The 55,862-nt window shown below is 74.2% G+C and carries 57 protein-coding genes and 1 riboswitch (1 of these 58 running past the window's edge); of the genes, 33 read left to right on the top strand and 24 right to left on the bottom strand.

The window, feature by feature from the left end; translation table 11 throughout:
* Positions 1 to 728, bottom strand: partial view of an MFS transporter gene (locus DCS98_RS07320; RefSeq protein WP_116450738.1) — the 5' portion only. It extends 544 nt beyond the left edge of the window; only the first 728 of its 1,272 coding nucleotides appear in the window; it begins with the start codon at positions 726 to 728; the stop codon falls past the left edge of the window.
* 99 nt (positions 729 to 827) lie between these two features.
* Here DCS98_RS07320 and DCS98_RS07315 point away from each other — a divergent pair, with 99 nt between their 5' ends.
* Genes DCS98_RS07315 through DCS98_RS07300 form a run of 4 tightly spaced genes read left to right on the top strand, consistent with a single transcriptional unit; the run spans position 828 to position 5,269 of the window.
* Positions 828 to 1,220: a VOC family protein gene (locus tag DCS98_RS07315; protein ID WP_116450737.1), complete on the top strand. Its 393-nt coding sequence runs from the start codon at positions 828 to 830 to the stop codon at positions 1,218 to 1,220.
* Positions 1,220 to 2,923 carry a glycoside hydrolase family 13 protein gene (locus tag DCS98_RS07310; protein ID WP_116450736.1) on the top strand — a complete coding sequence of 568 codons (1,704 nt, stop codon included), beginning with the start codon at positions 1,220 to 1,222 and terminating at the stop codon, positions 2,921 to 2,923. Before DCS98_RS07315 ends, DCS98_RS07310 begins: the two co-directional genes overlap by 1 nt.
* A gap of 53 nt (positions 2,924 to 2,976) precedes the next feature.
* The gene (locus DCS98_RS07305) at positions 2,977 to 4,221 is read left to right on the top strand and encodes an MFS transporter (RefSeq protein ID WP_206340145.1); all 1,245 of its coding nucleotides are present in this window, start codon (positions 2,977 to 2,979) and stop codon (positions 4,219 to 4,221) included.
* A complete protein-coding gene (locus tag DCS98_RS07300) occupies positions 4,214 to 5,269 on the top strand; it encodes a DNA polymerase III subunit beta family protein (protein ID WP_164704446.1) in 1,056 nt (351 codons plus the stop codon). The genes DCS98_RS07305 and DCS98_RS07300 overlap by 8 nt, the downstream gene beginning before the upstream one ends.
* A gap of 55 nt (positions 5,270 to 5,324) precedes the next feature.
* Here DCS98_RS07300 and DCS98_RS07295 read toward each other — a convergent pair whose 3' ends face one another.
* A complete protein-coding gene (locus DCS98_RS07295) occupies positions 5,325 to 6,584 on the bottom strand; it encodes an acyl-CoA dehydrogenase family protein (protein WP_116450734.1) in 1,260 nt (419 codons plus the stop codon).
* Between the two features lie 114 nt (positions 6,585 to 6,698).
* Between DCS98_RS07295 and DCS98_RS07290 the strand changes: the two genes are divergently transcribed.
* Complete coding sequence (locus DCS98_RS07290) at positions 6,699 to 7,367, top strand: NUDIX domain-containing protein (protein WP_241037329.1); 669 nt, start codon at positions 6,699 to 6,701, stop codon at positions 7,365 to 7,367.
* Here DCS98_RS07290 and DCS98_RS07285 read toward each other — a convergent pair.
* On the bottom strand, positions 7,356 to 9,320 hold the full coding sequence (locus DCS98_RS07285) for an acetoacetate--CoA ligase (RefSeq protein ID WP_241037326.1): 1,965 nt from the start codon (positions 9,318 to 9,320) through the stop codon (positions 7,356 to 7,358). The genes DCS98_RS07290 and DCS98_RS07285 overlap by 12 nt on opposite strands.
* A gap of 26 nt (positions 9,321 to 9,346) precedes the next feature.
* Between DCS98_RS07285 and DCS98_RS07280 the strand changes: the two genes are divergently transcribed.
* The 7 genes from DCS98_RS07280 (at position 9,347) to DCS98_RS07250 (ending at position 15,103) form a co-directional block, all read left to right on the top strand.
* Positions 9,347 to 9,742, top strand: coding sequence for a DUF2237 family protein (locus DCS98_RS07280; RefSeq protein WP_116450732.1), 396 nt, complete (start codon positions 9,347 to 9,349; stop codon positions 9,740 to 9,742).
* Positions 9,743 to 9,770: 28 nt separating this feature from the next.
* Positions 9,771 to 10,265 (top strand): glutathione peroxidase, encoded by a 495-nt coding sequence (locus DCS98_RS07275; RefSeq protein WP_116450731.1) that lies wholly within the window; start codon positions 9,771 to 9,773, stop codon positions 10,263 to 10,265.
* A gap of 23 nt (positions 10,266 to 10,288) precedes the next feature.
* Complete coding sequence (locus DCS98_RS07270) at positions 10,289 to 11,005, top strand: mycothiol-dependent nitroreductase Rv2466c family protein (RefSeq protein ID WP_116450730.1); 717 nt, start codon at positions 10,289 to 10,291, stop codon at positions 11,003 to 11,005.
* 71 nt (positions 11,006 to 11,076) lie between these two features.
* The gene (locus DCS98_RS07265) at positions 11,077 to 12,129 is read left to right on the top strand and encodes a FecCD family ABC transporter permease (protein ID WP_116450729.1); all 1,053 of its coding nucleotides are present in this window, start codon (positions 11,077 to 11,079) and stop codon (positions 12,127 to 12,129) included.
* Positions 12,126 to 13,196 carry a FecCD family ABC transporter permease gene (locus tag DCS98_RS07260; protein ID WP_116450728.1) on the top strand — a complete coding sequence of 357 codons (1,071 nt, stop codon included), beginning with the start codon at positions 12,126 to 12,128 and terminating at the stop codon, positions 13,194 to 13,196. The genes DCS98_RS07265 and DCS98_RS07260 overlap by 4 nt, the downstream gene beginning before the upstream one ends.
* Positions 13,193 to 14,014, top strand: a complete 822-nt coding sequence (locus DCS98_RS07255; RefSeq protein WP_116450727.1) for an ABC transporter ATP-binding protein — start codon at positions 13,193 to 13,195, stop codon at positions 14,012 to 14,014. The genes DCS98_RS07260 and DCS98_RS07255 overlap by 4 nt, the downstream gene beginning before the upstream one ends.
* A gap of 84 nt (positions 14,015 to 14,098) precedes the next feature.
* Positions 14,099 to 15,103: an ABC transporter substrate-binding protein gene (locus DCS98_RS07250; RefSeq protein ID WP_116450726.1), complete on the top strand. Its 1,005-nt coding sequence runs from the start codon at positions 14,099 to 14,101 to the stop codon at positions 15,101 to 15,103.
* A gap of 21 nt (positions 15,104 to 15,124) precedes the next feature.
* Here the strand turns inward: DCS98_RS07250 and DCS98_RS07245 are convergent, their stop codons facing one another.
* The gene (locus DCS98_RS07245) at positions 15,125 to 16,084 is read right to left on the bottom strand and encodes an EamA family transporter (protein ID WP_116450725.1); all 960 of its coding nucleotides are present in this window, start codon (positions 16,082 to 16,084) and stop codon (positions 15,125 to 15,127) included.
* Between the two features lie 88 nt (positions 16,085 to 16,172).
* Between DCS98_RS07245 and DCS98_RS07240 the strand changes: the two genes are divergently transcribed.
* The 4 genes from DCS98_RS07240 to DCS98_RS07225 all read left to right on the top strand — a co-directional run bounded on the left by DCS98_RS07240 (position 16,173) and on the right by DCS98_RS07225 (position 18,811).
* The gene (locus DCS98_RS07240; protein ID WP_116450724.1) at positions 16,173 to 16,559 is read left to right on the top strand and encodes a hypothetical protein; all 387 of its coding nucleotides are present in this window, start codon (positions 16,173 to 16,175) and stop codon (positions 16,557 to 16,559) included.
* A 21-nt stretch (positions 16,560 to 16,580) separates the two neighbouring features.
* On the top strand, positions 16,581 to 17,372 hold the full coding sequence (locus DCS98_RS07235; protein WP_116450723.1) for a thioesterase family protein: 792 nt from the start codon (positions 16,581 to 16,583) through the stop codon (positions 17,370 to 17,372).
* Positions 17,373 to 17,441: 69 nt separating this feature from the next.
* Positions 17,442 to 18,335, top strand: coding sequence for a mechanosensitive ion channel family protein (locus tag DCS98_RS07230; protein ID WP_116450722.1), 894 nt, complete (start codon positions 17,442 to 17,444; stop codon positions 18,333 to 18,335).
* Positions 18,332 to 18,811, top strand: a complete 480-nt coding sequence (locus DCS98_RS07225; protein ID WP_116450721.1) for an Rv3103c transmembrane domain-containing protein — start codon at positions 18,332 to 18,334, stop codon at positions 18,809 to 18,811. The genes DCS98_RS07230 and DCS98_RS07225 overlap by 4 nt, the downstream gene beginning before the upstream one ends.
* 7 nt (positions 18,812 to 18,818) lie before the next feature.
* Here DCS98_RS07225 and DCS98_RS07220 read toward each other — a convergent pair whose 3' ends face one another.
* Positions 18,819 to 19,862 carry a zinc-dependent alcohol dehydrogenase family protein gene (locus DCS98_RS07220; RefSeq protein WP_241037324.1) on the bottom strand — a complete coding sequence of 348 codons (1,044 nt, stop codon included), beginning with the start codon at positions 19,860 to 19,862 and terminating at the stop codon, positions 18,819 to 18,821.
* Between the two features lie 686 nt (positions 19,863 to 20,548).
* Between DCS98_RS07220 and DCS98_RS07215 the strand changes: the two genes are divergently transcribed.
* The 6 genes from DCS98_RS07215 to DCS98_RS07190 all read left to right on the top strand — a co-directional run bounded on the left by DCS98_RS07215 (position 20,549) and on the right by DCS98_RS07190 (position 27,211).
* Positions 20,549 to 21,250: a hypothetical protein gene (locus DCS98_RS07215; RefSeq protein ID WP_116450720.1), complete on the top strand. Its 702-nt coding sequence runs from the start codon at positions 20,549 to 20,551 to the stop codon at positions 21,248 to 21,250.
* Positions 21,251 to 21,285: 35 nt separating this feature from the next.
* Entirely contained in the window at positions 21,286 to 22,347 is a 1,062-nt protein-coding gene (locus DCS98_RS07210; RefSeq protein ID WP_116450719.1) for a threonine aldolase family protein, read from the top strand.
* A gap of 52 nt (positions 22,348 to 22,399) precedes the next feature.
* A riboswitch (SAM riboswitch) is annotated at positions 22,400 to 22,516 on the top strand.
* Between the two features lie 44 nt (positions 22,517 to 22,560).
* Positions 22,561 to 23,853, top strand: coding sequence for a bifunctional o-acetylhomoserine/o-acetylserine sulfhydrylase (locus DCS98_RS07205; protein ID WP_116450718.1), 1,293 nt, complete (start codon positions 22,561 to 22,563; stop codon positions 23,851 to 23,853).
* A gap of 1 nt (position 23,854) precedes the next feature.
* Positions 23,855 to 24,886 carry a homoserine O-acetyltransferase MetX gene (gene metX, locus DCS98_RS07200; protein WP_116450717.1) on the top strand — a complete coding sequence of 344 codons (1,032 nt, stop codon included), beginning with the start codon at positions 23,855 to 23,857 and terminating at the stop codon, positions 24,884 to 24,886.
* 195 nt (positions 24,887 to 25,081) lie between these two features.
* Entirely contained in the window at positions 25,082 to 25,849 is a 768-nt protein-coding gene (locus tag DCS98_RS07195; protein ID WP_116450716.1) for a hypothetical protein, read from the top strand.
* 156 nt (positions 25,850 to 26,005) lie between these two features.
* Positions 26,006 to 27,211 (top strand): cysteine desulfurase-like protein, encoded by a 1,206-nt coding sequence (locus DCS98_RS07190; RefSeq protein ID WP_116451101.1) that lies wholly within the window; start codon positions 26,006 to 26,008, stop codon positions 27,209 to 27,211.
* A gap of 70 nt (positions 27,212 to 27,281) precedes the next feature.
* Here the strand turns inward: DCS98_RS07190 and DCS98_RS07185 are convergent, their stop codons facing one another.
* Entirely contained in the window at positions 27,282 to 27,860 is a 579-nt protein-coding gene (locus DCS98_RS07185) for a gamma carbonic anhydrase family protein (protein ID WP_116450715.1), read from the bottom strand.
* Between the two features lie 63 nt (positions 27,861 to 27,923).
* Here DCS98_RS07185 and DCS98_RS07180 point away from each other — a divergent pair, with 63 nt between their 5' ends.
* Positions 27,924 to 28,958, top strand: coding sequence for a uroporphyrinogen decarboxylase family protein (locus DCS98_RS07180; protein WP_116450714.1), 1,035 nt, complete (start codon positions 27,924 to 27,926; stop codon positions 28,956 to 28,958).
* On the opposite strand, the gene gdhA is transcribed toward DCS98_RS07180, so the two are convergent.
* From gdhA to DCS98_RS07165, 3 genes are read right to left on the bottom strand one after another with little or no spacing between them, the layout of a single operon-like run.
* Positions 28,955 to 30,304 carry an NADP-specific glutamate dehydrogenase gene (gene gdhA / locus DCS98_RS07175; protein WP_116450713.1) on the bottom strand — a complete coding sequence of 450 codons (1,350 nt, stop codon included), beginning with the start codon at positions 30,302 to 30,304 and terminating at the stop codon, positions 28,955 to 28,957. The genes DCS98_RS07180 and gdhA overlap by 4 nt on opposite strands.
* Positions 30,305 to 30,354: 50 nt before the next feature.
* Positions 30,355 to 31,245, bottom strand: a complete 891-nt coding sequence (locus DCS98_RS07170; RefSeq protein WP_116450712.1) for an NAD(P)H-hydrate dehydratase — start codon at positions 31,243 to 31,245, stop codon at positions 30,355 to 30,357.
* Positions 31,226 to 31,972 (bottom strand): histidine phosphatase family protein, encoded by a 747-nt coding sequence (locus DCS98_RS07165; RefSeq protein WP_241037322.1) that lies wholly within the window; start codon positions 31,970 to 31,972, stop codon positions 31,226 to 31,228. The genes DCS98_RS07170 and DCS98_RS07165 overlap by 20 nt, the downstream gene beginning before the upstream one ends.
* A gap of 64 nt (positions 31,973 to 32,036) precedes the next feature.
* Between DCS98_RS07165 and DCS98_RS07160 the strand changes: the two genes are divergently transcribed.
* Positions 32,037 to 32,615 carry a YdeI/OmpD-associated family protein gene (locus DCS98_RS07160; RefSeq protein ID WP_206340143.1) on the top strand — a complete coding sequence of 193 codons (579 nt, stop codon included), beginning with the start codon at positions 32,037 to 32,039 and terminating at the stop codon, positions 32,613 to 32,615.
* Between the two features lie 16 nt (positions 32,616 to 32,631).
* On the opposite strand, the gene DCS98_RS07155 is transcribed toward DCS98_RS07160, so the two are convergent.
* The 6 genes from DCS98_RS07155 to DCS98_RS07130 form a co-directional block, all read right to left on the bottom strand.
* A complete protein-coding gene (locus DCS98_RS07155; RefSeq protein WP_116450711.1) occupies positions 32,632 to 34,095 on the bottom strand; it encodes an APC family permease in 1,464 nt (487 codons plus the stop codon).
* Between the two features lie 43 nt (positions 34,096 to 34,138).
* A complete protein-coding gene (locus DCS98_RS07150) occupies positions 34,139 to 35,155 on the bottom strand; it encodes a C40 family peptidase (RefSeq protein WP_116450710.1) in 1,017 nt (338 codons plus the stop codon).
* Between the two features lie 274 nt (positions 35,156 to 35,429).
* Positions 35,430 to 35,732 (bottom strand): hypothetical protein, encoded by a 303-nt coding sequence (locus DCS98_RS07145; protein WP_116450709.1) that lies wholly within the window; start codon positions 35,730 to 35,732, stop codon positions 35,430 to 35,432.
* Between the two features lie 304 nt (positions 35,733 to 36,036).
* On the bottom strand, positions 36,037 to 37,425 hold the full coding sequence (locus tag DCS98_RS07140; protein WP_116450708.1) for a metallopeptidase TldD-related protein: 1,389 nt from the start codon (positions 37,423 to 37,425) through the stop codon (positions 36,037 to 36,039).
* Positions 37,422 to 38,933, bottom strand: a complete 1,512-nt coding sequence (locus DCS98_RS07135; RefSeq protein WP_116450707.1) for a TldD/PmbA family protein — start codon at positions 38,931 to 38,933, stop codon at positions 37,422 to 37,424. The genes DCS98_RS07140 and DCS98_RS07135 overlap by 4 nt, the downstream gene beginning before the upstream one ends.
* A 20-nt stretch (positions 38,934 to 38,953) precedes the next feature.
* Positions 38,954 to 40,822, bottom strand: a complete 1,869-nt coding sequence (locus tag DCS98_RS07130) for a cation:proton antiporter domain-containing protein (RefSeq protein WP_116451098.1) — start codon at positions 40,820 to 40,822, stop codon at positions 38,954 to 38,956.
* 65 nt (positions 40,823 to 40,887) lie between these two features.
* On the opposite strand from DCS98_RS07130, the gene DCS98_RS07125 reads away from it, so the two are divergent.
* Positions 40,888 to 41,715: an MBL fold metallo-hydrolase gene (locus DCS98_RS07125; RefSeq protein WP_116450706.1), complete on the top strand. Its 828-nt coding sequence runs from the start codon at positions 40,888 to 40,890 to the stop codon at positions 41,713 to 41,715.
* A 4-nt stretch (positions 41,716 to 41,719) separates the two neighbouring features.
* On the opposite strand, the gene DCS98_RS07120 is transcribed toward DCS98_RS07125, so the two are convergent.
* From DCS98_RS07120 to DCS98_RS07105, 4 genes are all read right to left on the bottom strand, one after another.
* Positions 41,720 to 42,106 (bottom strand): VOC family protein, encoded by a 387-nt coding sequence (locus DCS98_RS07120; protein WP_116450705.1) that lies wholly within the window; start codon positions 42,104 to 42,106, stop codon positions 41,720 to 41,722.
* A 67-nt stretch (positions 42,107 to 42,173) separates the two neighbouring features.
* Positions 42,174 to 42,659 (bottom strand): SRPBCC family protein, encoded by a 486-nt coding sequence (locus tag DCS98_RS07115; RefSeq protein WP_116450704.1) that lies wholly within the window; start codon positions 42,657 to 42,659, stop codon positions 42,174 to 42,176.
* Entirely contained in the window at positions 42,656 to 43,024 is a 369-nt protein-coding gene (locus tag DCS98_RS07110) for an ArsR/SmtB family transcription factor (protein WP_116450703.1), read from the bottom strand. Before DCS98_RS07110 ends, DCS98_RS07115 begins: the two co-directional genes overlap by 4 nt.
* A gap of 86 nt (positions 43,025 to 43,110) precedes the next feature.
* Positions 43,111 to 44,175: a flavin-containing monooxygenase gene (locus DCS98_RS07105; RefSeq protein ID WP_164704445.1), complete on the bottom strand. Its 1,065-nt coding sequence runs from the start codon at positions 44,173 to 44,175 to the stop codon at positions 43,111 to 43,113.
* Between the two features lie 64 nt (positions 44,176 to 44,239).
* Between DCS98_RS07105 and DCS98_RS07100 the strand changes: the two genes are divergently transcribed.
* Positions 44,240 to 45,676 (top strand): dihydrolipoyl dehydrogenase family protein, encoded by a 1,437-nt coding sequence (locus tag DCS98_RS07100; protein WP_116450701.1) that lies wholly within the window; start codon positions 44,240 to 44,242, stop codon positions 45,674 to 45,676.
* Here DCS98_RS07100 and DCS98_RS23875 read toward each other — a convergent pair.
* Positions 45,658 to 45,783, bottom strand: coding sequence for a hypothetical protein (locus tag DCS98_RS23875; protein WP_277394603.1), 126 nt, complete (start codon positions 45,781 to 45,783; stop codon positions 45,658 to 45,660). The genes DCS98_RS07100 and DCS98_RS23875 overlap by 19 nt on opposite strands.
* Before the next feature lie 46 nt (positions 45,784 to 45,829).
* Between DCS98_RS23875 and DCS98_RS07090 the strand changes: the two genes are divergently transcribed.
* From DCS98_RS07090 to DCS98_RS07075, 4 genes are read left to right on the top strand one after another with little or no spacing between them, the layout of a single operon-like run.
* Complete coding sequence (locus DCS98_RS07090; RefSeq protein WP_206340142.1) at positions 45,830 to 47,077, top strand: ABC transporter substrate-binding protein; 1,248 nt, start codon at positions 45,830 to 45,832, stop codon at positions 47,075 to 47,077.
* 10 nt (positions 47,078 to 47,087) lie between these two features.
* Complete coding sequence (locus DCS98_RS07085; protein ID WP_241037319.1) at positions 47,088 to 47,930, top strand: ABC transporter permease subunit; 843 nt, start codon at positions 47,088 to 47,090, stop codon at positions 47,928 to 47,930.
* The gene (locus DCS98_RS07080) at positions 47,927 to 48,724 is read left to right on the top strand and encodes an ABC transporter permease (RefSeq protein WP_241037316.1); all 798 of its coding nucleotides are present in this window, start codon (positions 47,927 to 47,929) and stop codon (positions 48,722 to 48,724) included. The genes DCS98_RS07085 and DCS98_RS07080 overlap by 4 nt, the downstream gene beginning before the upstream one ends.
* Complete coding sequence (locus DCS98_RS07075; protein ID WP_116450700.1) at positions 48,721 to 49,821, top strand: ABC transporter ATP-binding protein; 1,101 nt, start codon at positions 48,721 to 48,723, stop codon at positions 49,819 to 49,821. Before DCS98_RS07080 ends, DCS98_RS07075 begins: the two co-directional genes overlap by 4 nt.
* A 1-nt stretch (position 49,822) precedes the next feature.
* Here the strand turns inward: DCS98_RS07075 and DCS98_RS07070 are convergent, their stop codons facing one another.
* Together DCS98_RS07070 and DCS98_RS07065 are read right to left on the bottom strand one after the other, a co-directional pair.
* Positions 49,823 to 51,232, bottom strand: a complete 1,410-nt coding sequence (locus tag DCS98_RS07070) for a radical SAM protein (protein WP_116450699.1) — start codon at positions 51,230 to 51,232, stop codon at positions 49,823 to 49,825.
* 100 nt (positions 51,233 to 51,332) lie between these two features.
* Positions 51,333 to 52,631 (bottom strand): amidohydrolase family protein, encoded by a 1,299-nt coding sequence (locus DCS98_RS07065; protein ID WP_116450698.1) that lies wholly within the window; start codon positions 52,629 to 52,631, stop codon positions 51,333 to 51,335.
* Positions 52,632 to 52,703: 72 nt separating this feature from the next.
* Here DCS98_RS07065 and DCS98_RS07060 point away from each other — a divergent pair, with 72 nt between their 5' ends.
* Genes DCS98_RS07060 through DCS98_RS07050 form a run of 3 tightly spaced genes read left to right on the top strand, consistent with a single transcriptional unit; the run spans position 52,704 to position 54,669 of the window.
* On the top strand, positions 52,704 to 53,378 hold the full coding sequence (locus DCS98_RS07060) for a DedA family protein (RefSeq protein ID WP_116451094.1): 675 nt from the start codon (positions 52,704 to 52,706) through the stop codon (positions 53,376 to 53,378).
* Positions 53,375 to 54,046: an HAD-IA family hydrolase gene (locus DCS98_RS07055; protein ID WP_116450697.1), complete on the top strand. Its 672-nt coding sequence runs from the start codon at positions 53,375 to 53,377 to the stop codon at positions 54,044 to 54,046. The genes DCS98_RS07060 and DCS98_RS07055 overlap by 4 nt, the downstream gene beginning before the upstream one ends.
* Positions 54,043 to 54,669 carry an alpha/beta hydrolase family protein gene (locus tag DCS98_RS07050; protein ID WP_116450696.1) on the top strand — a complete coding sequence of 209 codons (627 nt, stop codon included), beginning with the start codon at positions 54,043 to 54,045 and terminating at the stop codon, positions 54,667 to 54,669. Before DCS98_RS07055 ends, DCS98_RS07050 begins: the two co-directional genes overlap by 4 nt.
* Here DCS98_RS07050 and DCS98_RS07045 read toward each other — a convergent pair.
* The gene (locus tag DCS98_RS07045) at positions 54,656 to 55,102 is read right to left on the bottom strand and encodes an AAA family ATPase (RefSeq protein ID WP_116450695.1); all 447 of its coding nucleotides are present in this window, start codon (positions 55,100 to 55,102) and stop codon (positions 54,656 to 54,658) included. The genes DCS98_RS07050 and DCS98_RS07045 overlap by 14 nt on opposite strands.
* A 26-nt stretch (positions 55,103 to 55,128) precedes the next feature.
* The coding region (locus DCS98_RS07040; protein WP_164704444.1) for an HNH endonuclease signature motif containing protein at positions 55,129 to 55,862 on the bottom strand (734 nt) is incomplete at its 5' end.

Genomic DNA, 55,862 nt, shown 5'->3' with positions numbered 1-55,862 from the left:
GGGCCCATGAATGCCAGCACGGTCGCCGACGCGAACAGCAGGGTGGCCAGCAGCCACGGTGTCCCCACCATGTAGCGGAACCCCTCGCGCACGTCGGCCAGCAACCCCGTCGGCGTCCCGTCGGCCTCCCGCGGCGCGGTGACCGGCAGCGCGGCGACGGTCGCCGCCGCGGCGAACGCCGCCAGGGCCGCGGCGCCCAGGGCCGCCCCCGGGTGCAGCGACGCCACGAGCAGGCCGGCGAGAGCCGGGCCGGCGCCCTGCGAGAGGACCGGGCGGAGCACGCCCTCGAGCCCGTTCGCCGCCAGCAGTTCGTCGGTCGGGACCAGCAGCGGGACGAACGCCGAGTAGGCCGGGTAGTACAGGCCCATCGCGCAGCCGCCCACGAGCGACACGAGCGCCAGGTGCCAGAGGGCCAGCGACCCGGCGAGCGAGAGCACTGCCACCACGGCGGTGGGGGTGGCGAGGGTCAGGGCCACGCCCAGGAGCAGGTGCCGCTGCGGCAGCCGGTCGGCCAGGGCACCGCCGAGCAGCGTGCTCGTCAGCGTTCCGACGGCCGCGAGGGCGGTGACCAGCGACAGGGCGGCCGGGCCGCCGTCGAGGGCGACGACCTGCCAGACGACGCCGACCGTCCAGAGCCCCGAGCTGAGGAGGGACAGCGCCAGGGAGGTGGCCAGCCGCCGGTAGTGCGGGTGCCGCAGCGGTGACAGGGCGCGCGGCAGGGTGGGCACCCCGCCATCGTGGGTGACCGCTGCCGCCGGACGCACCGGATTTCGCGGTCGGCGCAGGCCCGGGTGCGTCCTGTCCCCACCCGCCACTAGCGTCGCGGCATGCTCGATCACCTGGCACTGCAGTGCACCGACGTCGGCGCCGCGGCGGAGTTCTACACCCGCGTGCTCGCGCCCTGCGGTGTCCGCGAGCTGATGCGGTACGAGGCGCCCGGGGGTGGTGGCTCCGTCGTCGGCCTCTGCGGGCCGGACAACTTCCCGCGGCTGTGGCTCGGCAGCGCCGTCGACACCGGGCACCGCCCCGTGCACCTGGCCGTCTCCGCGCCGTCGCGCGAGGCGGTCGACGCCGTCTTCGCGGCGGCACGGAGCGCCGGGACGGAGATCCTGCACGAGCCGCGCGTCTGGCCGGAGTACCACCCGGGCTACTACGCCGTCTTCTTCCGCGACCCCGACGGCAACAACGTCGAGGCCGTGCACCACACGTTCCCGGGCTGATGGAGCCCGCCCCCTGGTGGACCAGCGCGGTGGCCTACCAGGTCTACCCGCGCTCCTTCCAGGACTCCGACGGCGACGGCATCGGCGACCTCGGCGGCATCCTCCAGCGGCTGGACCACCTGAGCGACCTCGGCGTCGACGTCCTGTGGCTCTCGCCGGTCTACCCCTCGCCGCAGGCCGACAACGGCTACGACATCAGCGACTACCAGGGCATCGACCCGCTCTTCGGCACCCTCGAGCAGCTCGACGAGCTCATCGAGGCCCTGCACGTGCGCGGGATGAAGCTGCTGATGGACCTGGTGGTCAACCACACCAGCGACGAACACCCCTGGTTCGAGGAGAGCAGGGCGTCGCGCACGTCCGCGAAGCGCGACTGGTACTGGTGGCGGCCGCCGCGCGGCGGGTTCGCCGGCGGCGACCCGGGTGCCGAGCCGACCAACTGGCAGTCGTTCTTCTCCGGGCCGACGTGGGAGTACGACGAGGCCAGCGGCGAGTACTACCTGCACCTGTTCGACCGGAAGCAGCCCGACCTCAACTGGGAGAACCCGGAGGTCCGGCAGGCCGTCCACGCGATGATGCGCTGGTGGCTGGACCGCGGGGTCGACGGCTTCCGCATGGACGTCATCAACATGATCAGCAAGGACGTCGCGGACGACGGGCACCTGCACGACGGCCCGCCGATCCCGGGGACGTCGCTCGGCGACGGGTCGGCGTCCTACCTGTGCGGGCCGCGGATCCACGAGTTCCTCGCCGAGATGCACCGCGAGGTGTTCGCCGGGCGTGACGGAGCGTTCCTCACCGTCGGCGAGATGCCCGGCGTGACCGTCGAGGAGGCCCGGCTGTTCACCGCCCCGGACCGGGCCGAGGTGGACATGGTCTTCCAGTTCGAGCACGTGGGCCTCGACCACGGGTCGTCGAAGTGGGACCTGCGGCCGCTGCGCATGCGCGACCTCAAGGCCTCCTTCGGCCGCTGGCAGGCCGGCCTGGCCGACGTCGGCTGGAACTCCCTCTACTGGGACAACCACGACCAGCCGCGGGCGGTCTCCCGGTTCGGCGACGACTCACCCGAGCACCGCCGGGACTCCGCCACCTGCCTGGCCACGCTGCTGCACCTGCACCGCGGGACGCCCTACGTCTACCAGGGCCAGGAGCTCGGGATGGCGAACTTCCCGTTCACGAGCGTCGACGACTTCCGCGACGTCGAGTCGGTCAACCACTTCGGGACGGCGATGGTCGCGGGCGAGGACCCGGCGCGGGTGCTGGCGGCGATGCGCCGGATGAGCCGGGACAACGCCCGGACGCCGGTGCAGTGGGACGCGTCGCCGAACGCCGGCTTCACCACCGGGACGCCGTGGCTGCCGGTCAACCCCGACCACGTCCGGTGGAACGCCGAGGCCCAGCGCGACGACCCGGGTTCGGTGCTCGCCCACTACCGGCGGCTGATCGCCCTGCGCCACCAGGAGCCCGTCGTCGCGCTCGGCGACTTCGCGATGCTGCTGCCCGAGCACGACGACGTCTACGCGTTCACCCGCACGCTGGAGAGCGAGGTGCTGCTGGTCGTGTGCAACGTCAGCGCGAGAACCCACCGCCTGCTCGACCTGCTGCCGCAGGCGCGGGCAGGCCGGCTGCTGCTGGGCAACCTCCCCGACGAGGACCCCGACCTGCTGCGCCCCTGGGAGGCGCGCGTGCTCCGCATCGACTGACCCCGGGAAAGGTGTCGGCATCCCGGCCCGGCGACGCCTAGGGTCTCCTCCTCGTGGGCCGGATCGTCGACGCGGTGCTGCCGGCCCGGATGGGGACGTCGTTCCGCTGGCTGGTCGGCTCGGCGTGGGTCGGCAACCTCGGCGACGGCATCGCCCTGGCCGCGGGCCCGCTCCTGGTCGCCTCGCAGACCTCCGACCCGTTGCTGGTCGCGCTCGCCGGTCTGCTGCAACGCCTGCCGTGGCTGCTGTTCGGCCTGCACGCCGGCGTCCTGGCCGACCGCGTGGACCGGCGCCTGGTCGTGATCGCTGTCGACCTGGTGCGCGCGCTCGTCCTGGTGGTCCTCGTCGGGGCGCTGGTCACCGGCGCGGTGGACACCACCGTCGTCCTGGTCGCGATGTTCCTGCTGGGCACCGCCGAGGTGTTCGTCGACACCACGAGCGCGACGCTCCTGCCGATGGTGGTGCCGCGGGCCGATCTCGGGATCGGCAACGCCCGCATGATGACCGCGACCATCACCATGAACCAGCTCGTCGGGCCCTCGGTGGGGGCGGTGCTGTTCGCGCTGGGCATGGCCTGGCCGTTCGTCGTCCAGGTGGTCTGCCTGCTGCTGGGCGCCCTGCTGGTCTCCCGGATGGTGACCCCCCGGTTGCCCGCGCCGGAGGGGCCCCGCCACGTGGGCCGCGACATCGCCGAGGGCTTCCGGTGGACCTGGCACAACCCCGCGGTCCGCACGCTCACGCTGGCGATCGTCACCTTCAACGTCACGTACGGCGCCGCCTGGTCGGTGCTCGTCCTCTACGCCACCGACCGGCTGGGCCTCGGCCCGGTCGGCTTCGGCCTGCTCACCACGGTGGGCGCCCTGGGTGGGATCGCCGGGACGGCGGGGTACGACTGGCTGGAGCGCCACGCCAGCCTGGCGGGGATCATGCGGGTCGGCCTGGTCGTCGAGACCCTCACGCACCTGGGCCTCGCCGTCACCACCACGCCGTGGGTCGCGATGGTGATCATGTTCGCCTTCGGGGTGCACGCCTTCGTGTGGGGGACGACGTCGCGCACGGTCCGGATGCGGGCGGTGCCGCACCACCTCCAGGGCCGGGTCGGCAGCCTGTACTCGATCGGCGTCTTCGGCGGCATCGTCGCGGGCCAGGCGCTCGGCGGGGTCATCGCCCGGATCTGGGGCATCACCGGGCCGTTCTGGTTCGCCTTCGTCGGCTCGGCGCTCATCCTCGCGCTGATCTGGCGGGAGCTCGCGCACATCGCGCACGCCGACGAGGAGGCGCTCGCGGCGGGTGCTTGACTCTCGACCTGGTCGAGGCCGGACGGTCGGTCATGTGGAGGAACACGTGCGGGGGATCGGTCAGACGGCCCGGGAGTCGGGTCTCACGGTGAGCGCCCTGCGGTTCTACGACGGCGCCGGGCTGCTCGTGCCGGCCCACGTCGACCCGCGGAGCGGTTACCGCTGGTACAGCGACGACCAGGTGCTGACCGCCCGCCTCATCGCCCGGTTGCGCCGGGTCGGCCTGCCCCTGGCCGACATCGGGCGGGTCCTCGAGCACCGCCGGGACCCCTCGATGGTGGACGAGGTCCTCGCGGCGCACCTGACGCGCCTCGAGGACGGTCTGGCCGACGCCCGCCGCGAGCTCCTCCACGCCCGAGCCCTACTCGACCAGGAGAAGCACGTGACGACAGTCCGCACCACCGCCGCCGAGCTCGCCGCCGCCCTGCGCGCCGTCCGCTACGCCGTCGGCACCGATTCCGAGCTGCCCATGCTCACCGGCGTCCTGCTGGACGCCGACGACTCCGCGGCGCGGCTGGCCGCGACCGACCGCTACCGCCTGGCCGTGTCGACGCTGTCCGGGGCCGAGGTCAGCGGAACCGTCAGCGCCCTCCTCCCCGTGGCCCTCGTGGACGACGTCCTCGCGGGCATCGCCGAGGACGGCCCGGTCACCCTCCGGCTCGACGGGGACGACGTCGGCGTCGAGCTGCCCGGCCGGACCGTGACCGGGCGGCGGCTGGACCACGACTTCCCCGACTACCGGCGCGTCCTGCGGGACTCCGCCGCCCACCGGCTCGACGTCGACGTCGCCGCCCTGCGCGAGCAGCTGGCCACCTCGCCCACCCGCACGGTGCCGACCGGCCCGGACGGCGCCGAGGAGACCGCCACCGTGCTCACCCTCGGCCCGGTCGAGATGGGCGTGAACCGGGAGTTCCTGCTGGAGGCACTCGAGGTCGGCAGCGGTGGGCAGCTGGTGCTCGAGCTCGACGGCCCCATTGCCCCGCTGGCGCTGCGCGACCCCGCCCGCCCGGACGACGTCACCATGCTGATGCCCATCCGCCTGCCGTGACCGTGCACCGGTCCACCTCATCCGCGCCCGCTGAGGTGGACCGGCGCACCACCGCTCAGGACAGCGGCGAACGCGGGAGCAGGCGGTCGCTGATGATCCGCTTCTGGATCTCGCTGGTGCCCTCGAAGATCGTGGTGAGCCGGGCGTCGCGCCAGTGCCGCTCGACCTGCCGCTCGGTGGTGTAGCCGTTCCCGCCGTGCAGCTGCATGGCCTGGTTGGTCACGCGGATGGACATCTCGGTCGCCTCGAGCTTCACCATCGAGGCCTCCTTGTGCACCGGCAGCCCGAGGTCGAGCAGGTGGGCGACCTGGCGGTAGAAGGCGCGGGACTGCTCGATCTGCGCGGCCATCTCGGCCACGGCGAAGCGCAGCGCCTGGAAGTCGCCGATCGGGTGGCCGAACTGCTCGCGCTCCTGCAGGTAGAGGATCGAGTCCTCCAGCGCGGCGCGCGCCAGCCCGACGGCCCGGGCGGCGGTGTGCACGCGGGCGGTGTTGAGGAACTTCTGCGCCTCGGCGAACCCGGCCTGCTCGGCCGCCTCGCCGTCGGCGTCGCTGTCCTCGCGAGCGGCCTTCGCCTGGTCGATCACGTTCTCGCGCGGGATGCGGACGCCGTCGAAGGTCAGGTCCCAGGTGAGGAAGCCGTGGTACCCGATCTTGTCGATCGGATGCCCGGACAGCCCCTCGGGGAACTCCCCGCGCTCCTTCTCCAGCAGCAGGTTGAGCAGGCCGGCCGAGCGCGACTCGCCCTCCTCCGGCTCGCGCTCGCGCACGAGCACCTGGATGAAGTCGGCGGCCTTGGCGTTGCCGCACCAGCGCTTGCGGCCGGTCACCACCCACTCGTCGCCGTCGAGCACCGCCCGGGTCTGCACACCGGCCAGGTCCGAGCCGGCGTCCGGCTCGGACAGCGCGATGGCGCCGATCCAGTCGCCGCGGGCGCTGCGGGCCATCAGGTCGTGCCGGCGGTCGGCGTCGGGCACGGCCGTGCCCAGGCCCTGCGACCGGGCCAGGATGCTGGCCGTCGACATCCAGGCGCGGGCCAGCTCCTCGCTGACCATGCAGTACTCGAAGACGCCGAGGCCCAGCCCGCCCTGCTCGGCGGGGACGGTGATGCCGAAGTAGCCGAGCTCGGCCAGCCGGGACAGCAGCGACGCCGGGATCTCGCCCTTGTGCGGGTCGAGCTCGTTCGCGACCGGCAGCACCTCGTCCATCGCGAACCGGCGGGCCTGCTCCTGCAGCTTCTCCCGCCCGGGCGTGTGCCACGGCGGCAGCAGCGCCGGCGGCTCGGGCTGCAGCGTCTCGGTCTCGTTCGACGTCATCGTCGTCTCCTCGGCGGCGCGGGGATGATCACGTACACCTTGGCGGCTGGGCATGCCCGCCGCATGCCGCCGTCACCCGTGAGGTGAGCAGCCTCACCCGGCATGATCACCGGCGTGAGCACCCCCGGCATCGACGTCCCCGACTCCCGCGGCCGCACCGGCCTGGACCGGGTCGGCCGCGACCTGACCGGCAACCCGGACGTCGTCGTGGAGGACGTCGAACTGCTGGCCGCGGCGTGGCACGTGCTCCGGAGGACGACGATCCGGCGTCGGCGCAGCGACGGCGAGTGGGTGACCGAGCAGCGCGAGACCTACGACCGCGGCAACGGCGCGACCCTGCTCCCCTACGACCCGGAGCGCCGCACCGTGCTGCTCACCCGCCAGTTCCGCTACCCGGTCTACGTCAACGGCCACCCCGACGGGATGCTCGTCGAGGCCGCTGCCGGGCTGCTCGACGACGACGCACCCGAGGTCGCCATGCGCCGCGAGGCGGAGGAGGAGCTCGGGGTCACCCTCGGCGAGGTGCGGCACGTCTTCGACGTGTTCATGAGCCCCGGGTCGGTCACCGAGCGGCTGCACTTCTACGCGGCGCCCTACCGGCCCGGTGACCGCACGGGCGCCGGTGGCGGGCTCGAGGAGGAGGGCGAGGACATCGAGGTCCTGGAGCTCCCCTTCGACGAGGCGCTGGACATGGTCGACGACGGCCGCATCGCCGACGCGAAGACGATCATGCTGCTGCAGTGGGCCGCCCTGCGCGGCCCCTTCCGTGCGTCATCGCGATGACGCACGGTCCCGGGCCAGGCCGACGTAGTGCTCGACCAGCGAGGCGTCGTCGACCGCACCGGTGTTGACCGCGCGCGCCGGGTCAACGCCCTGGAACAGCTTCTTCAGCGGCACCTCGAGCCGCTTGCCGGTGCGGGTGTGCGGAACGCCCGGCACGGCGATGATCTCGTCGGGCACGTGCCGCGGCGACGCCTGCTCGCGGATCGCCGTCCTCAGCCGCCCCGCCAGCTCGTCGGTGAGCTCCTCCCCCGGTGCCAGCTGCACGAACAGCGGCATCCAGTAGCCGCCGTCGGGCTGCTCGACGCCGAGGACGACGCAGTCGAGCACCTCGGGCACCGACTCCACGGCCGCGTAGATGTCCGCCGTCCCCATGCGCACGCCGCCGCGGTTGAGCGTGGAGTCCGACCGGCCGGTGATGACGCAGGTGCCGCGCGACGTGATCTCCAGCCAGTCGCCGTGCCGCCAGACGCCGGGCCACGGCTCGAAGTAGGCCTCCCGGTACCGCGCGCCGCCCGGGTCGTTCCAGAAGTAGAGCGGCATCGAGGGCATCGGCTCGGTGACCACCAGCTCCCCGAGCTCGCCGACCACCGGGTGGCCGTCCTCGTCCCACGACGCCACCGCCACCGCGAGGTTCGGCCGCTGCAGCTCGCCGGCGACGACCGGCAGCAGCGGTGAGCTGCCGATGAAGCCGGTCGCCACGTCGGTGCCGCCCGAGGCGGAGGTCAGCTGGAGGTCGGTGCCGACGGCGTCGTAGACCCAGTGGTAGGACGCCGCGGGCAGCGGGGATCCCGTGCACCCGAGCACCCGGAGCGCGGAGAGGTCGTGGTCGTCGCCGGGCCGGACGCCGGCCTTCTGGCAGGCGGCCAGGTACCCGGGGCTCGTGCCCAGCACGGTGACGCCGACGCGGGCGGCGAGCGCGAACTGCGCGTCGACCGCCGGGTACGCGGGCGCGCCGTCGTGGACGACCGCCGTCGCCCCCGACAGCAGCGAGGACACCACGACGTTCCACATCATCCAGGCGGTCGACGTGTACCAGTAGAAGCGGTCGCCGGGGCCGAGATCCTGGTGCAGCAGCCCCGACTTCAGCTGCTCGAGGACGACGCCGCCGTGCGGGTGGACGATGCCCTTCGGCAGCCCCGTCGTCCCGGACGAGTAGAGGATCCAGAGCGGCGAGTCGAACGGCAGCGCCTCGAACACCGGCTCCTGCTCGTCCCGCACGGCCTCGGCCCACGGCAGCGCGCCGTCGGGCACCTCGCCGGGGAAGAGCCGGGGGACGGCGACCGTCGTCCGCACCGTCGGCAGGCCGGCCCGCAGCTCGGCGACGACGTCGCGCCGGTCGTGCTCCTTGCCGTTGAACCGGTAGCCGTCGACGGCGACGAGGACGACCGGCTCGATCTGGGCGAACCGGTCGAGGACGGCGCGGGTGCCGAAGTCGGGCGCGCACGAGGACCAGACGGCGCCCACCGCGGCGGCGCCGAGGAAGGCGACGATCGCCTCCGGCACGTTGGGCAGGTAGCCGACGACGCGGTCCCCCCGTTGGACGCCGAGGCGGCGCAGCGTGGCGGCGAAGGCGCCGACCTGCATCCGCAGGGCCGCCCACGGCACCTCGACCGGCTCGGCGTCCTCGGCGACCACGACCAGCGCGGGCCGCTCGTCGGTCGCGTGCCGCAGCGCCTGCTCGGCGTAGTTGACCGTCGTCCCGGGGAACCAGACGGCGCCGGGCATGCTGCGGTCGGTGAGGACGCGGTCGTCGGGCACGTCCAGGAGCCCGGCCCAGCGGGCGAGGTCGCCCCAGAACTGGTCGAGGTGGTCCACCGACCAGCGCCAGAGCGCGTCGTAGTCCGTGGGGTCCCCGAAGGAGAGGCCCCGGCGCTCCTCCACCCAGCGGGCGAAGGCGGCCATCCGGGTGTTCCGGATGCTCTCGGGGGTTGGCTCCCACAGCACGTCGGTCACCCCTCGACCATGCCATCCTGGGCGGCGTGGAGCCCGACGAGCGCAACGTGCTGGGCGGCCCGCTGGAGCCGTGCGGGACCGAGCCGCTCACCGGGTTCTACCGCGACGGCTGCTGCACCTCCGGTCCCGAGGACCTCGGCTCGCACACCGTCTGCGCCGTCGTCTCCGCCGACTTCCTGCGGATGCAGCGCGACCTCGGCAACGACCTGTCCACCCCGCGGCCGGAGTACGGCTTCCCCGGGCTGCAGCCGGGAGACCGCTGGTGCGTCGTCGCCGTGCGGTGGCTGCAGGCCTACCAGGCGGGCGCGGCGGCCGGCGTCGTCCTGGCCGCCACCAACGCCCGCGCCCTGGAGATCGTGCCGCTGGAGGCGCTGCGCCAGCACGCCGTCGACGTCCCCGACGACGTCAGCGGTCTGGAATGAACGCCGGCCGGGAGGCGCTGGGCGGGTCATGAGCGACCTCCTCGACCTGCCCGTGTCCACGCTCCAGGGCGAGCCGACGACGCTGCGCGAACTGACCGGCGGCGGGCCGGCGCTGCTCGTCAACGTGGCCAGCCGCTGCGGGCTCACCCCGCAGTACACCGCCCTCGAGGCGCTGCACGAGGAGTACGCCGCGCGCGGGTTCACCGTGATCGGCCTGCCGTGCAACCAGTTCATGGGCCAGGAGCCGGGGTCCGCCGAGGAGATCGCGGAGTTCTGCTCCGCCACCTACGGCGTCACCTTCCCGATGACCGAGAAGATCGAGGTCAACGGCGCGGACGCCCACCCGGTCTACCAGCAGCTCACCGCCACGCCCGACGCCGACGGGAAGGCCGGCGACGTCGCCTGGAACTTCGAGAAGTTCCTGCTGAGCGGGCAGGGCGAGGTCGTCGCCCGCTTCCGGCCGCAGACGCTGCCCGACGCCCCCGAGGTGCGGGCCGCCATCGAATCGGTCCTGCCGGGCTGAGCCTGCCGGGTTACGTTCGGGCCGTGGCCGACGCCGATCTGCACTTCTACTTCGATCCGGTCTGCCCGTTCGCGTGGATGACCAGCAAGTGGGTCCGCGTCGTCGCCGCCCGCCGGGACTACCGCGTCGACTGGCGCTTCATCTCCCTCCGGCTGCTGAACGCCCACGTCGACTACGACGCCCACTTCCCGAGCGACTACGAGGTCGGCCACACCGACGGGCTGCGCCTGCTGCGGGTGGCCGCGCGTGTGCGAGCCGAGCACGGGCCGGACGCCGTCGCGCCCCTCTACGAGGCCCTGGGACGGCGGATCTTCGAGGTGCACCCGGCACCGGGCGCGGGCGAGCGGAGCAGCCGGGACTTCGTTCTCCCCGTGCTCGCCGAGGCCGGGCTGCCGACGGACGTCGCCGGCGCCCTGGACGACGAGACGCTCGACCCCGAGCTGCGGGCCTGGACCGACGAGGCGCTCGCGCTGACCGGCAAGGACGTGGGCACGCCGATCCTGCACTTCCGGCCGCCGGACGGGGTGGCGTTCTTCGGGCCGGTCATCAGCCGGCTGCCCGAGGACGACGACGCCGTCGAGCTGTGGGAGCACGTCGTGGCACTCGCCGGCTTCCCCGGGTTCGCGGAGCTCAAGCGCAGCATGCGCGAGCGGCCGCAGCTGCTCGCGTTCGGCGTCCGCGCGGGTGAGACGGGGGTCGAGGAGGACTGGCACGGCGGCAGCCGCCGGCAGAAGCGGTAGCGCGCTCCGCGGCCGACCCAGGAGAGTAGGTAAGGTAAGCCTTCCTTACCGCACAGTCCCGGGAGCCGCACGTGACCGCCGCGACCGCTGCCCCGACCCGGGGCCCCGCGGCAGCGCACCGGCCCGCGCGTACGCGGCGGTGGATCGGTCTCCTGGTCCTCCTCGCCCTCACGGTCGTGGCCTGCCTGGTGAGCATCGCCATCGGCACCCGCTCGATCGGGCTCGGCGAGGTGTGGCGGTCGCTGCTCGACAGCGGGCTCAGCACCGAGGAAGCAGTCATCGTCCGCCAGCTCCGCGTGCCCCGGACCGTCCTCGGCCTCATGGTCGGGATGGCGCTCGGCGTGGCCGGCGCCCTCATGCAGGGGCACACACGCAACCCGCTCGGCGACCCGGGGCTTCTCGGCGTGACCGCCGGCGCGAGCCTGGCCGTGGTCCTGTCCATCGCGTGGCTCGGCATCGGGACGCCGTCGGGCTACGTCTGGTTCGCCTTCCTCGGCGCCCTGGCCGGCACTGTCGCCGTCTACGTCCTGGGCTCCGCCGGCCGCGGGGGCGCCACGCCGGTCACGCTGGCGCTCGCCGGCGCCGCCCTGTCCGCGCTGCTCTACGGCCTGGTGCGCGCCGTGCTGGTCTCCGACCAGCAGACCCTGGACCAGTTCCGCTTCTGGGTGGTCGGCGCGCTGGCCGGCCGGGACGCCGACGTCGCCTGGCAGGTGGGCCCGTTCATCGCGCTCGGCCTGCTGCTCGCCGTCGTCAACAGCCCGGCGCTGAACCTGCTCGGCCTCGGGGAGGACGTCGCCCGCGGCCTGGGCCAGCGGATCTGGCTGGCGCGGGCGGTCGGGCTGGCCGCCATCACCCTGCTGGCCGGCGCCGCGACGGCGGCGTGCGGGCCGATCGCCTTCGTCGGCCTGGTCGTGCCGCACGCCGTCCGCGCCGTCACCGGCCCCGACCACCGCTGGCTGGTCCCCTGCTCCGCCCTCGCCGGCGCGGTCCTCCTGCTGACCGCCGACGTGATCGGCCGGGTCGTGGCGCGGCCGGGCGAGCTGCAGGTCGGCATCGTGCTCGCCCTGATCGGGGCGCCGTTCTTCATCGCCCTCGTGCGCCGCCGGAAGACGGCCGGGCTGTGACCGTCACCGCACCCCCGCCGGCGCCGCTGCGCAGCGGCACCGTCGTGCGCGTCGGCCGGGTCTCGGGGATCGTGCGCTGGCGCCAGCTGGTCGTGCCGCTGGCCGCCTTCGTCGTCCTGGTCCTGCTGTCGGCGGTCAGCCTCGGCCGCGGCGACTTCCCGATCAGCGTGCCCGACGTGCTGCGCACGCTGGTCGGCCTCGGCGAGGGGGCGCAGGACTTCATCGTCCTCGAGCTCCGGGCACCGCGGATCGCCGTCGGCCTGCTCGTCGGCCTGGCGCTCGGCGTCGCCGGTGCGCTGTTCCAGACCTTCGCCCGCAACCCGCTCGCCTCCCCCGACACCCTCGGCATCACCATGGGCGCCTCCGTCGGGGCGGTGGCCGCCATCGTGCTGAGCTCCGGCAGCGCGGTCGCCGGCCTCGGCATCCCCGTCGCCGCGCTGCTCGGCGCGCTCCTGGTCGGGGTGCTGCTGTTCGTGCTGACCTGGCGGGCCGGCATCGACGGCTACCGCCTCGTGCTGGTCGGCATCGCGCTCTGGTCGGTGAACACGGCTCTGGTCGACTGGCTGCTCACCAACGCCGAGATCTACGACGCCGCGTCGGCCTACGTCTGGATCACCGGCTCGCTCAACGCACGCACCTGGGACAACGCGCTGCCCCTGGCCCTGGCGCTGGCGGTGCTCCTGCCCCTGGCGCTGGCGGCCAGCCGCTCGCTCGCCGTCCTCCAGTTCGGCGACGACACCGCGCGCGGGCTCGGCGTCCGGCTGCCGCTGGCGCAGACCGCCGTCGTCCTCGTCGCGATCGCCTGCGTCGCCTTCGCCGTGTCGGCGGCCGGTCCGATCACGTTCGTGGCGCTGGTCGTCCCGCAGATCGCGGTCCGGCTGACGGGCGGCTCCCGCCCTCCGCTGCTGGCCTCCGGGCTGCTCGGGGCGGCGCTCGTCGTCGGTGCCGACCTGGTGACCCGCACCGTGCTGCCCGAGGCGCTCCCCGTCGGGATCCTGACCGCCGTCCTCGGCGCCCCCTACCTGCTCTGGCTCCTCGTCCGCGGAAGGCGGCGATCGACGGTATGACCCAGGTCCTGGACCCACGGACGGCGGGCGGACGGGTCCGTCTCGCCGCCGAGCAGGTCACGCTCGCCTACGACGACCACGTCGTCGTCCGCGACCTCGACCTGCAGCTGACCGAGGGCTCGTTCACGGCCATCGTCGGCCCCAACGGCTGCGGCAAGTCCACGCTGCTGCGGGCGCTCGGCCGGCTCATGCGCCCCACGGGCGGCCAGGTGCTGCTCGACGGGCAGGCGATCGTGAAGACGCCGACCCGCGAGGTCGCCAAGGTGCTGGGGCTGCTGCCGCAGGCGCCGGTCGCGCCGGACGGGCTGACCGTCGCCGACCTGGTGGCCCGGGGCCGGCACCCGCACCAGAGCTGGCTGCGGCAGTGGTCCCGGGACGACGAGGCCGTGGTCTCCGAGGCGCTCACCTGGACCGACATGGCGGAGCTGGCCGACCGGCCGGTCGACGAGCTCTCGGGCGGGCAACGGCAGCGGGCGTGGATCTCCATGGCGCTGGCGCAGGGCACCGACCTGATCCTGCTCGACGAGCCGACCACCTACCTCGACCTCTCGCACCAGATCGACGTCCTCGAGCTGGTCGGCCGCCTGCACGCCGAGCGCGGGCGCACCGTCGTCGTCGTCCTGCACGACCTCAACCTGGCGGCGCGCTACGCCCACCGGCTGGTGGCCATGAAGGACGGCGCCCTGGTGTCGTCCGGCCGCCCGGAGGAGGTGCTGACCGAGCAGCTGCTGGCCGACGTCTTCGACCTGGAGGCCCGGGTGCTGCCCGACCCGGTGACCGGCACCCCGATGGTCGTGCCCGTCCGCCGGCTGCGCTGACCCCGCATCCGGCGTCTAGTTAGGGCAGGCTAACCTTCCTCGCGACTGGGATGATCATGCATCCCCTCACCCGAGGGAGTTCCGTTGCACCGCACCTCTCGCCGCCTCCTCGGCGGCCTCCTGGCCCTGGGCGTGACCGTGGGCCTGTCCGCCTGCGGCGACGACCCCGCGGACGACACCGGCACCGCGTCCACCGGCGGCTGGTCGTTCACCGACGACCTCGGCACCACCGTCGAGCTCGACGAGGCGCCCACCCGCATCGCCGGGCTCAACGACCTGGCCGCGTCCCTGTGGAACTACGGCGTCGAGCCCGTCGCGACCTTCGGCCAGACCTCCGCCGAGGACGACGTCGCCTTCGACGGCCGGGACCTCTCCGACGTCGCGATCGTCGGCAGCGCGTACGGCGAGATCGACCTGGAGGCGCTGGCCGCCGCCGACCCCGACCTGATCGTCACCACGATCTACCCGGCCGACTCCACGGGCGACATCCCCGAGGGCACCGCCGGCTACGGCTTCAACGACATGGCGCAGCAGGAGCAGGTGGCCGAGATCGCGCCGATCGTCACCATCGCCTACCGCGGGTCGGCCGCCGACGTGATCGAACGGGTCGTCGACCTGGCCGAGGCGCTCGGCGTCGACACCGAGGGCGGCGAGGTCGCCGACGCGCGCGCCGACTTCGAGGCCGCGTCCGAGCAGCTCACCGAGGCGGCCGCCGGCGGTATCAGCGTCCTGCCCGTCTACGCCACCGAGGCCGACGGCTGGTGGATGGCCAAGGCCGCCGACGACCCGCAGCTGCGGCTCTACCAGGACCTCGGCGTGAACTTCGTGGACCCGGGCGGCGACGACTACTTCTGGCACTCCGTCGGCTGGGAGGAGGTGCCCGGCTACCCGAGCGACGTGCTGCTGTACTCGCTGCGGTTCAGCATGTCGCCCGAGGAGATCGCCGCCCAGCCGACCGCGGCGCTGCTCCCCGCGGTGACGGCCGGGCAGCTGCACCCCTGGAAGTACATCGGTCCCGACTACGTCGCCCAGGCCGCCTACATGGAGGAGCTGGCGGGCTACCTGACCGAGGCGCAGAAGGTCACCTGATCGCGGCCCACGGCGGCGCTGCTACGACGACAGCGCCGCCGGGGTCTCCGGCACCGGGACCTCCCGGGCCCGCGCGGTCTGGGCCAGCACGATCCCGGTGAGGACGACGACGCCGCCGAGCACCTGCCAGCCGCTGAGCACCTGTTCCACCCACAGCCAGGCCACGATCGAGGCGAACACCGGCTCCACCGTGGCGACCAGGCCCGCCGCGGTCGGCGGGAGGTGGCGCAGCGCGGCGATGGACAGCCAGAACGGGACGACCGCGCCCAGGACGACGATCCACGCCACCAGCAGCCACAGCGGCAGCTCCACCGAGCCGACGGAGACCGGCACCCGCTCGGCGAGCACGCCGGCGTCGAACTGCCACCAGGGGGCCGCCACGGCCCAGAAGACCGCCGCGGACACGAAGCTCCAGCAGGTGAGCGCCACCGGGTCCCGGGTGGTCGTGCCGCGCTCGCCCAGCAGGTAGTAGGTGGCCAGGCAGAGCGCGGCCAGGAGCGCCGCCCCCACGCCGATCGGGTCGAGCGAACCGCCGTCCTGCCACACCTCGGCCACGAAGACCAACCCCGAGAGCGAGAGCAGCAGCGCGAGCCAGAGCCGGCTGCGGACCTGCTCCTTGCGCACCAGCCACACGTAGAGGGCGATGAACACCGGGGCGGTCATCTCGAAGACCAGCGCGATGCCCACCGGCATCCGGCCGATGGCCACGTAGTAGAGGTACTGGGTGAGCGCCACCCCGACGACGCCGAAGACGGCGAGGAACGGCAGCTCCCGCCAGGTGACCCGCAGCCGCTGCGGCGCGACCAGCGCGAGGACCACCAGCAGCGCGACGGCGGCGCCGGTGCAGCGCAGAGCCGTGAGCCGGGTCGGCGGGATGCCGGCCTGCAGCGCCAGTGTCGACACCGTCCCGTTCACGGCGAAGAACCCCGCCGCAGCCAGCGTCAGGGCGTAACCGAGGGCGGGGCGCGGGGTGCGGGGCACACGGGGAACGTAGTCCCCAATCGTACGGTTGCCACCTACCTGCCCGACGTCCCAGCGATTTCCCAGGTCGACCGGGTTCCCTGGAGGGGTGACGGCGGACGGCGGAGAGGACACGCCGGGCCGCTGGTCGGACCGGCGCCGGCGGACGCTGCTCGGCCTGGCGCTGGGCATCGTGGCCGGCGGGCTCGGTGCCGTGGCGCTGCCGGCCCAGTACGGCGTCGGGGCCGGCTTCCTGGCGCTGCTGTGCGCGTTCCTGTTGGTCGCGGCCACCGCCGTCTTCGTCGTCGTCCCCGGCCCCGGGACGGCGGGCACGCTGCTGCGGTCGCCGCCGCTGGCCGGCGCCGCGCTGGTCGTCGCCGTCCTCCTGCTGCTGTCCACCCCCGACGACCTCCGCCGGCTGTGGTGGGCGGCGACGGCCGTGTCGGCGGTGTGGACCGGGGCCGCCACCTGGGAGGCCCGCCGGGGGGCCGGCTGACGGGGAGGAGAGACTGCGGGCATGGAGCTGCCCGCTGCCCTCTACGAGCCCACGGACGACGGCTTCCGCGCCACCGCGCTCACCATCGGCCCCTGGGACACCGGCCTCCAGCACGCCGGCCCCCCGGCAGCCCTGCTGCTGCGCGAGGCGGAGCGGGCCGGTGCCATCGAGGGCGGCCAGACCGTGCGGATGGCCTACGACATCTTCGCGCCGGTGCCGGTCGGCGAGGTGTTCCTGCGGTCCTCCGTCGTCCGCCCCGGCCGGCGGATCGAGCTGGTCGAGACGGTGCTCACCGCGGCCGACGAGCGGCCGCTCATGCGGTTGTCGGCCTGGCGGATGCGCACCCGCGCCGACGGCGCCGCGTCCGAGGTGCCGGCGGAGCACCCCGCGGCCGCCGCACCGGACGACAGCCGGGAGGAGGTCGCCGCCTTCTTCACCGCCGACGTCGCTTACCACCGGGCGCTGGACTGGCGGTTCCCGACCGGCAGCTTCAACTCCCCCGGGCCCGCGTCGGCGTGGACCCGGCCGCGGTGCACCCTGGTGGCCGGCGAGCCGATGACGCCGCTGCAGCACCTGCTGGTCATGGCCGACGCGGCCAGCGGGATCTCCGCCCAGCTGGACTGGACGCAGGCGACCTTCGCCAACGTCGACCTGCTGGTGTCGCTGCACCGGGCACCGCGCGGGGAGTGGCTCGGCATGGACGCCGTCACCACCCTCGGCGGCACCGGGGCGGCGCAGTGCACGGCGGTGCTGTTCGACGCCGACGGCGCCATCGGCCGCTCGGCGCAGTCGCTGTTCGTCGAGCCACGCTGACCGCGTGCGGCGGCGCCGGGCGCGACCAGGCAAGGTGGACGTGATGACACGGCGAGGAGCGGGGGCGGCATGGAAGCGCTGACCGAGGTCAGGGACTGGCTCTCGGGCCGGGGCCTCGAGGTCGTGCTGATCGTCCTCGGGTCGGTGCTGCTGGCGCGGTTCGTCTCGTGGCTCGGCGGCCGGATCACCGAGCGGATCGACGCGCGGTCCACCGGCGGCGACGCGCTGGTCCGGTCCGAGGCGGCGAAGCACCGGCACTCGCTGACCCAGGTGCTCACCTGGGCCGCTGTCGTGCTCATCTACTCGATCGCGGTGTTCTTCGTCCTCGACCGGCTGGGTGTGCCGGTGACCGGCCTGGTCGCGCCCGCCACGGTCCTCGGCGTCGGCCTGGGCTTCGGTGCGCAGCGCATCGTCGGTGACGTGCTGGCCGGCTTCTTCATCATCACCGAGCGGCAGTACGGCTTCGGCGACGTGGTCGCCATCCAGGTCGTCGGCGGTGGCGACCCGGCGACGGGCACGGTCGAGGACGTCACGCTGCGGGTCACTCGCGTGCGCTCGGCGAACGGCGAGGTGGTGACGGTGCCCAACGGGCAGATCGTCAAGGTCGTCAACCTGTCGCGCGACTGGGCGCGGGCGGTCGTCGACGTGCCGATCCCCACGTCCGTCGATGTGAACCGGGTGAACGAGATCCTCCGCGACGTCGGCCGGGATGCGTTCCGCGACCCGGCGCTGCGGCCGCTGCTGCTCGACCCGCCGAGCCTCATGGGCGTGGAGAGCCTCGACCTGGATCAGGTCAACGTCCGGATGGTGGCCCGCACCCTTCCCGGCAAGCAGTTCGAGGTGGGCCGTGACCTGCGGGCGCGCGTCGTCCTCGCGTTCCGGAACCAGGGCATGAACGTGCCCCCGCCGACCACGGTCGCCGCGGCGGCGAACGGCGACGGCCCCGCGGAGGAGCAGCCATGACCGACCCCTCGACGACCGGTGACCCGGCGACCGGCGACCAGCAGGTGGCCGCCCCGACGGTCAGCACCGCGCCCGCACCGGGTGGCGCCCGGGGCTTGTTCCGCCGCATCCCCGGGCACCTGGGCCGGGCGCGGACCTCCACGGTGGTCCTGGCCGTCCTCTTCGTCGGGATCTACGCGCTCTACCTGAACGTGAAGCCGCCCGCGCCGGGGACCGCGTCGACGTCCACGCCCGAGACCAGCACCTCGGAGCCGGCGCCCGCCCCGGAGACGACGGCTCCCGAGACCCCCGTCGAGCCCACGACGCCGGTCCCCCGGCCGACGACCAGCGAGCCGACCGACGCGCCCGAGCCGACGACGTCCGGGGAGCCGACCGGCACCACGGTGCCGGAGGGGACGGGGGAGCCGTCGCTGCCGACGACGAGCGTGCCCCAGACCCGCGGCAGCACCCCGACCCTGCAGAGCCCGCCGGGCTGACCGACCGTCAGAACGAGGTGACCACGGCGATCCCCGGCCGGCGGCCGACGTCGGCGAGCGCGGCCGGGGCGTCGTCCAGGGAGAGCTGCCGGGTGACCAGGCGGCCCGGATCGAGCCGGCCGGCGGCGATCAGCCCGAGCAGCTCGGGGTAGGCGTGCGCGGCCATGCCGTGGCTGCCCAGCACCTGCAGCTCCAGGGCGATGATTCGCTCCATGGGCACCTCGGCCCGGCCCTGCTCCGGCGGGAGCAGGCCGACCTGCACGTGCCGGCCGCGCGGGCGCAGGCTCCGCACGGAGTTCGCGCAGGTCGACGGCGCTCCCAGGGCGTCCAGGGACACGTGCGCTCCTCCGCTGGTCAGCTCGAGGACGGCGGCCGGTACGTCGCCCGCGCCGTCCACCGCGTGCTCGGCGCCGAGCTCGCGGGCGAGGTCGAGCGCGGCCGGGGAGACGTCGACGGCGACCACCCGGGCCCCGGCAGCGACCGCGATCTGGACGGCGGAGAGGCCCACCCCGCCGCAGCCGTGCACCGCGACCCACTCCCCCGCCCGCACCCGGGCCACCTGCGCCACGGCGCGGAAGGCGGTGGCGTACCGGCAGCCCAGCGCCGCGGCGGTGGCCAGGTCGAGGTCCTCCGGGACGGCGACGAGGTTGACGTCGGCCGCGTCGAGGGCGACGAACTCCGCGAGCGAGCCCCAGTGGGTGAAGCCGGGCTGGGTCTGGCGGGCGCACACCTGGTGCTCCCCTGCCGCGCACTGCGCACAGCGCCCGCAGGCGTTGACGAAGGGCACGGTCACCCGGTCGCCGACCCGCCAGGTCCGGACGCCGGCGCCCACGGCCGACAGCGTGCCGGCGAGCTCGTGCCCCGGGACGTGGGGCAGGACGACGTCGGGGTCGTGGCCCTGCCAGGCGTGCCAGTCGCTGCGGCAGATCCCGCTGGCGCCGACCTGCACGACCACGCCGTCCGGGGCCGGGTCGGGAGCAGGGACGTCCCGGACCGCCAGGGGGCCGGCGAAGGACTCGAAGAGCAGCGCACGCACCCCGTCAGCCTGCACCGGCGGGTCCGTAGGGTCGGCGGGGTGTCCACCCTGACCGTGGCCGGGCGCCATTGCCTTTACTCCAAGGTCCTCAACTTGGGCACTCCGTGCGCCGCCGCAGCGACAGCGGAAACGGCCAAGATGCCGTCCGTCACTGAGCCCGTTGCCAGGGTCACGGACACAACGACGGCTGCGCCTATGCCGAAGCGCCATGGCCGTTCCCACCTGGGGGTTCGCCCCTCCGGCGGGTCATCCCCTGGCCCCCGGTCGTTGCCCAACCTGTGGCGTCGGTGTTTCATGAGCGACGTCTCCTAACCCACCCAGGTAGAGACGAGGGACGGGTCTCCTGTTGGCGCAGGGGGCCCGTTCTGCTTTGTGCACTTCGGACCCGCGACTCGTCGAACGTCTGTCCTTACAGCGCTGTATCTCACCGCTGCTGGGAGCGTAGGCACGTGAATAAGGGCGGGTCCAACACCCGTGTGCACGTCGATCTGCACAACTTGTGGACAAGTCGGTGGATTCACGCCTGACAACATGTGGAGACATCGGGGGACGCCTGCGTCCGCGTCGTCCACAACCCGCAGTTGAGCTGCTCGAACGGCGTGGACAGTCTGTGGACGAAGAAGAATCGCCCAAACTTTCCGTGAGACACCTCCGACGAGGGCGCGAGGCCTTGCCCTGGGGCGGTACCTACGATCGGCGGGGTGTCCACCCTGACCGTCGCCGGGCGCTTCTGCGGCCCGCCGGGGACCGCCAACGGCGGCTACCTGGCCGGTCGGCTCGCGGCCGTGGTCGGCGCGCCCGCGGTGTCCGTGCGGCTGCGCCGGCCCACCCCGTTGGACCGCCCGCTCGAGGTCCGGACGACGGCCGCCGCCGCGGAGCTGCTGGACGGCGACGAGCTGCTGGCCACGGCGCTGCCGGCCGACCTCGACCTCGACGTGCCCCCGCCGCCCTCGCCCGCCGAGGCGGCGGCCGCGCAAGCGGCGCTGCCCCCGCGGACCGGCCACCCCTTCCCGCGGTGCTTCGGCTGCGGCCCGGCCCGCGTCCCGGGTGACGCGGTCGCGGTCTTCGTGGGGCCGCTGCCCGACCGGCCGGACCTGTGGGCCGGGATCTTCCGGCCGACGGCGGAACTGCCGTCGACGGACGGCGTCGCGGCGCCCGAGACCGTCTGGGCGGCACTGGACTGCCCGTCGTTCCAGCCCATCGCGTCCACGGCGCCGCACCTGCTGGGCACCATCACCGCCCGCCAGGACGCGGCCGTGCGGCTGGACACCGACCACGTCCTGCTCAGCTGGCTGATCGCGCGGGACGGCCGCCGGATCACCACCGCCTCGGCGCTGGTCGCCCCGGACGGCGCGGTCGCGGCGCGGGCGCAGGCGATCTGGTTCGAGGTCCTGCCCGCCTGAGGCGGGTGTTTCACGTGGGACATCAGACTGTCCCCGTGGACGACGACCTCACCGCCCTGCGCGACCGCTGCGACCGCGCGCTGAACCTGCACGGCCCGCAGTCGGCGGCCGACCTGCTGGCCACGATCCCCTCCGGCACCGCGACCGACCACTACGGGGACGGCGGCGTGGTCGCCGAGCTGGAGACCGAGGTCGCCGGCCTGCTCGGGTTCCCGGCCGCGGCCTACCTGCCCAGCGGGGTGATGGCGCAGCAGGCGGCGCTGCGGGTGCACGCCGACCGGCGCGGGCGGCACAGCGTCGTCTACCACCCGATGAGCCACCTGGAGCGGCACGAGGACCGCGCCCCGCAGCGCCTGCACGGGCTGGTCGGGCGGCCGGTGGGCGACCCGCACCGGCTGCTGCTGCGCGCGGACCTGGACGGCGTCGGCGAGCAGCCGGCCGCGTTGCTCGTCGAGCTGCCCCAGCGCGACCTCGGCGGGCAGCTGCCGCCGTGGGACGACCTCGTCCAGCAGGTGGCCTGGGCCCGCGACCGCGGCGCCGCCGCGCACCTCGACGGCGCCCGGCTGTGGGAGGCGAGCGCCGGCTACGGCCGTACCCCCGCCGAGATCGCCGGCCTCTTCGACACCGCCTACGTGAGCTTCTACAAGGGGATCGGCGCGCTCCCCGGCTGCTGCCTGGCCGGGCCGGAGGACGTCGTCGCCGAGGTGAAGGAGTGGCGACGCCGCATGGGCGGCACGCTCTTCGGCCTGTGGCCCGGCTCGGCCTCGGCGCTGAGCTGCCTGCGCCGTCGCCTGCCGCTGATGCCGGCCTACCTCGAGCGGGCCCGGGAGATCGCAGGCGCGGTGCGCGACCTGCCCGGCGTGACCGTCGTCCCCGACCCGCCGCAGACGCCGATGCTGCACCTGCTGCTGCGCACCTCACCCGACGCGCTGCGGGCGGCCGTCCGGGCACTGGCCGAGGGTGGGCTGTGGACGTGGCAGCGGTCCATGACGACGAGCGACCCCGGCGTGCAGCTGGTCGAGCTGTCGGTCGGCGACGCCACGATGGCGCTGCCGCTCGAGGAGGTCAGGCGCGCGTTCACGACGCTCGCCGGCTGATCTCCTGGGGCCCCTGTGCAGGCCGGGGCGGGTGCGGCTTAGGATCGGGGCGGCTCACGAGAGGCAGCGACAAGCACCTGGCTGGCTGCCCGGCAACCTCTACTCCGTCTGAGGTGCTCCCAGGGGAAGAGCCGGCTGGGCGGCACCCGCCGTCCGGCAAGGACGGAGTTCCTGCGCGCCGCGGGCTCTCCGCGAGCGAAGAGGAGACGGCGCATGACCGACCCGCAGAGCTGGAGCTTCGAGACCCGGCAGATCCACGCCGGCACGAGCCCCGACCCCACGACCGGCGCCCGCGCGCTGCCGATCTACGCCACGACCGCCTACCAGTTCCGCGACAGCCAGCACGCCGCCGACCTGTTCGCGCTGGCCGAGATGGGCAACATCTACACGCGGATCATGAACCCGACGCAGGACGCGCTGGAGCAGCGCGTGGCCTCGCTCGAGGGCGGCGTCGCGGCCCTGGCCGTGGCCAGCGGGCAGTCGGCGACCACGCTGTCGATCCTCAACATCGCCGAGTCCGGCGACCACGTCGTCGCCTCCGCGTCGCTCTACGGCGGCACCTACAACCTGCTGCACCACTCGCTGCCGAAGCTGGGCGTGCAGGTCTCCTTCGTCGAGGACCCGGACGACCCCGAGGCGTGGCAGGCACTGGTGCAGGAGAACACCAAGGCGTTCTTCGGCGAGACGATCGGCAACCCCAAGGGCGACGTCCTCGACATCGAGAAGGTCGCGGAGGTCGCGCACCGCAACGGCGTCCCGCTGATCGTCGACAACACCATCGCCACGCCGTTCCTCATCCGGCCGTTCGAGTTCGGCGCGGACGTCGTCGTCCACTCGGCCACGAAGTACCTGGGCGGTCACGGCACGGCGATCGCGGGCCTGATCGTCGACGGCGGCTCGTTCGACTGGGGCAGCGGCAAGTTCCCCGGCTTCACCACGCCCGACCCGACGTACCACGGCGTCGTCTACAAGGACCTCGGTGCGCCGGCCTACGCCCTCAAGGCCCGGGTGCAGCTGCTGCGCGACCTCGGCCCGGCCATCTCGCCGTTCAACGCGTTCCTCGTCGTCCAGGGCATCGAGACGCTGTCGCTGCGGATGGAGCGGCACGTGCAGAACACGATCCGCGTCGCCGAGTTCCTCGAGGCGCACGACGCGGTCGACCGGGTGAACTACCCGGTGCTGGAGTCCTCGCCGTGGCACGCCGCGCAGCAGAAGTACGCGCCGAAGGGCGCGGGCGCCGTCCTGACCTTCGAGCTGCACGGCGGCCGGGAGGCCGGGCAGAAGTTCGTCGAGGCGCTGGAGCTGCACAGCCACGTGGCCAACATCGGCGACGTCCGCAGCCTGGTGATCCACCCGGCGTCGACGACGCACTCGCAGCTCACCGCCGAGGAGCAGCTCACCACCGGCGTGACGCCGGGCCTGGTGCGCCTCGCCGTCGGTCTCGAGGGCATCGAGGACATCCTGGCCGACCTCGAGGCCGGCTTCCGCGCAGCCAAGAGCGCCTGACGTGGGCGGGTGGGTCGAGGGGGACCCGGTCGGCGACCGGGTCTTCCTCGACCTGCCCGGGTTCTCCCCCGAGCGCGGCGGGTTCCTGCCCTCGGTCCGGGTCGCCTACGAGACGTGGGGGACCCTCGCGGCCGACGGCGGCAACGCCGTGCTCGTGGAGCACGCACTCACCGGCGACAGCCACGTCGTCGGCGCCGCCGGACCGGGTCACCCGACCCCGGGCTGGTGGGACGGGCTGGTCGGCCCGGGCGCCCCGCTGGACACCGACCGGTTCTTCGTCGTCTGCGCCAACGTGCTCGGCGGTTGCCAGGGGACGACGGGACCGTCGTCCCCTGCCCCCGACGGCGTGCCGTGGGGCGCCCGCTTCCCGGAGGTGACGGTCGGCGACCAGGTGCGGGTGGAGGCGGCGCTGGCCGACGCGCTGGGCATCGACCGGTGGGCCTGCGTCGTCGGCGGCTCCATGGGCGGGATGCGCGCCCTGGAGTGGGCGGTGGCGATGCCCGACCGCGTGGCCGCACTGTTCTTCCTCGCGTCGGGGGCGGTCGCGACCGCCGACCAGATCGGGACCCAGACCACGCAGCAGGCCGCCATCCGCGCGGACCCGGTCCACGGCCTCGGCATCGCGCGGCGGATCGCGCACCTCACCTACCGGAGCGCCTACGAGCTCGGCGAGCGCTTCGGCAACCAGGTGCAGGACGACGGCCGGTACGCGGTCGCCTCCTACCTCGACCACCACGCCGACAAGCTCGAGCGCCGGTTCGACGCCGACAGCTACGTGCTGCTGACCGAGGCGATGAACAGCTGGGACGTCGGACGTGGCCGGGGCGGCGTCGACGCGGCGCTGGGCCGGGTCACGGCGCGGCCGGTGGTCGCCGGCGTCGACAGCGACCGGCTGTACCCGATCGCCCTGCAGCAGCAGGTGGCCGACGGCCTCGGCGTCCCGCTCGAGGTCATCCCCTCCCCCTACGGGCACGACGGCTTCCTCATCGAGGTTGAGGCGGTCGGGAAGCTGCTGCGCGGCCTGCTCGGCTGACTCTCCGCCGACGTTCGTGCCGGACAACGCCTGCTGCACGCAGGTGTCTGAAGCCGGCTTGAGACACCTCTCTGCCCCCGGCGGGCGCGTGCATCTTCCGCGCCAGAACCAGTGGCAAGGTTCGTTGGTAGACAGCACAGCACGTCATGCCACCCGCCGAAGCCGACGACGCGCGACCCCGATGGAGGAGCAAGGGTGGCTGACGCCATGGAGGTCATCGAGACCGGCTCAGTGGCCGAGAAGCACCTGCGCGTCCTCAGGGTCGACGGGCTGTGGGACGACGCCTGCGATCGTGCCTACCGAGATGCAGGCGCGAACGGCATCGTGTGGCGCCCTCCCCGACGCAACGGCCTGACCTGTGACGTCTTTCTTGAGCACCGGGACACCCTGCGAGATCTCAGCGTCATCGCACGTCGCCCGGTTGAGGACTCCGCAATCGCATCTTTGCGGGACCTGTCATCTGTGCGTGCGCTGACCATGGCGACCAACCCGTTGGACCTCTCGACCTTGCACCGGCTCACCAAGGTCGAGATAGATGACAGAGAGGGACTCTCCGGCCTCTGTCATCCCTCCCTTTCCTCAGCAAGCGTGCACGGCAGTCGGCGCAACCTCAGCGACTTCGACGGAGCTGTGGCGTTGAACAGCCTGAAGCTGGAAGGGGCGAGGGGCAGGGTGGTCGACGTTCGTTCCGATCTTCCGTCGCTTCGTTGGCTGATGATCATCAACAGCGGCGTGTTTTCGCTTGAAGGGCTGAGAGCCCCGCAGCTGGAATGGTTGAGCTTGGTGGAGATGAAACTTGGTCCAGCTGTGCTTGACCTGAGCCCGCTCACGGCGCACACCAACCTCAAGCGCGTGGCCGTCGGAGGTGCGGGGACCGTGACGGGCGTCGAGGCCCTCGCCCAGCTTCCGGGTCTCGACCTGCGCCTGATCCGTAGGATCAAAGCTGTCGTGGCGGAGCAGTGAGGCCAGGACACACCGTGGGCCGCATCTGTCCCTGAGTGGGCCGCTCAGGGACGCATCTGCAGACGACGAGAGAGCGGCGAGTGCGACGAAACGGTGGCGACCAGCACCTGATGGCCACCGCTTCGTCGCACTCGAGTGCTCGGTAGCGTCGCCGGCATGAGCTACGACGTCGCCGCGGTCCGCGCGCAGTTCCCCGCGCTGCGGGCCGGCACCGCCCACTTCGACGGTCCCGGCGGCACGCAGGTGCCCCGCCAGGTGGCCCACGCGGTCGCCGAGACGCTGGGTTCACCGATCTCGAACCGCGGGCGGACGACGGCCGCGGAGCGCACCGCCGACGACGTCGTCACCGCCGCCCGGCAGGCGCTGGCCGACCTGCTCGGCGCCGACCCGCGGGGGATCGTCTTCGGCCGCAGCGCCACGCAGCTCACCTTCGACGTCTCGCGGGCGCTCGCGGCCGGCTGGGGCCCCGGCGACGAGGTCGTCGTCTCGCGCCTGGACCACGACGCCAACGTGCGGCCCTGGGTGATCGCCGCCGAGGCCGCCGGGGCGACCGTGCGCTGGGCGGCGTTCGATCCCGCGACCGGCGAGCTGACCGCCGACGACATCTCCGAGGTGCTCACCGAGCGGACGAAGCTCGTGGCCGTCACCGGGGCGTCCAACCTGATCGGCACGCGGCCGCCGGTGGCCGAGATCGCCGAGCGGGTGCGCGCCATGGGCGCCCTCCTCGCAGTCGACGGGGTGCACCTCACCGCGCACGCGCCGGTCGACGTCCGGGCGCTGGGTGCCGACCTCTACACCTGCTCGCCGTACAAGTTCCTCGGCCCGCACTGCGGGGCGCTGGCCGCCGACCCGGCGCTGCTGGAGTCCCTGCACCCGGCGAAGCTGCTCCCGTCGACCGACGCCGTTCCCGAGCGGTTCGAGCTGGGCACGCTGCCCTACGAGCTCATGGCCGGGACGACGGCGGCCATCGACTTCCTTGCGGACCTGGCCCCGGCCGGTGGCACGCGACGCGAGCGGCTGGTCGCCGCCATGACCGTGCTCGAGGAGTACGAGGACGGCCTGCGCGCCGAGCTGGAGGCCGGCCTCGCCGCCCTGCCCGGCGTCACGCTGTGGTCGCGCGCGGCGCACCGCACGCCGACGCTCCTGCTCACCTTCGACGGGCGCGACGCCGCCGACGCGTACCGGTTCCTCGCCGAGCGCGGCGTCAACGCCCCGGCCGGGTCGTTCTACGCGATCGAGGCCAGCCGCTGGCTCGGCCTCGGCGACACCGGCGGGCTGCGGGTCGGCCTGGCGCCCTACAGCGACGCCGACGACGTCGAGCGCCTGCTCACCGGCCTGCGGGAGTGGCTCGCCGTCCGCTGACCCTCGGCGAGATCTGCACAGTGGCCCCCTTCAGGGGGCTGATGGGGGCGAGTGTGCAGATCTCGTCGGATCAGGCGAGTGCGTCGCCGGGCACCATCCCGGCCGGCGGGAGCTTGCGCCGGACGACCGGGCGCACCTTGCGCGCCTCGGGCAGCCGCTCGTAGTACGCCGCCGCGTTGCCCCGGATGTGCAGGAGGTCGTCCTCTGTCGCCTCGCGGACGACCTTGGCCGGCACGCCGGCGATGACCGAGCGGGGCGGGAACTGCTTGCCCTGGGTGACGACGGCGCCCGCGGCGACGATCGAGCCCGAGCCGATGTGCGCGCCGTTCATCACGACGCTGCCCATGCCGACGAGCACCTCGTCGTCGATCCGCGCGCCGTGGAGGACGACCCGGTGCCCGACGGTCACGTTCCGGCCCACGACCAGCGGGAAGCCGGGGTCGGAGTGCAGCGTGCAGCCGTCCTGCACGTTCGAGCCCTCGCCGATCTCGATCGTCTCGTGGTCGGCCCGGGCCACCGCGCCGTACCAGATGCTGGCCCGCGGACCCATGGTCACCGCGCCCACCACGACCGCGGTAGGGGCGACGAACGCGTCGTCGTCGATCTTCGGGGCGCCGAAGGGCAGTTCTGCGATGTAGTTGTCCGCCACGCCGTCAGCACAGCACAGCCCCGGCCTGCACGCACAGGTTCCGCGCGCGGCAGACTCCCCGGCATGGCCGCACAGCTGCCCCCGCTGCCCACCTCCGTCGTCGGGAGCCTCCCCCAGCCGGGCTGGCTGATCGACCGCGACCGCCTGGCCCACCAGTTCCCGCCCCGCGTCCGCGCCAAGGAGCTCTGGCGGGTCGCGCCGGAGCTGCTGGCCGAGGCGCAGGACGACGCCACCCTGCTGGCCATCCGCTCCCAGGAGGCGGCCGGGCTGGACATCGTCACCGACGGCGAGATCCGCCGGGAGTCCTACTCCAACCACTTCGCCACCGCGCTGGACGGCATCGACCTCGACAACCCGGGCAGCGTGCTGAACCGGTCGGGCAAGCCGATCCCCGTCCCGCGGGTGGTCGGGGAGATCCGGCGACCGAGGCCGATCGACGCCGACGACGTCCGCTTCCTGCGGGCGCACACCGACCGGGCGGTCAAGTTCACCGTCCCGGGGCCGTTCACGATGGCGCAGCAGGCCCAGGACGACCACTACGGCGACGACCGCGCGCTGGCGCTGGCCTACGCCGACGTCGTCCGCGCCGAGATCGCCGACCTGTTCGCCGCCGGCGCCGACATCGTGCAGATCGACGAGCCGTGGCTGCAGGCCCGCCCGGAGATCGCGCGGGAGTACGGCGCGGAGGCGGTCACCCGCGCGGTCGAGGGCGCGCCCGGACCCGTGCACCTGCACCTGTGCTTCGGGTACGCCGCGATGGTGTCCGAGCGGCCGGAGGGCTACTCGTTCCTCCCCGAGCTGGCCGACACCCCCGTGGACACCGTCGCGGTCGAGACCGCGCAGTCGCACCTCGACCCGGCCACCCTCCGGCCGCTGCGGGGCAAGGGCATCGCGCTGGGCGTGCTCGACCTGTCCACGCCGGAGGTGGAGACGCCCGAGGTGGTCGCCGATCGGGTGCGCCGTGCCCTGGACGACGTCGACGTCGACCGGCTGGTGCTCACCAGCGACTGCGGCCTGAAGTACCTGCCCCGGGAATCGGCGGCCGGGAAGATGCGCTCCCTGGCCCTGGCCGCGGAGGTGCTGCGCGCCGAGCTCTAGATGAGCCCGTGGGCGTGCACGGCCTCGGCGACCTCGAGGAACCCGGCCACGTTCGCGCCGAGCACCAGGTCGCCGGGCGAGCCGTAGTCCTCGGCGGTCTCGTGGCAGCGCTGGTGGATGCCGCGCATGATCTCCTGGAGCTTCGCCTCGCTGTGCTCGAACGACCAGCGGTCCCGGGAAGCGTTCTGCTGCATCTCCAGCGCGGAGGTGGCCACCCCGCCGGCGTTGGCGGCCTTGCCGGGCGCGAAGGCGACGCCGGCCTCCCGGAACACGTCGACGGCGTCGGGCGTGCACGGCATGTTGGCGCCCTCGACGACGTACCGGCACCCGTTGCGGGCCAGCACCCGGGCGGCGTCGCCGTCCAGCTCGTTCTGGGTGGCGCTCGGCATGGCGACCTCGCAGGGCACGTCCCAGACGCTGCCGCCCTCGGTGAACGACGCGGAGGCGACGCGGTCGGCGTAGTCGGAGATCCGGCCGCGCTCGACCTCCTTGACCTGCTTGAGGACGTCGAGGTCGATGCCCTTCTCGTCCACGACGTAGCCGCTGGAGTCCGACGCCGCGACCACCGTGCCGCCGAGCTGGTGCACCTTCTCGATGCCGTAGACGGCGACGTTCCCGGACCCGCTGATCACGACCCGCGTGCCGTCGAAGGAATCGCCCGCCGCAGCCATCATCGCCTGGGCGAAGAATGCGGCCCCGTAGCCGGTGGCCTCGGTGCGCACCAGCGCACCGCCCCAGCCCAGGCCCTTGCCGGTGAGGACGCCGGACTCGTACCGGTTGGTGATCCGCTTGTACTGGCCGAACAGGTAGCCGATCTCGCGGGCGCCGACGCCGATGTCGCCGGCCGGCACGTCGGTGTACTCGCCGATGTGCCGGTAGAGCTCGGTCATGAACGACTGGCAGAACCGCATGACCTCGGCGTCCGACCGGCCCTTGGGGTCGAAGTCCGAGCCGCCCTTGCCGCCGCCGATGGGCATGCCGGTGAGGGCGTTCTTGAAGACCTGCTCGAAGCCGAGGAACTTGACGATGCCCAGGTTCACCGACGGGTGGAAGCGCAGGCCGCCCTTGTAGGGGCCGAGCGCGGAGTTGAACTCGACGCGGAACCCGCGGTTGATCTGCACCTCGCCCGAGTCGTCCTGCCACGGGACGCGGAAGATGATCTGCCGCTCCGGCTCGCAGATCCGCTCGATCGTCTTCATCTCGGCGTACTCGCCGTGCCGGCCGAGGACGACGGCCAGCGAGTCGAGCACCTCGCGGACGGCCTGGTGGAACTCCTGCTCACCGGGGTTGCGGCGCAGCACCTCCGCGTAGATCTCCTGCACCTTCGCAGGCACGTCGACGTGCACGCTTCCTCCCGTACGGCTGTTCGACACCGGGGGTCAACGTACGCGCGAGGTCAGGGAGCGACCTCGGCCAGGGCCCGCGGCACCTCGGCCGGGAGCTCGCGGGCGAGGAAGCCTAGCCGGCCTACCGACGACGCCAGCCGCTCGCCGCACCGGCCGTGCAGGAACGCGGCCCACACCGCGGCCTGGGCGGGGTCGGCGCCGCGGGCAAGCAGACCGCCGGTGATCCCCGCGCGCACGTCGCCCGAGCCGCTGACGCCCAGGCCGGCGGTCCCGCTGTCGTCCCGCCAGACGTGGCCGTCCGGCGCGGCGATCCACGACGTCGCGCCGCCGAGGCCGACGACGGCCTGGGCGCGGTCCGCGAGCCGGGCGGCGGCGCCGGACGGATCGTCCTCGATCTCCTCCTCCTCGACGTGGAGGGCGTAGGCGATCTCCGTGGGGTTGGGCGTGAGCACAACGCGGCCGTCGAGGTGGCGCACCGACGCGTCGTTCGCGGTGACGCAGGCCAGCCCCAGGGCATCGAGTGCGAGCGGGCCGCGCAGGTGCGGCAGCAGCCGTTCCCCGAACGCCTGGGTCGCCTCCGTGTCGGCCATGCCCGGCCCGATCAGCACGGCGTCGGCGGCCTCGGCCAGGTCGCGGACGGTGTCGGCCGCGGCCGCGCTGATCGCTCCCCCGTCGGTCTCCGGCAGCGCACGCACCAACGCCTCGGGCAGCGCGTTCGTGGCGAACGGGGCGAGCGAGGCCACCGTCGCCACCTGCAGCTTGCCCGCGCCGGCCCGCATGGCCGCCTCGGCGGCGAGCAGCACCGCGCCCAGGGTCTCGGTGCTCCCGCCGATCACCAGGATCGAACCGCGCGCGTTCTTGCCGCCCGACGGCTCCGGCAGCGGCCAGCCGCGCAGGACCTGGGGCGTGACGAGTGTGGGCTCAGGCCTGCTGGGCGACATCGGGCTCCTCGGTGACGTCCTCGTCCTCGGCGACCAGGTGGTCGACGGCGTTGAACTCGGCCAGCCGCAGGACGCCGGCCTGGTCCATCTCGTAGCGGGTGAGCGAGGCGTTGGCGACCTGCTCCTCGCGGTCGACCTCCATCAGCTCCTGCTCGGTCAGCTCCTCGAAGATGTACCGGAGGACCATGATCACCGCCTGGTGGGCGACGATCATCAGCCGCTCGCAGTCGTGCCGCAGGGCCTCGGTGGCCAGCAGGCTGCGCAGCCGCAGCGCGACGTCGGCCCAGCTCTCGCCCCCGGGCGGCCGGTAGTAGAACTTGCCGAGCAGGTCGCGGCGCCTGGCCTCCTCGGGGTACTGCTCGCGGATCCCGGCACCGGTCATGCCGTCGAAGGCGCCGAAGTCGCGTTCCCGCAGCCGCTCGTCGGTGCGCACGCGGACGTCGAGGCCCGCCGTGGCCAGCTGCGCGGTGGTCAGCGCCCGGGCGAACGGCGAGCTGAGCACCGCGGTGGGGCGCTGGTCCTCCGGCAGCGTGGCCAGGTGGCGGCCGAGGGCCTCCGCCTGCCCGCGCCCGGTGTCCGACAGCGGGACGTCGGGGTCGCGGATGTCGAGCTGCAGCCGGCCGGCGCCGGCCTTGTGCGCCTGCGCGTCCGCGACGTTGCCCATGCTCTCGCCGTGCCGGACGAGCCACACCACCGCCGGTCCCGGTCCCGGTCCCCGATCACTCACCCGGACGGCGGTAGCCGCGCAGCGGAGCGCCGAAACCGTCGTCCCCCGACGGCAGGATGGCGCCGTGACGCTGCCGACCGACCTGCCGGTGCTGACGTTCCCCGACCAGGCCGCGCTCGAGGCGTGGCTGGAGGAGAACCACGCCACGGCTCCCGGCCTCTACGTGAAGATCGCGAAGAAGGGCACCGGCATCCCGTCGGTGAACTGGGAGCAGATGGTCGAGGTGCTGCTCTGCTTCGGCTGGATCGACGGTCGGGCCAACCGGCTCGACGACACCTGGTACGTCCAGCGGATCACGCCCCGGCGGCCGAAGAGCGTGTGGTCGCTGAAGAACGTCGCGACCGTCGAGCGCCTGGTCGCCGAGGGGCGCCTCCGCCCCGCGGGGCTGGCCGTGGTCGAGGCCGCGAAGGCCGACGGCCGCTGGGAGCGCGCCTACGCCGGCCCGGCGACGATCACCGTGCCCGACGACCTCGCGGCGGCCCTGGACGCCGAGCCCGCCGTCCGGGCGGCGTTCGACGGCCTCGACGGCCAGAACCGCTACGCCGTCCTCCACCGCGTGCACACCGCGAGCACACCGGCCACCCGGGCGAAGCGGATCGCGGCCGCCGTCGAGATGCTGCGGGAGGGCCGCACCCACCACTGAGCACCCACCACTGAGCTCAGGGGGCGACCGACGCCCGCTCCCGCCAGAAGGCGGTGTCCCGCCGGCGCCACCACAGCATCAGCCCGACGCCGGCAGCCATCACCCCGATGCCGATCACCAGCGGTGGCCCGACGCCGAGCCACGCCTGCCCGGTGTAGGAGTTGCCGGCGTCGGCGAGGTCGCGCACCGACAGGACGAGCAGCCAGGTGAGCATCGCCGCCCCGGTGAGCGGGCCGACGCCGAGCAGCAGCAGGTTCCGCACGCTGCGCAGCAGCTGCCGGCGGAAGAACACCGCGCAGGCCAGCCCGGTGAGCGCGTAGTAGAGCGCGATGAGCAGCGACAGCCCGGTGATCGAGTCGTAGAGCGCGTTCTCGCTGATCAGCCCCACGACGACGTACCAGGCGACACCCACCGCAGCGACCCACCAGGTCGAGACGTCCGGCGTCCGGTGGGTGGCGGAGATCGAGGCGAACCGCCGCGGCAGCGCGCCGCGCCGCGCCATCGACAGGCCGGTCCGCGAGGCCGGGATGATCGTCGTCTGCGTGGAGGCGACGGCGGAGGTGGCGACGGCGAGCAGCACGACCCAGTCCCAGCCGCCCAGCGCCTCCGACGACAGCAGCGCGAACACCGCCTCCTCCTCGTCGGCGTTGCCCGCGAGGAACGCCGTCCCGGCGAAGGAGACCACCGCGGCGGCCACGCCCAGGTAGGTGAGCAGCAGGACGACGGTCGAGAGCACCGCGGCCCGGCCGGGCGCCGTCCGCGGGTTCGTCGTCTCCTCGGTGAGGTTGACCGCCGACTCCCAGCCCCAGTAGGCGAAGACGCCGAGCAGCAGGCCGCTGGTCAGGGCCGCGCCGCCGGCGCCGAAGGGGTCGAGCCACTCCCAGGACGGCGTGAGCGCGCCGAACGGGCTGTCGCCCCGCAGGCCGCGCGCGAGGGCGACGACGGCGAAGACGGCCAGCGCCGCCGTCTGGGCCAGGATCAGCCCGTTCTGCAGCCGTGCCGACACCTCGGTGCCGCGCACGCAGATCCACGCCATGAGGACGATGAGCGCGACGGTCAGCCCCATGACGACCGGCGTCGACTCCGTCCACCCGTCGAGGCCGAGCGCCAGCAGGGTGAAGCGGACGCCGACCTCCGCGAGCGACCCCAGCACGAGGACGCCGGTCATCGTGATCGCCCAGCCGCCGATCCAGCCGGTCCACGGCCCCAGCGCGCGGGTGACCCAGGAGAACGTCGTCCCGCAGTCGGGGTCGACGCGGTTGAGCGCGGCGAAGGCGCCGGCGATGAGCAGCATCGGGACGAACGACGCCAGCAGGACACCCAGTGCGTGCACGCCGACGAGGGCGACGACCGGCCCGATGACGGCGGCGAGCGAGTACGCCGGCGACGTCGCGGCGAGGCCGATCACGAGGGAGTCGACGAACCCCACCGCGTCGGGGCGGAGCGTCGGCTCCGGAGGGGCGGTGGTCCGGACGGTCACGTCCGGATGGTGCCAGTCCGATCGGGGACGGCGTTCCCGGGCCTCAGCCCAGGCGGACGCCGAACCGGAAGCCGCGCTGGTCGACGCTGGTGACGGCGACCGGGGAGCCGTAGGTCCGGGCGTGCACCATCATCCCGTTGCCGATGTAGAGGCCCACGTGGCTGATCGGGTCGTAGAAGAAGACGAGGTCGCCGGGCTGGAGCTCGGCGCGCGACACCTGGGTGCCGAGCTGGGACTGCGCGCGGCTGGAGTGCGGCAGGGCGACGCCGGCCGCGGCGTAGGCGTAGGACGTGAGGCCGGAGCAGTCGAAGGCGTCGGGGCCCATGGCCGCGTGCTCGTAGCGGTCGCCGACCTGCGCGAGCGCGGTCTGGATCGCCGCCCCCGCCGCGCCGGGCGGCATGGGGAGGTCGCGCGGCGCCTGCAGCGAGCGGCCGGCGACGGCGGTGGTGACGGCGGCCTGCTCGGCAGCCGACAGGCGGGCGAAGTCGGCCTGGTAGGCGTCGACCTTCTCCTCCAGCTCGGCCTGCTGGCCCTGCAGCTGCTCGAGGCCGGCGCGCGCGGCGGCCGCGGCCTGGTCGGCGACCACCTGGGCCTCCTGCGCGGCCCGCTGCGCCTGGGAGGCCTCGGTGACGACGGCATTGGTGTGCACGGCGATCATGTCCAGCGTCGTCATCTGCTGGACGAGCTCGTCGGCGGACTCGCTGGTGAGGAAAGCGGCGACCCGCGACTGGCTCTTCGCGGTGAAGCCGCTCTGCGCGATGGCCCGGATCTGCGGCGCGTAGACCGCGAGGGCCTGCTGGGCGGACGCCGCGGCGGCCGCGGCGTCGTCGGCGGCCTCCTGCTGGTCGGCGACGATCAGCTCGGCCTCGTGCAGCTGCTCCTCGATGGCGGTGAGCTGCTGGGCCGCCTCCTGCACCAGCTTCTGCGCCTCCGCCGAAGTGGCGGGATCGGCGGCGGCCGGGGCCGGGGCGAGGACGCCCGTCGCGACCGCGAGCAGCGCCCCGCTCAGGGCGAGAAGGGCACGGGAACGGCGCCGGGTCGTCGTGCGCGGTGACTGCACCGTCCGCCTCCGTCGGTTGCGCCGGGCCCGGGGAAGGGGCCACGTTGGTTGCGCGTCAGTACGGACGGTAAGGATCCGGTGTCGACAAGTAGGGGAAGGCGCGCTGTCACAATCCGTCGATCCGCACCGCGTGCCACACGAGCACCAGTGGTCGACGGCAGCCCCGCCCGTCCCCGCAGAACTGCTGCAGACGAATGTGCGCCCAGGGTCCATTCCGGAATGAACCCTGGGCGCACATTCATGGCCCCCGGCGTGGGGGCGACGACGATGTCGGTCAGCCGGCGAGGGGCTCCTGGGCCTGCAGGCCCGCGACCGTGTCGAGGTCGCGCAGGATCGCGGCGAGCTCGTCGGCGGTCCACGCCTCGCAGCAGTCGCACTCCCCGTCGGCGTAGCTGGCGAGGCCGAGCTTGCCGCCGGCCTGGTCCTCGGCGATGGCGAGGTGCCCCGCCACGGGGTGGCGGTGGCAGGCGCAGCCGGTGGCGCACAGCCCCAGCCCCCACCCGGAGATGACGACCGTGCGGCCGTCGTCCCGGACCTTGCCCACCTGGAAGACGGACGGCTTGCGACTCCTGGTCACGGAGTCCTCCCCTCGGTCCCGGAGAAGGCGGGACCCGTGTGACTGTGCTGGATCGAACTGGACGAGATATCGGCAGGAATCGGCAGGTGCTGAATCCCGTGCGCCGAGAATTCGTACATTTTCGGGGTTTAGCGGCGTCGCTCTCCCGGTACCCAGCGTAATCAGCTCAGCACGGCCCGTCCCCGGCATTTGTCACCGACGGTTTCCCGGGGTCGTTGTGCAGAACTGCACCGTCCCGACTCACCCCGCGGTACGGGTGTGACCAGAGGGGCGGGGCCACGTCAGATCGCGCCGTCCGGCGCGGTCAGCTGGCGGGGCTGACGCTGCTCATGTTGAAGTCCGGCACCCGCAGCGGCGGCATCGCGCACCGGGTGAACCAGTCGTTCCACTCGCGCGGCAGCGTCCGCTCGGTGCGCCCCGCCTGGACCGCCCGGCCCAGCAGGTCGACCGGCGACTCGTTGAAGCGGAAGTTGTTGACCGCGCCGGTCACCTCCCCGCCCTCGACGAGGAAGACGCCGTCCCGGGTCAGCCCGGTGAGCAGCAGCGTCTGCGGGTCGACCTCGCGGATGTACCAGAGCGTGGTCAGCAGCAGGCCGCGATCGGTGGCGGCCAGCATCTCGTCCAGGGACGCCGTCGCCGTCGGGTCCTCGAGGAGCAGGTTGTCCACGGCCGCGGTCGCGGGGGCGGTGGTCTTCAGCGCCCATGCACGGGGCCGGACGAGGTTGGCGAGCGTCCCGTCCTCGATCCAGCTCACCGCGGGGGTGGCCATCCCGTTGTCGAACACCGAGGCCGAGCCCGAGGAGGCGCCGACCACCTGGAAGGGCGCGGTCTCCAGCCCCGGCGCGTGGGGGTCGCTGCGCAGCGTCAGCGGCAGGGCGGCCAGCCGCTCCCCCACCCGGTTGCCGCCGCCGGGCGTGGCGAAGACGTTGCGCCCCTCGTCGGCGTCCCGCGCCTCCATCGTCCAGTAGAGGTAGATCATCAGGTCGCTGACCGCCGACGGCGGGAGCAGCGTCTCGTAGCGGCCCGCCGGCAGCTCCACCCTCCGCTTCGACCAGCCCATCTTCCGCTCGACCTCGGCGGCCAGCCCGGCCACGGAGACGTCGCGGAAGTCGCGGGTGCCCACGCCTGCCCAGACCGAGCGGCTGAAGTCGGGGCTCTTGCCGTTGAGCTCCACCCGCCCGGTGGGCTGGTCGTGCCGCAGCCGCAGTCCGGTCGAGCTGCCCAGGTACGTGGTGGCCATCTGGTGCTCGGCGAACCCGTAGAGGAGCTCGTCGCGGTCGCGGGCCTCGCCGAACGCCTGGCCGAGGTCGGGCGCGAAGTCGGCGAACACGTCGATCGACGTCTCGGCCGCGGGGGCACCCCAGTCCCCGTTCCCCGGGGGCTCCTCACCGATCAGCGGGACGGCGTCCTCCGCGGGCCCGGCGTCGCGGGCGGCCTGCTCGCTCGCCGCGACCAGCTCGTCGACGTCCGGCGTACCCGTGCGGGTGACGGTACCGGCCGCCACGCCCGCGCCGCCGTCGACGAAGGAGACGACGACGACCTGGCGGGAGCGCATGGCGCCGTTGGTGGTCAGGCTGTTGCCCGCCCAGCGGAGGTTGGCCTCGGAGCTCTCGACGACGAATGCGATCTGGTCGTCGGCGGTCGAGGCCGCGAGGCACTTCTCGACCAGCTCCTGCGGGGTCACCCGCGTCATCGGCCTGCCTCCTGCACCGTGTTGAGGATGGTCACGCCCTCGAACAGCGCCGAGGGGCAGCCGTGGCTGACCGGGGCTACCTGACCGGGCTGGGCCTTGCCGCAGTTCATCGCTCCACCGAGCACGTAGGTGCCCGGGCCACCCACCACCCGCATCGAGCCCCAGAAGTCCGTCGTCGTCGCCTGGTAGGCGACGTCGCGTACCTGGCCGGCGAGCCGGCCGGCCTCGATCCGGTAGAATCGCTGGCCGGTGAACTGGAAGTTGTAGCGCTGCATGTCGATCGACCAGCTCTTGTCACCGACGACGTAGATGCCGTGCTCGACGCCGGCGATCAGGTCCTCGGTGGTGGGGCCGTCCGGGTCGGGGCGCAGCGAGACGTTCGCCATGCGCTGCACCGGCACGTGGCCGGGCGAATCGGCGAAGGCGCAGCCGTTCGAGCGGCCCATGCCCCGCAGCCGGGCCATGTTGCGGTCGACCTGGTAGCCGACCAGGACGCCGTCCCTGACGATGTCCCACTGCTGGCCGGCGACGCCCTCGTCGTCCCAGCCGACCGTCGAGAGGCCGTGCAGGGCGGTGCGGTCGCCGGTCACGTTCATCAGCGGCGAGCCGTACTGCAGGGTGCCCAGCTTGTCGACGGTGGCGAACGAGGTCCCCGCGTAGGCGGCCTCGTACCCGAGCGCCCGGTCCAGCTCCGTGGCGTGGCCGATCGACTCGTGGATGGTCAGCCACAGGTTCGAGGGGTCGACGACGAGGTCGTGCCGGCCCGCGGTGACCGACGGCGCCTTCGTCTTCTCGCGCAGCAGCTCGGGGATCTCGGCCAGCTCGGCGCGCCAGTCCCAGCCGGTGCCGGTCATGTACTCCCAGCCGCGGCCCACCGGCGGGGCCAGGGTGCGCATGCTCTCGAACGAGCCGGTCGCGCGGTCGACGGTGAGCGCCGTGAACTCCGGCTGGATCCGGATGCGCTGCTGGCGGGTGCGGGTGCCGGCGGTGTCGGCGTAGTACTTCTGCTCCTTCACGTGCATGCAGCGGCTCTGCACGTGCTCGACGCCGTCGGCGGCCAGGAGCTGCTCGGAGAGGTCGGTGAGCAGACCTGCCTTCTCCGCGTCGGGGACGGTGAACGGGTCGACGTCGTAGGCGGAGACGTAGACAGCGTCGGCGTACACGGGCTCGAGGGCCAGCTCGACGCGGTCGCTGTTGATCGCCGCGGACACCCGGGCGACGGCGACCGCCTCCTCCGCCAGGCGCACGGCCTCCGCGGCGGTGAGGACGACGCCGGCGGCGAAGCCCCAGGTGCCCTCGTGGACGACGCGGACCGCCAGGCCGAGGTCCTCGCCGTCGACGGAGGCCTCGGGGCGGGCGTCGCGCAGGCTGATCGTCTGGGTGCGGATCCGCTCGACCCGGATGTCGGCGTGCTCGCAGCCGAGGTCGACCGCCCGGGTCAGCGCGGCGTCGGTGAGCGCGGACAGCGGCAGGGCGAGGAAGGACTCGTCGATCGAGCGGGCTGGCACGCGCCCCTGTCTATCACCCGTCAGCCCAGTTCCTCGTCCACCCAGCACCACCGCCAGGCCTCGCCCGGCTCGGCGCTGACCACGACGGGGTGCCCCGCGGAGCCGAAGTGCACGCGGGAGTGCCGGCGCGGGGAGGAGTCGCAGCAGCCGACGTGCCCGCAGGTCAGGCAGCGGCGCAGGTGCACCCACGTCGTCCCCTCGCGCAGGCAGTCCTCGCAGGCCGAGGCGGGCTCGGCCTCCCCCAGCGGCGCGGAGACCAGGTGGGTGCACAGCGTGCCGCCGGCCCGCGGGACCAGCGCGCCGTCGCGCTCGCGGCCCTCGATCTCCTCGTGGCGGTCGAGCAGGGACTCCTCGACGTCGATCGCGGCGAGCGCTGCCGCGAGCACCTCGTTCGGCGCCGTGCCGTCGTCCCTGGCGCGCACGACGACCTCGCGCTCGGCGGCCAGCATCTGCATCCGCAGGCGGGCGTAGGTGTTCGACGGGGTCTCCTGGTCGGCGAGCGGCCGGCCCAGCCGCTCCCAGGCGGCGTGCGAGCGCGCGACCGAGCGGTCCTTGAGCCGCTCGACCACCCCGGCCGGCTCGTCGCCGGTGACCAGCTCGCGCATCCGGCGCAGACCGGCGGCGTTGGCGGCGTCCCCCAGCTCGGCGGCCCGCAGCGCGTCCTCGGCCGGATCCGGTGGGGGCAGCCCCACCCGGCGGACCAGCCACGGCAGCGTCGACCCCTGCAGCAGCAGGCTGCCGACGACGACGGTGAACGCGGCGAGCAGCAGCACCTCCCGGTCGGGCAGGTCCTGCGGCAGCAGCTGCGCGGCCGCGAGGGTGACCACGCCGCGCATGCCGGCCCAGGAGACCAGCCCGGCGACGCCGGGGCTCCAGGCCTGGCGCCGCATCCAGGGCGTCCCGGACCGCAGGACCCCGGCGACGCCGAAGACGAACACGGCACGGGCGAGGATCGTGGCGACCAGGACCGCGGCGCAGACGGCGACGATCCGGCCCGCGCCCAGCCCGCTGTCGCTGGCGTCGGAGAGCAGGCCGGGCAGCTGCAGCCCGATGACGAGGAACACCGCGTTCTCGAGGACGAAGGCGACCGTCCGCCAGGTGATCTGCTCGGTGACCCGCGCCGAGGCCGTCTGCACCCGGGGCGACAGGTGGGCGAGGGTCAGCCCGGTGACGACGGTGGCGAGCACGCCCGAGGCGTGCACGTGCTCGGCCGGCAGGAAGGCGAGGTAGGGGGCGACGAAGGAGATGAGCGTGTCCAGCACCGGGTCCTTCACCCGCGCCCGCAACACCGCCAGCACGGCGGCGACCACGCCGCCGACGAGCACGGCGCCGACGACCGCCCACAGGAAGTCGCCCACGACCTCGGGCGCCGAGGGGGACGACGACAGCGCCGACACCGCCACGGTGAGGGCGATCAGGGCCGCGGCGTCGTTGACCAGGCTCTCCTGCTCCAGCAGCGTCGCCACCCGCCGGGGGAGGCCGAGCCGGCGGCCGAGCGCCGCGGCCGCGACGGCGTCGGGCGGTGCGACCACGGCGCCCAGGGCGAGCGCGGCGGCGACGGCCACGCCCGGCAGCACCAGCCAGGTGACCCAGCCGACGACCAGGGTGCTGAAGAAGATCAGCACCACCGACATCAGGACGATGCTCAGCTTGTTGTGCCTGAAGTCGAACAGCGACGTCCGCACCGCCGTCGCGTACAGCAGCGGCGGCAGGATCGCGTGCAGCACCAGGTCGGGGTCGAGCTGGACGTCGGGCACGTGCGGCAGGAACGACGCCGCGGCGCCGACGACGACCAGCACCAGCGGCGTGGGCCAGCCGAACCTGTCGCACAGGCCGGCCACGAGCCCGACGGCGATCACCAGGGCCACGAGCTCGGCGGTCACGTCCACGACCGCACCCAACCGCACGCCCGGTCGGCGGTGTTCCCCCGGCGGGCCGGGGGTAGCGGCAGCGCATGGCCCAGCCCCCCGGACAGCCCGCGGACGACGTGACGATGACCTTCGGCGGCAACGCCACGATGCTGCTGCGGATCGGCGCGTTCACGGTGCTCACCGACCCGAACTTCCTGCACCGGGGGCAGCGGGCGCGGCTGGGCTACGGCCTGCGCGCCAGGCGGCTGACCGAGCCGGCGCTGCAGCCGACCCAGCTGCCGGCGCTCGACGGGATCCTGCTCTCGCACATGCACGGCGACCACTGGGACCGCATCGCCACGAGGTCGCTGCCCAAGGAGACGCCGGTGGTGACGACGTCCGAGGCCGCGAAGTGCCTGGCCGACCGCGGGTTCTCCGCCGCCGCCGACCTGCAGCCGTGGCAGACGCACGAGTTCACCCGCGGCACCGACACCCTGCGGGTCACCGCGGTGCCCGGCGTGCACGGTCCCGGGCCGCTCGCGAAGCTGCTGCCCGCGGTGATGGGCAGCGTGGTGGAGCTGCTCCGCGGCGGGGTCGCCGGCCAGGACGTCGTATGGCGGGGCTACATCAGCGGCGACACCCTCTACCGGCCGTTCCTGGGCGAGGTGCTGGAGCGGTGCGGGCCGCTCGACGTCCTCATCCCGCACCTGGGCGGCACCAAGGCGCTCGGGCTGACCGTCACCATGGACGCACGGCAGGGCGCGGACCTGGTCGAGCTGCTGAAGCCGCCGGTCACCGTGCCGGTGCACTTCGACGACTACGACAGGTTCGCCAGCCCCCTCGGCGACTTCGTGGCCGAGGTGGGCCGGCGGCGGCTGCCGGGGTCGCTGCGCACCGCCCAGCGCGGGGAGACGATCTCGCTGCGCGCCTGAGGGCCTAGAAGCCGTCCCCCGTGCGCCAGGCCATCTCCTGGAGGGTCCAGCCGTTGCCGTCCGGGTCGCTGAACGGGGCGTACCGGACCCCGCCGCCGACGTCCTGGAGCTCGCCGACCTCGACGCCGCGGTCGATCAGCTCGGCACGGGCCTGCTCGATGCCGTCGACCACGAGGTGCAGCCCCCGCACGGGGGTGCCCTCGTAGGCCGGGATACCGGTGCCGAAGCCGACCGAGCAGGCCGATCCCGGCGGGGTCAGCTGGACCACCCGCACGCCGTCCACCGGGCGCACGTCGACGTCGACGGTGAACCCGAGCTTCTCGGCGTAGAACGCCTTGGCGCGGTCGACGTCCGCGACCGGGATCGGGACGAGCTCGAGCTTCATGTCCATGACGGACCTTCCTGACGTGGTGGCCGGGGCGTGCCCGCAGGGACGCCCCGGCCTCGGGTGGTGCCGGTCAGCGGCCCGAGAGGAGCTCGTCGAGCTTCTCGTAGCCCTCGTTCACGCCGACGTCCATGCCGCTGGAGAGCATGCCGTCGCGGTCGGCGAAGGAGTCGCACAGCGACGTCGCCGTCAGCCGGGTGCGGCCGTCGCCGAGGTCGTCGAGGACCAGCTTCTCGAGCGCGACGCCGTCGGGCATGCCCTCGAACGTGAAGGTCTGGACGATCAGCCGGCCCGGCCGCAGCTCGTGGAAGCTGCCGTAGAAGCCGAACTCCTGGCCCTCGTGGACGGCCGTGTAGCGCCAGGAGCCGCCGGTGCGGGCGTCCCACTGGTCGATGCGGGTCTGCGTGCTCCGCGGGCCGGTCCACTGCGCGACCAGCTCGGGGTCGGTGTGCGCGCGGTAGACCTTGTCGGGGGTCGCGTCGAACTCGCGCGTGATCCGGATCAGCGGCACGTCGGGGTCGGCGACGATCTGGGTCTCGTGGTGCGTGGTGCTGGTCATGACGGGTTTCCTTCCCGGGGTGAGGGGGCGTCCGGCTGCATCTGATCGGACATGGCGCGCAGGACGTCGTCGAGACGGCGGTAGCGCTCCTCGGCCTGCCGCCGGTACCGCTCGATCCACTTGGTCATCAGGTCGAACACGTTCGCCTCGAGGTGCACCGGGCGGCGCTGGGCATCCCGGCTCCGGCTCACCAGGCCGGCGTCCTCCAGCACCTTGAGGTGCTTGGAGACGGCCTGGACGGTCACGTCGTAGGGCGCGGCGAGCTCGTTGACCGTGGCGTCGCCGACCGCGAGCCGCGCCACGATGTCCCGCCGGGTGGGGTCGGCGAGCGCCGAGAACACCCGGGAGAGCGGATCTGCCGCCACATCGTCCTCCTCGTACTCAACCTCTCGGTTGAGGAAGACGGTAGACCCGGAGGGGGGTGGTCGTCAACCGTTCGGTTGAAGAAGAGTCAGCGGAGGGCCGTGGCGATGCGCCAGGCGGTCAGCCGCGCGTCGCGGTCGACCCCGTCGACGAGCGAGCTGTTGACCCGGGTCTGCCACGGCAGCCCCATCCAGTGCAGCCCCGGCACCGGCGAGGCGCCCCGCTCGTGCCGGGGCGCCCCATCCGCGGTCAGCGCCCCCGGGACGTCGATCCAGCCGGTGTCGGGAGCGAAGCCCGTGCACCACAGGACCGTCCGCGGCTCGACGACCGTGCCGTCCGCCAGGCACACCCGCGGACCGACGGCCGAGACGACCCTCGAGGGGACCAGCCGGACGGCGCCACGCCGCAGCGCTCGGCGCAGAGTCCGGCCGAACACCGCCTCGTGCCGGTGCCGCAGGAACCGGCCGACCGGCGTCCTCGCGCCCGCGTTGAGCACGCCGGTGAGCAGGAGCCACCAGTAGGTGCTCACGCCGAGGACGCGCTCGGGGAGGAAGCGGGGCACGACCGGTGCGGCGATCGTGACCTCGTGCCGGCCGGCGAGTTCCAGCGCCAGCTGCGCGGCGGAGTTGCCTCCGCCCACGACGAGCACCGGCCCCATCGCCACGTCATCGGGTCTCCGGTAGGCCGACGAGTGCAGCTGGCGCACCGTGCCGTCGAGGTCGTCGGCGGCAGCGGGTACCCGCGGCAGCCGGTAGGCGCCGGTCGCCACCACCACGTGCGCGGCCCGCACCACCCCGTGCGGCGTCTCCGCCCGAAACCCGCTCCCGGACCGGGTCAGCCGCAACACCGGCGTCGACGTGCGCACCGGCAGGTGGAAGCGTTCGGCGTACGCCGCCAGGTAGCCGGCCATCTCCAGGCGGGACGGGGTCGCCGAGGGCCCGGCGGGGAAGCGGAGGCCGGGCAGGGAGCTGAACCGGCGCGGGGTGAACAGGACCAGGGTCTCCCACCGGTCCCGCCAGGCCTGCCCGGGCGCGTCGGCCGCCTCGGTCACGACGACGCGACCGACGCCCTCGCGGACCAGGTGGTACGCCACCCCCAGGCCTGCCTGACCGGCTCCGACCACCAGGACGTCGACCTGCTCCTCGGCGCTCATCGCTCCCGATCGTCCCCGCTGACCTAGCGTGGTGCCGTCCGCCCCCGCGCACCGAGGAGCCGCCGTGCCGCAGCCCCTGACGGGGGACCCCGTCGACCTGCTCGTCATCGGGGGCGGCACCGCCGGGCTCGTGGGTGCGCACACCGCCGCCGCCCTGGGCGCGCGCACGGTGCTCGTCGAGCGCGAACGCACGGGGGGCGACTGCCTGTGGACCGGCTGCGTCCCCTCCAAGGCGCTCCTGGCCGCCGCCACCGCGGCCGCCGACGCGCGGGGCGCCGGCCGCCTCGGTGTCGACACCGGCGCGGTGACGGTCGACTTCGCCCGGGTGCGCGCCCACGTCCGCGCGGCCGTGACCGCGATCGAACCGAAGGACGCCCCCGCCGCCCTGGAAGCGGCCGGCATCCGGGTGGTGAAGGGCTCGGCGGCGTTCACCGGCCCGGACACCGCACTCGTCGACGGACGGCCGGTCCGCTTCCGCGCCGCGCTGATCGCCACCGGCGCCGCTCCCCTGGTGCCCCCCGTCGACGGGATCGACGCCGCCGGGCCGCTCACCAGCGACACGGTGTGGGAGCTCGAGGAGCTACCCCGGAGGCTGGTCGTGCTCGGCGGTGGCCCCATCGGCTGCGAGCTCGGCCAGGCCTTCGCGCGGCTGGGGTCGCAGGTGACGCTCGTCGAGGGCTCCGACCGGCTGCTCGGCCCGGAGGACCCCGACGCCGCCGCCCTGGTCGCCGCGGCCCTGCGCCGCGACGGCGTCGAGCTCCGGCTCGGCAGCGAGGGCCGGCGGGTGGAGCCCGGCCTGCTGCACCTCGCCGACGGCAGCACCGTCCCCTTCGACCGGCTGCTGGTCTCGGTCGGCCGGCGCCCGCGCACCGACGACCTCGGTCTCGACCTCGCGGGCGTGGAGCTCGACGAGCACGGTGGCGTCGCCACCGACGGCACCCTGCGGACCAGCAACCGCCGGGTGTGGGCGGCCGGTGACGTCACCGGCAAGCCGTTCTTCACCCACGTCTCCGGCATGCACGGCAGCGTGGCCGCGAGCAACGCCGTCCTCGGGCTGCGCCGCACCGTCGACCCGGTCGTCCCCCGGGTCACCTACACCGCCCCCGAGGTGGCGTCGATCGGCGTCCCGCCCGCCCAGGCGCGGGAGAAGGGCCTCACGGTGCGCCGCGTCGAGCACTCGACCGTCGACCGCGCGGTGGCCGAGGGCGTGACGGACGGGTTCACCTCCCTGGTCCTCGACGGCCGACGGCGGGTCGTCGGCGCGGTCGTGGTCGGTCCGCGCGCCGGCGAGACGCTGGGCGAGCTGTCCCTGGCCGTCCGGAAGGGGCTGACCGCGAGCGACCTCGCCGGCACCACGCACGCCTACCCGACGTACAACGACGCGCTGGTCGACGCCGCCCTCGCCGACGTCCGGACGCGCCTGGCCGCTCCTCTCGTGCGGGGAGGGCTCCGCGTCCTGCGGTGGATCCGACGGGCGGGGGATCAGCGCAGCGCGCGGTAGCCCGCGACGGTGCGCTGCGCCGCCGAGACCGCGACCACCGCCGCCCACACCCAGGCGATCTCCCCGGCGTACCAGGGCAGCAGCAGCCAGAGGGAGTGCACGAACACGGTCTCCGTGCCCTCCGCCCAGCCCCCGAGACGAGGGAATCCGCCCGTGCCGTCGTTCCGCCCCCGTCGCAGCGCACTGCTGCGGGTCGCCGTCCCGCTCGCCGCCGTCCTCGCCGTCACAGGTTGCGCCGCGCCGCTCGCCGACACGGAGACCGCCCCCACCAGGGACTGGTCCGACGTGCTCGCCGAGGCCGACGGGCAGACCGTGCGGCTGTGGATGTACGGCGGCGACGACAAGGGGAACGCCTACGTCGACGACGTGCTGGCCCCGGCGGCGGCGGAGCTCGGCGTGACCCTCGAGCGGGTGCCCGTCGCCGACACCGGGGACGCGGTCAACCGCGTGCTCTCCGAGCGCCAGGCCGACGTCACCGACGGGGAGGTCGACCTCGTGTGGATCAACGGCGAGAACTTCGCCACCGGACAGCAGGCCGGCGCGTGGCTGTGCGACTGGACGTCGATGCTGCCGAACATGGAGTACGTCGCCGAGGACGACCCGCTGCTGGTGACCGACTTCGGGACGCCGGTCGACGGGTGCGAGGCGCCCTGGCACAAGGCCCAGTTCAGCATCGTGTACGACTCCGCCCGCGTGCCCGACCCACCGACGACGGTCGAGGGCCTGCTCGACCACGCGGAGCGGAACCCGGGACGCTTCACCTATCCCGCGCCGCCGGACTTCACCGGGTCGGTCTTCGTGCGCCAGGTGCTCTCCGCGGTGAGCGGCGGCGTGGACGAGGTGCCCCTGGACTTCACGCAGGAGGCCTACGACGACCTCTCCCCCGCCCTGTTCGACCGGCTGGAGGAGGTGGCCCCCTCGCTCTGGCGCGGCGGCGAGACGTACCCGCAGACCCTGGAGGAGCTCGACCAGCTCTACGCCGACGGCCAGGTCGACTTCACCATGACCTACGGCCCGGCCACGCTGCCCGACCTGGTCGCCGACGGCACGTTCCCCCCGACCACCCGGGTCCTGCTCCTGGAGGAGGGCACGATCGGCAACGCGTCCTTCCTGGCGCTGCCGTCGACCTCCGGCAGCCGGGCCGGCGCCATGGTCGTGGCCGACCTCGCGCTCTCGCCCGAGCAGCAGCTGCAGAAGGCCCGGCCCGAGGTGTGGGGGCAGTACACGGTGCTGGACCTCGACGCGCTCCCCGAGGACGTGCAGGAGGGCTTCGCCGCGCTCCCGCCGTCGGAGGTGGTCCCGCCCTACGAGGAGCTGTCCCGCGACGCCGACCCCGAGCTGGGCCCGGAGTGGGTCACGGCGGTCGACGAGGGCTGGCGCCGGCGGATCGCCGCCGGCTGAGCGCCCGACAGTGACCTCTCCCCGCCTGCGCACCACGCTGCTGGTGCTGCCCGCGCTGGTGCCGGTGGTCGCCGTGGTCGGCGCCGCGCTCACGTCGGCCGCGCTGCTCAGCCTGGGTCTCACCCCGCTGGTCGGGCAGCCCCGGCTCTCCCTGGACGCCTACCGGGCCACCGCCGCCGATCTCGGCCCCGGCATCGGCGTCTCGCTGGGCATCGCCGCCGCGTCCACTGCCGTCGCCACGGTCGTCGGGCTGTGCCTGGCCCTGGCCGCGACCGCGGCCGTCCGCCGCAGCCGGGTCCTGGGCGGCCTGGCCGCGCTGACCATCCCGATCCCCCACCTGGTGGGTGCCGCCGCCATGGGGCTGCTGCTCGCCGACGCCGGCTTCCTCTCCCGCCTGCTCGGCGTCGACCCCGCGTCCTGGCCCGCGCTGGTCGGCGGCCGCTGGTGGGTCGCCGTGGTCGCCGAGTACGCCTGGAAGGAGTCCGCGTTCATCGCCCTCGTGGTGGCCGGCGTGCTGGCCTCGCGGACGGCGTCCTACGGCGAGACGGCGGCGCTGCTCGGCGCCGGCCGGTGGGCCCGGCTGCGCCACGTCACCCTGCCCCTCGCGGCCCCGGCGCTGGGGGCGACCGCGGCGGTGAGCTTCGTCTACACGCTGGGCTCCTACGAGGTGGCCGCCCTCCTCGGCCGCTCCTACCCCGAGCCGCTACCGGTGCTCTCCTACCGGCTGTTCACCTCCATCGACCTGGCCGCCCGTCCGCAGGCGGCGGCGGTCGCCGTGATCACCGCCGGGCTGGCCACCGTCGTGGTGCTGCTCGCGCTGCGCGCCCTGCGCCGGCTGGCGGCCGAGCAGTGACCGCGCCCCGCGCCGCGCTGGTCGCCTCCCGCACCGGGCGCACGCTGCTGGCCGGCTGGCTGGTGCTGCCGGTGATCCCCCTGCTGCTGTGGGCCTTCGCCGACCGGTGGACCTTCCCGGCGCTCCTGCCGCAGGAGTGGGGGACGCGTGGTCTGGACGAGGCGTTGTCCGCGGGCGCGGGTGGGGCGCTCCTCTCCTCGACCCTGCTCGGCCTGGTGGTCGCCGCGCTGGCGACCCCGCTGGGCGCCATGGCCGGTCGGGCGCTGGCCTCGCGGCAGGTGCCGGGCGCCACCGCCGTGCTGGCGGTGCTGCTGGCCCCGCTGGCGCTGCCGCCCTTCGCGGTGGCGCTCGGCCTCGACGTCCTCCTGCTGCGGCTCCGGGTGCCACCCGTCGTCGGCGTCGTCGTGCTGCTCGTCGTTGCGGCCCTGCCGTACACCACGATCACCATGCGGGCGGCCTACGCGGCGCACGACCGGGGCTTCGAGGACGAGGCCCGCGTCCTCGGTGCCACCCGCTGGCGGACGGTGCGCTCGGTGCAGCTGCCGCTGCTGGCCCCGGCTCTGGCGGGCGCGGCCTTCCTCGCCTTCCTCGTCGGGTGGAGCGACTACATCGTGACCGTGCTGGTCGGTGGCGGCCGGCTGACGACGCTGCCGCTGCTGGTCGCCTCCGCCGCCTCCGCGACCGGCAACGACGCGCAGGTGGCGGTCCTGTCGCTGACCTCGATCCTGCCGCCCGTCGCCCTGCTGGTGGTCGTCGGCTCGCTGGGCCGCCGGGGACGGGAGCAGGACCGGTGAGCGGCGGGCGGCTGGAGCTGCGCGGGCTGAGGCGGGTGCACGGGAGGGACCAGGTCCCCGCCCTCGACGGCCTCGACCTCGACGTGCCGGCCGGGTCCTGCGTCGCGATCGTCGGGCCGTCCGGGTCGGGGAAGAGCACCGTGCTGCGGCTGACCGCCGGCCTGGACGCCCCCACGGCGGGCAGCGTCCACCTGGACGGGACCGACCTGGCGGGCGTGCTGCCCGAGCGGCGCGGCATGGCGATGGTCTTCCAGCGGCCGCTGCTGTTCCCCCATCTGTCCGTGCGCGACAACGTCGCCTTCGCCGACCGCGTGCGCGGGGTCCCCCGCCGGGCCGCCCGCCGCCGCGCGGAGGACTTCCTCGACCTCGTCCGCCTGGACGGCTTCGGTGACCGGCCGGCGCGGACCCTGTCCGGCGGCCAGGAGCAGCGCGTCGCCCTGGCCCGCGCCCTCGCCGCCGAGCCCCGCGTGCTCCTGCTCGACGAGCCCTTCAGCGCGCTGGACACGCGGCTGCGCGAGGAGATGCACGAGCTGGTCGCCGACCTGCGCATGCGGCTGGACCCCACGATCCTGCTGGTGACCCACGACCCGGCCGAGGCCGACGCGCTGGCCGACGCCGTCGCCGTGCTCGACGGCGGCCGGCTGCTGCAGGCCGGACCGATGCGGGAGCTCTACGGGCAGCCGGTGTCGCTCGGGGTGAGCAGGCTCCTCGGCGGCCGCACGGAGGTGCCGGGCACGGTGCGCGCCGGGGTGCACCACTCGCCGCTCGGGGGGCTCGCGCTGCCCCGTCCGGCGGCCGACGGCCCGGCGGTGCTCGTGATCCGGCACGAGGCGGTCGTCGTGACCACCGCCGACGACCCGTCGGCCGACGCCGTCGGCACCGTGGTGCGGATCCGGCGGCGCGGGCTGCGGGCGCTGGTCACCGTCGAGATCAGCAGCGCTGCCGGGACGGCGTCGGTGGACGCCGAGCTGGCACCCGGCCGGGAGATCGCGAACGGCCGCACCGTCGGCCTGCGGCTGCCCGTCGCCGACCGCTCCGCCGTCCCCCCGGCCGGCCCCGGCACGGGCACCCCCGCACCGGAGCCCGCGGCTCGGTAGCTCAGACCACCGTCAGCGGCAGCAACCTGCGCAGCTCGACGTTCTCCACGGGGTCCAGCACCGAGTGCTGCGCGCAGGCGGGGACGAGCTCCCCGGTCTCCGGGTGCGCCATCGAGTACGTGCACGCGGCGAGCCGCTCCTGCGTGGCCCGGAGCTGCGGGTCCTCGGCGGCGATGCCGCGCCGCATCATGTCCCAGGCAGGGGCCACGTGCTCGGCATCCATGAAGCTGTGCACCTCGAACGTCATCAGGCCGAGGCGCCCGGCGCGGGCGCCCCGCACCAGGGCCCGCAGGCCGCCCGCGCGGCGCAGCAGGCTGCGCGCCCAGCGCAGCGCCGTCCGCACGTCCCCCGGGTGGTGCCGGGCCGCGCGGAGCACCTTGACCACGAGGAGGAGCGGCGGCGTGCCGCTGAAGGCGATCCCGCCGTAGTGGGCGAAGAACGCGTCCCGGGCAGCGGTCTCGGCGGGGACGTCGGGATCGACGAACGGGTGCCAGCGCCCGTCCAGCAGGAAGCCGAAACCCAGCCGGTTGCACCGGGGGTCGCCGAACTCGATGCCCTCGTACGGCACCCGCTGCCCGAGACCGCGCTCGAGCTCGGCCCAGACGGCGTCGACGTCGACGGCGGCGTAGGACTCCTTCCACCGCCGCTCGTCGCCCACGTGCGCGGCCGGCTGGAAGCTCATCATCGAGTAGCCCATGCCGACGACCTCGCGCACGGTGTCGGCGACCTGCCCGACGTTGGCGGGGGTGACGGTCATGTTGTGCGCCAGGTAGTACCGCAGGCCGGTCTCGGCACCCACGTCGCGGAACATCTGCACGAACCGCTCGCGGAACGGGTTCAGCTCGGCCTCGCTGCGCGGGCGGACGGCGCCCCGACGGCCGCGCATCAGCGAGTCGAAGTGCGCGGCGAAGCTGACCCGGTCGAACCTCAGCCCGCCGTCGGGCGCGGTGACCAGGGCCCTCAGGTACTCGGGGTCGAAGTCGCCGTGGGTCATCGACATCGGGGAACGGCCGGCGTCGCGCATGGCCTGCAGCGCGGCGGCGTGGTCGTCGGGGGAGAGCAGGCTGACCTCGCCACCGATCAGCTGGGCGTGGGCGTAGGGGCCGCGGCGCTCCCGCAGGTAGGCCATCTGGCGGGACACCTCGCGGACGGTGTGCCCGCCGTCGACGCGCACCTTGTTGGCGTCGGCCGAGTGGTAGCAGGGCGTGCAGGTGAGGTTGCACTTCGGGAACACCCCGTGGGTGCCCTCGCAGCCCACAGCGTGCCGGCCGAGGCTCTGCGCCGGCGTCCGGACGTGGTCGGGCAGCGCTGCCCAGCGGTCCGCCAGGGCTCGCTCGGTCTCCGGGTGCACGGGGCGGGTCCGCTCCCGTAGGTCCTGCCAACGTGCGCGCAGCCCTCGGGGCTGTCCCATGGTGCCTCCCGGCCGTTCGTGTCGGACGCTCCTACCCCGTTCGGTCGAGCGCCACCGATCGGATGGGTGCGGCCCTGCCGGAGGCGGTGGAGGGCCGCCGTCAGCCCTCGGCCAGGCGCGCCGCGCGGCGGGCCACGTCCTGCCGCAGGTCGTCGACGTCCACCGTGGTCGACCGGCCGTCGCGGACGACCTGGCGGCCGCCCACCCAGACGTCCCGCACGTGCCGCCCCGCGCCGGACCACACGAGGTGGGCGAGCAGGTCGGCCGGGTCACCGACGGGCTCGAAGACCAGGTCGCGGGTGTCCACGTGCACGAGGTCGGCCCGGCGGCCCGCCGTCAGCTGCCCGAGGTCGGGCCGGCCGACGGCGTCGGCGGCGGCTCCGGTCGCGAGCCAGACAGCTTCGGCGGCGGTGAGTGCGGTGGCGTCGCGCCCGGCCAGCCGGGCGAAGGAGGCGGCCAGACGCAGGTCCGCGAGCAGGTCCAAACCGTCGTTGGACGCCGGACCGTCGGTGCCCATCCCGACGCGGATGCCTCTGTCGAGCATGTCGCGCAGCCGCGCGATCCCGCTGGCGAGCTTCGCGTTGCTGGCGGGGCAGTGCGCGACGGCGACGTCGTACTCCTGCCACAGCGCCAGGTCGCCGTCGTCCATGTGCACGCAGTGGGCGGCGAGGACGCGGCCGCCGAGCACGTCGTGGGCGGCGAGCAGGGCCGGGACGGACAGCCCGTGCGTGGCCAGCAGGTCGGCACCCTCGGTGGCGGTCTCCGCCACGTGCAGGTGCAGGAGCATGCCGTGCTCGCGGGTGAGCACCGCCGCCTCGCGCAGGACCGGGAGCGGCACGGTGTACGCGGCGTGCGGTCCGATGCCGTACTCCACCGAGCCGTCGTCGGGTGCGCTCCGGAACAGCGTCAGGGCGTCGGCCAGCTGCTGCTCGAGCGGCGGCATGCCGGGCATCGGGATGAGCGTGGCCATCACCAGCGCCCGGGCTCCCGTCGCACGGACGGCGGCGGCGATCCGGTCGGGGTGGAAGTACATCTCGACGCTGGTGGTCACGCCGTTGCGCAGCATCTCCGCCGACGCGGCGGTCATGGCGACCTCGACGTCGTCGGCGGTGAGGCGGGCCTCGCGCGGCCACATGACCTCCCGCAGCCAGCGGTCCAGCGGGAGCCCCTCCCCCTGGCCGCGGAACAGCACCATCGGCGCGTGCGAGTGGGTGTTCACCAGCCCCGGCATGAGCAGGCCGGGAAGCGCGGTGACCTCGGCGTCATCCGCCGGCGGGGCGTCGGCGGCCGGTCCGACCCAGCGGATCAGCCCGTCGTCGACGTCGACGACGGCATCGGGGACGACGGTGCCGGCGCGGTCACCGACCACGACGGCGCGGGCGGTGAACCGGTGCGGCATGTCACCTGACGCTAGTGCCGGTTCCCGCTCGCGTCGCGGCGGTCGCCGGGACCCGCCGATACCGTGGAGGCCATGTCACTCCTCGCCGCCGCCCCGACCGACGAAGGTGGCATCACCGCCTGGCTGCTCCAGCTGGTGGACACGCTCGGCCCGATCGGCGTCGGGTTCAGCATCCTGCTCGAGACGGTCGTCCCGCCGATCCCGAGCGAGGCCGTGCTGGGCGCCGCCGGCGTGCTGATCGACAGCCCGTGGGCGTTCCTCGCCGTCGTCGGGGCCGCGACCGTGGGCTCGGTCCTCGGCGCGATCTTCTTCTACTACCTCGGGCGGGCCCTGGGGCCGCGGCGCTCGCACGCCTTCCTCGACCGGCTGCCGCTGGTGGAGACCGAGGACGTGGACAAGACCTTCGCGTGGTTCGAGCGGCACGGGCGGTCGGCGGTGTTCTTCGGCCGCATGGTGCCGATCGTGCGCAGCTTCATCTCGGTGCCCGCCGGGGTGGTGCGGATGCCGTTCGGGCAGTTCCTGCTCTTCACCGCGGCCGGCAGCCTGATCTGGAACAGCGTGCTGGTCACGCTGGGCTGGCTGGCGCGCGACTTCATCGAGGCGAACCTGCACTACCTGGACTACGTCGTCGCGGCGGTCGTCATCCTGGCCGTGGTCTGGTTCGTGTGGAAGAAGGCGACCGGCCGGTTGCGCCGCCCGGCCTCCGCGGGCCTGGACCTGCCTGCGGACGAGCGCGACCAGGCGTGAGCCGCCGGCGGCCGGACGTCGTCGCCTTCGACGTCAACGAGACCCTCCTCGACCTGGCGCCCGTCCGCGCCGCCCTGGTGGAGGCCGGGGAGCCGTCGTCGCTGCTCGACACGGTGTTCGCGCGGACGCTGCTGACCGGGTTCGCGGCCGTGGCCACCGGCAGCTGGTTCGGGTTCCGGGACGCGTTCGACGCGGCCCTGGCGCAGGTGAGCGACCTGCCGGCCGAGGGCCGCGCGGTGGTGGCCGACGCGTTCCGCGAGCTGTCGCCGCACCCGGACGTCGAGCCGGCCCTGCGCCGGCTGGCGGAGGCGGGGGTCCGCGTGGTGACGCTGTCGCACGGTTCGCCGGGAATCGCGGAGGCCGGGCTGGCGCGCGGTGGCATCGCGCCGCTGGTGGAGCGGACGCTCACCAGCGAGGCGATCCGGGCCTGGAAGCCCTCCCGCGAGGTGTACCTGTGGGCGGCGGGGGTCTGCGACGTCGCGCCGGGGCGGATGGCGCTGGTGGCCGCGCACGGCTGGGACGTGCACGGGGCGCAGCGCGCCGGCCTCACCGGGGCGTGGTTCCCGCGGAGCGAGCGCACCTACCCGGCCGTCTTCGAACCCGCGCACGTGGCGGCCGGCGACCTCGCCGGGGCGGTGGACGGGCTGCTCGCCCTGCCCTCGGCATGAGCGCTGCGCTCGAGATCGGGACGCCGACCGGCCTGGCGCGAGCCCACGTCGACGGCGCAGGCGGGGCCGGGACCCTCGTGCTCGGGCACGGCGCCGGGGGCGGTGTCGAGTCCGCGGACCTCGTGGAGATCACGAGGGAGGCGGTGGCAGCGGGCTGGCGGGTCGTGCGGGTCGAGCAGCCGTGGCGGGTGGCCGGCAAGCGCATCGCCGTCGCACCTCCGCGCCTGGACGAGGGGTGGAACGCGGTGCTGGCCCACCTCCGAGCCGACGGGGTGCTGACCGGGCCTCTGGTGCTGGGCGGCCGGAGCGCGGGGGCGCGGGTGGCGTGCCGGACGGCGGCCGATCAGGGCGCGGCCGGCGTGCTGGCGCTGGCGTTCCCCCTGCACCCGCCGGGTCGGCCGGAGAAGAGCCGCGCCGCCGAGCTGACCGCGGTCGACGTGCCGCTGGTGGTCGTCCAGGGCGAGACCGACGCCTTCGGGGCACCGGCGGACGTGGCCGCCGTCCTCGCCGGCCGCCCGGGCGCCTCCGTCTACGCCGTCCCGGGCGACCACTCGCTGAAGAAGAACGTGGCCGTGGTGGCCGCCGCCGCGATGTCCTGGCTGGACGAGCTCACTTCGGCCTGAGGAGGCCCTCGACGACGTCGGCCAGCTCGCCCACGGGCCGCCGTCCGTCCAGCTCCAGGCTCGCTCCCCGCCTGAGGAGCGGCTCCACCGTGTCCAGGTAGTGCGCGATCTCCGCCTGCTGGGCGGCCGTCCGGCCGTACGGGTTGCCGGTGCGGGCGCGCACCCGCCCGAGGAGGACGTCCAGCGGCGCACTGAGCAGGACGACGTGCTGGAAGCGGTCGTAGAAGCGGCCCTGGTTGTCCACCGTTCCCGAGACCACGACGTCGGCATGGGCGGCCAGGAGCTGGTCCATGCGCGGCACGTCCCAGGTCCCGTCGGGGAGCTCCCAGCCGCCGTAGTCGGTGTCCACGGTCAGGTGCCCGCGACGGGCGAGCTCCGCCAGGAGCGTCGTCTTCCCCGCTCCCGACATCCCTGTCACCAGCACCCGCGGCATCGCCCGAACCGTAGCGACACCGTCCTTCAGAAGGGCGCCGGTTCGAATTCGTCGGCCGCGGGGTCGTGCAGACCGGGTGGCCGGGTCACGCGGGTGACGCCGCTGGGCGTGGTGACGGTCAGTACGCCGTCGTCGTCCATGGCGAACGACCAGCCGGGCGCGTGGGTCTTGAGCCGGTGGTGGCGGCGGCACAGGCAGCAGAGGTTCTCGCAGGCGGTGGCGCCGCCCTCGGCGTGGGCGAGCACGTGGTCGAGGTCTGCCCAGCCGGCGGAACTGGCGCAGCCGGGATGGCGGCAGGTGCGGTCCCGGGTGCTGACGAACCGGCGCTGGGCGGGGGTCGGCCGGTAGCGCTCCACCGGTGGCGGCCGGTCCAGCAGCGGGCAGCCGCAGTTGCCGTCAGGGTGGTCGGCGCAGCCGCGGCGGGCCAGCCGCTCCAGCTCGCGGCGGGTGAGGACAGCCCGCAGCGCCCCGCTGACCGGATTGGTGAGCGCGATGGAGAGGCTGCCTCCGGCCGGGGCCTGCAGCCCGCCGGGGCACAGGGCGTCGAGCCGTTCGAGCAGCTCGCGCAGGTGTTCGGCGGTGATCGGCTGCCCGTCCACGGCCGCCGGCTCGACCTCGCCGCCGGCGGCCCCCGCCCCGGCCCCGGCCCCCGCCCCGGCCCCGGCGGTCAGCGTGTCCAGCGGAGCGAGCACGGTCAGGTGGGCGGTGACCGGCGGCCGGCTGTCATCCCAGGGGCGGGTGACGAGGTCGAACAGCACCC

The organism is Blastococcus litoris, assembly GCF_003075095.1.
Classification (GTDB): domain Bacteria; phylum Actinomycetota; class Actinomycetes; order Mycobacteriales; family Geodermatophilaceae; genus Blastococcus_B; species Blastococcus_B litoris.
The sequence above is the reverse complement of the archived record's forward strand: the minus strand, read 5'-3'. Positions and strand labels throughout refer to the sequence as shown.

What these genes read in the sequence shown, in the direction of transcription:
- DCS98_RS07045 (WP_116450695.1), bottom strand. Translation starts at nt 55,102, where the DNA reads ATGCCGCGGGTGCTGGTGACAGGGATGTCGGGAGCGGGGAAGACGACG.
- DCS98_RS07060 (WP_116451094.1), top strand. Translation starts at nt 52,704, where the DNA reads ATGTCACTCCTCGCCGCCGCCCCGACCGACGAAGGTGGCATCACCGCC.
- DCS98_RS07050 (WP_116450696.1), top strand. Translation starts at nt 54,043, where the DNA reads ATGAGCGCTGCGCTCGAGATCGGGACGCCGACCGGCCTGGCGCGAGCC.
- DCS98_RS07230 (WP_116450722.1), top strand. Translation starts at nt 17,442, where the DNA reads ATGGAAGCGCTGACCGAGGTCAGGGACTGGCTCTCGGGCCGGGGCCTC.
- DCS98_RS07235 (WP_116450723.1), top strand. Translation starts at nt 16,581, where the DNA reads ATGGAGCTGCCCGCTGCCCTCTACGAGCCCACGGACGACGGCTTCCGC.
- DCS98_RS07180 (WP_116450714.1), top strand. Translation starts at nt 27,924, where the DNA reads ATGGCCGCACAGCTGCCCCCGCTGCCCACCTCCGTCGTCGGGAGCCTC.
- DCS98_RS07190 (WP_116451101.1), top strand. Translation starts at nt 26,006, where the DNA reads ATGAGCTACGACGTCGCCGCGGTCCGCGCGCAGTTCCCCGCGCTGCGG.
- DCS98_RS07310 (WP_116450736.1), top strand. Translation starts at nt 1,220, where the DNA reads ATGGAGCCCGCCCCCTGGTGGACCAGCGCGGTGGCCTACCAGGTCTAC.
- DCS98_RS07070 (WP_116450699.1), bottom strand. Translation starts at nt 51,232, where the DNA reads ATGGGACAGCCCCGAGGGCTGCGCGCACGTTGGCAGGACCTACGGGAG.
- DCS98_RS07295 (WP_116450734.1), bottom strand. Translation starts at nt 6,584, where the DNA reads ATGACGTCGAACGAGACCGAGACGCTGCAGCCCGAGCCGCCGGCGCTG.
- DCS98_RS07275 (WP_116450731.1), top strand. Translation starts at nt 9,771, where the DNA reads ATGAGCGACCTCCTCGACCTGCCCGTGTCCACGCTCCAGGGCGAGCCG.
- DCS98_RS07225 (WP_116450721.1), top strand. Translation starts at nt 18,332, where the DNA reads ATGACCGACCCCTCGACGACCGGTGACCCGGCGACCGGCGACCAGCAG.
- DCS98_RS07065 (WP_116450698.1), bottom strand. Translation starts at nt 52,631, where the DNA reads ATGCCGCACCGGTTCACCGCCCGCGCCGTCGTGGTCGGTGACCGCGCC.
- DCS98_RS07105 (WP_164704445.1), bottom strand. Translation starts at nt 44,175, where the DNA reads ATGAGCGCCGAGGAGCAGGTCGACGTCCTGGTGGTCGGAGCCGGTCAG.
- DCS98_RS07140 (WP_116450708.1), bottom strand. Translation starts at nt 37,425, where the DNA reads ATGACGCGGGTGACCCCGCAGGAGCTGGTCGAGAAGTGCCTCGCGGCC.
- DCS98_RS07125 (WP_116450706.1), top strand. Translation starts at nt 40,888, where the DNA reads ATGGCCCAGCCCCCCGGACAGCCCGCGGACGACGTGACGATGACCTTC.
- DCS98_RS07315 (WP_116450737.1), top strand. Translation starts at nt 828, where the DNA reads ATGCTCGATCACCTGGCACTGCAGTGCACCGACGTCGGCGCCGCGGCG.
- DCS98_RS07120 (WP_116450705.1), bottom strand. Translation starts at nt 42,106, where the DNA reads ATGGACATGAAGCTCGAGCTCGTCCCGATCCCGGTCGCGGACGTCGAC.
- DCS98_RS07255 (WP_116450727.1), top strand. Translation starts at nt 13,193, where the DNA reads ATGACCCAGGTCCTGGACCCACGGACGGCGGGCGGACGGGTCCGTCTC.
- DCS98_RS07115 (WP_116450704.1), bottom strand. Translation starts at nt 42,659, where the DNA reads ATGACCAGCACCACGCACCACGAGACCCAGATCGTCGCCGACCCCGAC.
- DCS98_RS07170 (WP_116450712.1), bottom strand. Translation starts at nt 31,245, where the DNA reads ATGTCGCCCAGCAGGCCTGAGCCCACACTCGTCACGCCCCAGGTCCTG.
- DCS98_RS07205 (WP_116450718.1), top strand. Translation starts at nt 22,561, where the DNA reads ATGACCGACCCGCAGAGCTGGAGCTTCGAGACCCGGCAGATCCACGCC.